Annotated in this window: 47 protein-coding genes, 4 tRNA genes and 1 pseudogene (1 of these 52 running past the window's edge); 32 read left to right on the top strand and 20 right to left on the bottom strand. The window is 68.6% G+C overall.

Features of this window, described 5'->3' with window-relative positions:
• Positions 1-565: the 3' end of a S9 family peptidase gene (locus ABD974_RS15485; RefSeq protein WP_345304235.1), read on the top strand. 2042 nt of this gene lie to the left of the window's left edge; 565 of the gene's 2607 nt are visible here — the last part of the coding sequence; its start codon lies off the left edge, out of view; the stop codon is at positions 563-565.
• Positions 566-616: 51 nt separating this feature from the next.
• Here ABD974_RS15485 and ABD974_RS15480 read toward each other — a convergent pair whose 3' ends face one another.
• Positions 617-2443 (bottom strand): extracellular catalytic domain type 1 short-chain-length polyhydroxyalkanoate depolymerase, encoded by a 1827-nt coding sequence (locus ABD974_RS15480; protein ID WP_345304234.1) that lies wholly within the window; start codon positions 2441-2443, stop codon positions 617-619.
• Positions 2444-2540: 97 nt separating this feature from the next.
• Positions 2541-3629, bottom strand: coding sequence for a hypothetical protein (locus tag ABD974_RS15475; protein ID WP_345304233.1), 1089 nt, complete (start codon positions 3627-3629; stop codon positions 2541-2543).
• A gap of 166 nt (positions 3630-3795) precedes the next feature.
• Between ABD974_RS15475 and ABD974_RS15470 the strand changes: the two genes are divergently transcribed.
• The 6 genes from ABD974_RS15470 to ABD974_RS15445 all read left to right on the top strand — a co-directional run bounded on the left by ABD974_RS15470 (position 3796) and on the right by ABD974_RS15445 (position 11259).
• Positions 3796-4602, top strand: coding sequence for a DUF2189 domain-containing protein (locus ABD974_RS15470; protein WP_345304232.1), 807 nt, complete (start codon positions 3796-3798; stop codon positions 4600-4602).
• A gap of 59 nt (positions 4603-4661) precedes the next feature.
• Entirely contained in the window at positions 4662-5003 is a 342-nt protein-coding gene (locus ABD974_RS15465) for a zinc ribbon domain-containing protein YjdM (RefSeq protein ID WP_345304231.1), read from the top strand.
• Positions 5004-5023: 20 nt separating this feature from the next.
• Positions 5024-5173 (top strand): DUF2256 domain-containing protein, encoded by a 150-nt coding sequence (locus tag ABD974_RS15460; protein WP_345304230.1) that lies wholly within the window; start codon positions 5024-5026, stop codon positions 5171-5173.
• A 489-nt stretch (positions 5174-5662) separates the two neighbouring features.
• Complete coding sequence (locus ABD974_RS15455) at positions 5663-7036, top strand: alpha-amylase family protein (protein WP_345304451.1); 1374 nt, start codon at positions 5663-5665, stop codon at positions 7034-7036.
• Between the two features lie 510 nt (positions 7037-7546).
• Entirely contained in the window at positions 7547-9463 is a 1917-nt protein-coding gene (locus tag ABD974_RS15450; protein ID WP_345304229.1) for a diguanylate cyclase, read from the top strand.
• Between the two features lie 401 nt (positions 9464-9864).
• A complete protein-coding gene (locus tag ABD974_RS15445; RefSeq protein WP_345304228.1) occupies positions 9865-11259 on the top strand; it encodes a TIGR03013 family XrtA/PEP-CTERM system glycosyltransferase in 1395 nt (464 codons plus the stop codon).
• 34 nt (positions 11260-11293) lie between these two features.
• On the opposite strand, the gene ABD974_RS15440 is transcribed toward ABD974_RS15445, so the two are convergent.
• Positions 11294-12235 carry a glycosyltransferase family 2 protein gene (locus ABD974_RS15440; RefSeq protein WP_345304227.1) on the bottom strand — a complete coding sequence of 314 codons (942 nt, stop codon included), beginning with the start codon at positions 12233-12235 and terminating at the stop codon, positions 11294-11296.
• Between ABD974_RS15440 and ABD974_RS15435 the strand changes: the two genes are divergently transcribed.
• Positions 12234-13274 carry a polysaccharide deacetylase family protein gene (locus tag ABD974_RS15435; RefSeq protein ID WP_345304226.1) on the top strand — a complete coding sequence of 347 codons (1041 nt, stop codon included), beginning with the start codon at positions 12234-12236 and terminating at the stop codon, positions 13272-13274. The genes ABD974_RS15440 and ABD974_RS15435 overlap by 2 nt on opposite strands.
• Positions 13275-13515: 241 nt before the next feature.
• Here ABD974_RS15435 and ABD974_RS15430 read toward each other — a convergent pair whose 3' ends face one another.
• From ABD974_RS15430 to ABD974_RS15415, 4 genes are read right to left on the bottom strand one after another with little or no spacing between them, the layout of a single operon-like run.
• On the bottom strand, positions 13516-14571 hold the full coding sequence (locus ABD974_RS15430; RefSeq protein WP_345304225.1) for a hypothetical protein: 1056 nt from the start codon (positions 14569-14571) through the stop codon (positions 13516-13518).
• 7 nt (positions 14572-14578) lie between these two features.
• Complete coding sequence (gene nadE, locus ABD974_RS15425) at positions 14579-15628, bottom strand: NAD(+) synthase (protein WP_345304224.1); 1050 nt, start codon at positions 15626-15628, stop codon at positions 14579-14581.
• Positions 15625-17154 (bottom strand): class I adenylate-forming enzyme family protein, encoded by a 1530-nt coding sequence (locus tag ABD974_RS15420; RefSeq protein WP_345304223.1) that lies wholly within the window; start codon positions 17152-17154, stop codon positions 15625-15627. Before ABD974_RS15420 ends, nadE begins: the two co-directional genes overlap by 4 nt.
• A 9-nt stretch (positions 17155-17163) precedes the next feature.
• A complete protein-coding gene (locus ABD974_RS15415; protein WP_345304222.1) occupies positions 17164-17412 on the bottom strand; it encodes an acyl carrier protein in 249 nt (82 codons plus the stop codon).
• A gap of 203 nt (positions 17413-17615) precedes the next feature.
• Between ABD974_RS15415 and ABD974_RS15410 the strand changes: the two genes are divergently transcribed.
• Positions 17616-18860: a PQQ-dependent sugar dehydrogenase gene (locus ABD974_RS15410; protein ID WP_345304221.1), complete on the top strand. Its 1245-nt coding sequence runs from the start codon at positions 17616-17618 to the stop codon at positions 18858-18860.
• 24 nt (positions 18861-18884) lie between these two features.
• On the opposite strand, the gene ABD974_RS15405 is transcribed toward ABD974_RS15410, so the two are convergent.
• The 3 genes from ABD974_RS15405 to ABD974_RS15395 all read right to left on the bottom strand — a co-directional run bounded on the left by ABD974_RS15405 (position 18885) and on the right by ABD974_RS15395 (position 23142).
• Positions 18885-19817, bottom strand: coding sequence for a class I SAM-dependent methyltransferase (locus tag ABD974_RS15405; protein WP_345304220.1), 933 nt, complete (start codon positions 19815-19817; stop codon positions 18885-18887).
• 50 nt (positions 19818-19867) lie between these two features.
• Entirely contained in the window at positions 19868-21847 is a 1980-nt protein-coding gene (asnB, locus tag ABD974_RS15400; RefSeq protein ID WP_345304219.1) for an asparagine synthase (glutamine-hydrolyzing), read from the bottom strand.
• Between the two features lie 113 nt (positions 21848-21960).
• On the bottom strand, positions 21961-23142 hold the full coding sequence (locus tag ABD974_RS15395; protein ID WP_345304218.1) for a glycosyltransferase: 1182 nt from the start codon (positions 23140-23142) through the stop codon (positions 21961-21963).
• Between the two features lie 94 nt (positions 23143-23236).
• On the opposite strand from ABD974_RS15395, the gene ABD974_RS15390 reads away from it, so the two are divergent.
• Both ABD974_RS15390 and ABD974_RS15385 read left to right on the top strand, forming a co-directional pair.
• The gene (locus tag ABD974_RS15390) at positions 23237-24355 is read left to right on the top strand and encodes an acyltransferase family protein (RefSeq protein WP_345304217.1); all 1119 of its coding nucleotides are present in this window, start codon (positions 23237-23239) and stop codon (positions 24353-24355) included.
• A gap of 207 nt (positions 24356-24562) precedes the next feature.
• Positions 24563-25330 carry a class I SAM-dependent methyltransferase gene (locus tag ABD974_RS15385; protein ID WP_345304216.1) on the top strand — a complete coding sequence of 256 codons (768 nt, stop codon included), beginning with the start codon at positions 24563-24565 and terminating at the stop codon, positions 25328-25330.
• Positions 25331-25345: 15 nt separating this feature from the next.
• Here ABD974_RS15385 and ABD974_RS15380 read toward each other — a convergent pair whose 3' ends face one another.
• Genes ABD974_RS15380 through ABD974_RS15365 form a run of 4 tightly spaced genes read right to left on the bottom strand, consistent with a single transcriptional unit; the run spans position 25346 to position 29949 of the window.
• Positions 25346-27427: an NAD-dependent epimerase/dehydratase family protein gene (locus ABD974_RS15380; RefSeq protein WP_345304215.1), complete on the bottom strand. Its 2082-nt coding sequence runs from the start codon at positions 27425-27427 to the stop codon at positions 25346-25348.
• On the bottom strand, positions 27424-28629 hold the full coding sequence (locus ABD974_RS15375; protein WP_345304214.1) for a glycosyltransferase: 1206 nt from the start codon (positions 28627-28629) through the stop codon (positions 27424-27426). Before ABD974_RS15375 ends, ABD974_RS15380 begins: the two co-directional genes overlap by 4 nt.
• Positions 28622-29233 carry a class I SAM-dependent methyltransferase gene (locus ABD974_RS15370; RefSeq protein WP_345304213.1) on the bottom strand — a complete coding sequence of 204 codons (612 nt, stop codon included), beginning with the start codon at positions 29231-29233 and terminating at the stop codon, positions 28622-28624. Before ABD974_RS15370 ends, ABD974_RS15375 begins: the two co-directional genes overlap by 8 nt.
• A gap of 11 nt (positions 29234-29244) precedes the next feature.
• Positions 29245-29949, bottom strand: coding sequence for a J domain-containing protein (locus tag ABD974_RS15365; RefSeq protein ID WP_345304212.1), 705 nt, complete (start codon positions 29947-29949; stop codon positions 29245-29247).
• A gap of 160 nt (positions 29950-30109) precedes the next feature.
• On the opposite strand from ABD974_RS15365, the gene ABD974_RS15360 reads away from it, so the two are divergent.
• From ABD974_RS15360 to ABD974_RS15325, 8 genes are all read left to right on the top strand, one after another.
• On the top strand, positions 30110-31213 hold the full coding sequence (locus ABD974_RS15360; protein WP_345304211.1) for a polysaccharide deacetylase family protein: 1104 nt from the start codon (positions 30110-30112) through the stop codon (positions 31211-31213).
• Between the two features lie 7 nt (positions 31214-31220).
• Positions 31221-32549, top strand: coding sequence for an O-antigen ligase family protein (locus tag ABD974_RS15355; protein WP_345304210.1), 1329 nt, complete (start codon positions 31221-31223; stop codon positions 32547-32549).
• The gene (locus tag ABD974_RS15350) at positions 32546-34117 is read left to right on the top strand and encodes an oligosaccharide flippase family protein (protein ID WP_345304209.1); all 1572 of its coding nucleotides are present in this window, start codon (positions 32546-32548) and stop codon (positions 34115-34117) included. Before ABD974_RS15355 ends, ABD974_RS15350 begins: the two co-directional genes overlap by 4 nt.
• On the top strand, positions 34114-35466 hold the full coding sequence (locus ABD974_RS15345; RefSeq protein WP_345304208.1) for a phenylacetate--CoA ligase family protein: 1353 nt from the start codon (positions 34114-34116) through the stop codon (positions 35464-35466). The genes ABD974_RS15350 and ABD974_RS15345 overlap by 4 nt, the downstream gene beginning before the upstream one ends.
• Positions 35463-36608 (top strand): glycosyltransferase, encoded by a 1146-nt coding sequence (locus ABD974_RS15340; protein WP_345304207.1) that lies wholly within the window; start codon positions 35463-35465, stop codon positions 36606-36608. Before ABD974_RS15345 ends, ABD974_RS15340 begins: the two co-directional genes overlap by 4 nt.
• Before the next feature lie 70 nt (positions 36609-36678).
• Complete coding sequence (locus ABD974_RS15335; RefSeq protein WP_345304206.1) at positions 36679-37314, top strand: polysaccharide deacetylase family protein; 636 nt, start codon at positions 36679-36681, stop codon at positions 37312-37314.
• 62 nt (positions 37315-37376) lie between these two features.
• Entirely contained in the window at positions 37377-38573 is a 1197-nt protein-coding gene (locus ABD974_RS15330; RefSeq protein ID WP_345304205.1) for a hypothetical protein, read from the top strand.
• The gene (locus ABD974_RS15325; RefSeq protein ID WP_345304204.1) at positions 38570-39379 is read left to right on the top strand and encodes a glycosyltransferase family 2 protein; all 810 of its coding nucleotides are present in this window, start codon (positions 38570-38572) and stop codon (positions 39377-39379) included. Before ABD974_RS15330 ends, ABD974_RS15325 begins: the two co-directional genes overlap by 4 nt.
• A gap of 191 nt (positions 39380-39570) precedes the next feature.
• Here the strand turns inward: ABD974_RS15325 and ABD974_RS15320 are convergent, their stop codons facing one another.
• The 3 genes from ABD974_RS15320 to hemA all read right to left on the bottom strand — a co-directional run bounded on the left by ABD974_RS15320 (position 39571) and on the right by hemA (position 42720).
• Positions 39571-40104, bottom strand: coding sequence for a pyridoxamine 5'-phosphate oxidase family protein (locus tag ABD974_RS15320; RefSeq protein ID WP_345304203.1), 534 nt, complete (start codon positions 40102-40104; stop codon positions 39571-39573).
• A gap of 191 nt (positions 40105-40295) precedes the next feature.
• Complete coding sequence (prfA, locus tag ABD974_RS15315) at positions 40296-41381, bottom strand: peptide chain release factor 1 (RefSeq protein WP_345304202.1); 1086 nt, start codon at positions 41379-41381, stop codon at positions 40296-40298.
• The gene (gene hemA / locus ABD974_RS15310; protein ID WP_345304201.1) at positions 41353-42720 is read right to left on the bottom strand and encodes a glutamyl-tRNA reductase; all 1368 of its coding nucleotides are present in this window, start codon (positions 42718-42720) and stop codon (positions 41353-41355) included. Before hemA ends, prfA begins: the two co-directional genes overlap by 29 nt.
• An 83-nt stretch (positions 42721-42803) precedes the next feature.
• On the opposite strand from hemA, the gene ABD974_RS15305 reads away from it, so the two are divergent.
• From ABD974_RS15305 to ychF, 8 genes are all read left to right on the top strand, one after another.
• Entirely contained in the window at positions 42804-44534 is a 1731-nt protein-coding gene (locus ABD974_RS15305; RefSeq protein WP_345304200.1) for a tetratricopeptide repeat protein, read from the top strand.
• Positions 44531-45166 carry a lipoprotein insertase outer membrane protein LolB gene (gene lolB, locus ABD974_RS15300; protein WP_345304199.1) on the top strand — a complete coding sequence of 212 codons (636 nt, stop codon included), beginning with the start codon at positions 44531-44533 and terminating at the stop codon, positions 45164-45166. Before ABD974_RS15305 ends, lolB begins: the two co-directional genes overlap by 4 nt.
• Positions 45163-46074 (top strand): 4-(cytidine 5'-diphospho)-2-C-methyl-D-erythritol kinase, encoded by a 912-nt coding sequence (ispE, locus tag ABD974_RS15295; protein WP_345304198.1) that lies wholly within the window; start codon positions 45163-45165, stop codon positions 46072-46074. The genes lolB and ispE overlap by 4 nt, the downstream gene beginning before the upstream one ends.
• Positions 46075-46157: 83 nt before the next feature.
• Positions 46158-46233, top strand: a tRNA-Gln gene (locus ABD974_RS15290).
• Between the two features lie 66 nt (positions 46234-46299).
• Positions 46300-47259 carry a ribose-phosphate diphosphokinase gene (locus ABD974_RS15285; protein ID WP_345304197.1) on the top strand — a complete coding sequence of 320 codons (960 nt, stop codon included), beginning with the start codon at positions 46300-46302 and terminating at the stop codon, positions 47257-47259.
• Between the two features lie 122 nt (positions 47260-47381).
• A complete protein-coding gene (locus tag ABD974_RS15280) occupies positions 47382-48038 on the top strand; it encodes a 50S ribosomal protein L25/general stress protein Ctc (protein ID WP_345304196.1) in 657 nt (218 codons plus the stop codon).
• Positions 48039-48223: 185 nt separating this feature from the next.
• Entirely contained in the window at positions 48224-48802 is a 579-nt protein-coding gene (gene pth, locus ABD974_RS15275) for an aminoacyl-tRNA hydrolase (RefSeq protein WP_345304195.1), read from the top strand.
• 82 nt (positions 48803-48884) lie between these two features.
• Complete coding sequence (gene ychF / locus ABD974_RS15270; RefSeq protein WP_345304194.1) at positions 48885-49976, top strand: redox-regulated ATPase YchF; 1092 nt, start codon at positions 48885-48887, stop codon at positions 49974-49976.
• Between the two features lie 176 nt (positions 49977-50152).
• Here ychF and ABD974_RS15265 read toward each other — a convergent pair whose 3' ends face one another.
• From ABD974_RS15265 to ABD974_RS15255, 3 genes are all read right to left on the bottom strand, one after another.
• Entirely contained in the window at positions 50153-53233 is a 3081-nt protein-coding gene (locus ABD974_RS15265) for a TonB-dependent receptor domain-containing protein (RefSeq protein WP_345304193.1), read from the bottom strand.
• Positions 53234-53327: 94 nt separating this feature from the next.
• A complete protein-coding gene (locus tag ABD974_RS15260; RefSeq protein ID WP_345304192.1) occupies positions 53328-54401 on the bottom strand; it encodes a FecR family protein in 1074 nt (357 codons plus the stop codon).
• Complete coding sequence (locus tag ABD974_RS15255; RefSeq protein ID WP_345304191.1) at positions 54373-54990, bottom strand: RNA polymerase sigma factor; 618 nt, start codon at positions 54988-54990, stop codon at positions 54373-54375. Before ABD974_RS15255 ends, ABD974_RS15260 begins: the two co-directional genes overlap by 29 nt.
• A gap of 142 nt (positions 54991-55132) precedes the next feature.
• Between ABD974_RS15255 and ABD974_RS15250 the strand changes: the two are divergent.
• The 5 genes and pseudogenes from ABD974_RS15250 to ABD974_RS15230 all read left to right on the top strand — a co-directional run.
• Positions 55133-55672 (top strand): annotated as a pseudogene (locus ABD974_RS15250) (cyanophycinase); the annotation flags it as partial.
• A gap of 480 nt (positions 55673-56152) precedes the next feature.
• Positions 56153-57106: an isoaspartyl peptidase/L-asparaginase family protein gene (locus tag ABD974_RS15245; RefSeq protein WP_345304450.1), complete on the top strand. Its 954-nt coding sequence runs from the start codon at positions 56153-56155 to the stop codon at positions 57104-57106.
• 112 nt (positions 57107-57218) lie between these two features.
• A tRNA-Tyr gene (locus tag ABD974_RS15240) sits at positions 57219-57304 on the top strand.
• A 59-nt stretch (positions 57305-57363) separates the two neighbouring features.
• Positions 57364-57437, top strand: a tRNA-Gly gene (locus ABD974_RS15235).
• Positions 57438-57507: 70 nt separating this feature from the next.
• Positions 57508-57583, top strand: a tRNA-Thr gene (locus tag ABD974_RS15230).
• Positions 57584-57671 lie beyond the last annotated feature (88 nt).

Here is a 57671-nt window from a genome sequence, read left to right as displayed (position 1 = left end):
CCCGCTCGACGAGACCCGGATGTGCGCGATCGGCGCGAGCTATGGCGGGTATTCGGCGATGGTGTCCGCGATCCGCTGGCCGGGCCGGTTCCGCTGCGTGGTGTCGATCGCGGGCATCAGCGACCGGGCGTTGTTCTTCACCGCCAGCGACACCGCGCGCAGCGCCGAACGTCGCGCGCTGATGGAAAAGATGATCGGCAACCCGAATACCGACATGGCCGAGATGATGGCGTATTCGCCGCTGTACCGGTATCGCGAGCTGAGCCTCCCGATCCTGCTGGTGCACGGCCGTGAAGATCTGCGCGTGGATTACGAACACACGCGGCGTCTGGTGCGGATGCTCAATCTCGCCGGTCGCCCGCCCGCGCTGATCGAACTGGCGGACGAAGCGCACGGCATCGAGGACGACGAGAACAAGACCCGCGTCTGGGGCGCGATCGCCGGATTCCTGCGCGCCAATCTGTCCGATCCGCCGGCAGCCGCGCCAGCCGCAACGCCGGTACCCGCAGCGACAACGCCTGCAACCGCCGCGCCCGCAGCACCTTCTGCGTCCGACAAACGATGAGACGCGGATGCGTCGTGCATCCGCGCCCGGTGGCGTGATGGTCTGGCGTCGTTACGGCTGGTACGTCACCGTCAGCGTCGCCGCGGCGGCGTTGCCGATCCAGAGATAATTCGTGGCGGTCTGGTTGCCGGAGAAGCGCAGCCGCAGTTGGGTGCGGCCGCTGCGGTGGATCGCGGACAGGCCCGGTGCGGCGAACAGCGTGCTGGTCTGGGAGCCGCCGGTGAACGGCAGCAGTTGCGCGATCGCGCTGGTCGTCGTGGTCGCGGCCCAGTCGCCGACTTCGATGGTGCAGGCGCCGATGCAGCCGTTGTTCGCGTCGATCACGAGCGTGTTCCCGGCCGGATTGCTCCACGGGTCGCCGGAGGCGCTGCGATAGGTCACGGTGAGCGTGGCCGAGAGCACGGTGGCGGCATCGGGCAGCGAGGACGTGTCGAACGACAGCAGCGTGCGATTGAATTTGCCGTCGGTGCCGCGGCCGATCGCCAGGCCGAGGCTGGATTCCAGTGTGCCCACCGCGGGCGAGACGCCGCCGGCACCGGCCTTCACGTAGCCGTCGTTGGCGTCTTCGTTCGTGAACGCGACGGTGACCGGCGAGCCGCCGCCACCGCCGCCGGTGCCGCCGCTGACGGTCACGTTCACCTGCGCCGAGGTGCCGGTGTTGCCGGCGAGATCCACCGCGCGCGCGGTGAGCACGTGCGCGCCGTTGCTCGCGGTCGCGCTGTTCCAGGCGAAGGCGTAGGGCGAGGTGGCGTCGCTGCCGAGCAGCGCGCCGTCGAGCAGGAACTCCACGCGCTCGAGGCCGATGTTGTCGCTGGCGTTCGCGGCGATGTTCACGCTGCCGCTGACGGCGCTGCCGTTGGCGGGGGCGGTGATCGTCGCGGTGGGCGGCACGCCGTCGAGATTGTCCAGGCCGAAGAAGCGCGCGATGTAGTAGCTGGAGCAGAGATTCACGTCGAGGATGTAGGCGCCCGCGGTGCCGCACTGGGTCGCGCCGGCGCCGGGGTCCACCGGCGTGCCGTGACCCATGCCGGTGATGCTGTAGGTCTCGACGCGCGCGGTGCCGGCCGCGTCGCGATACACCTTGTGCGGATAGCCGCCGATGGTGTCGCTGACGTCCGCGGTCTGGTCGATGCCGTGGACGTTCGTCCACTGTTCCATGCTCTCGGTGAGATTCATCGGGCGCACGGTGAAATCGGATTCGCCGTGCCAGATCGAAACGATCGGCCACGGCCCGGACCACGTGCTCGCCGCGCGGACCTTGTCGCCCCATTGCGCGGGCGTGAGATTGCTGCCCGGATTCATGCAGCTGAAGGCGGCGCTCTGGCCGACGCCGCAGCGATACGGAATGCCGGCGATGATCGCGCCGCCCGCGAACACGTCGGGATAGGCCGCGAGCATCGCCGCGGTCATCGCGCCGCCCGCGGACAGGCCGGTGACGTACACGCGCGAACCTGCGATGCCGTGGTCGGCGATCATGCGATCGACCATCTGCTTGATCGACAGCGCTTCGCCCTGTCCGCGGCTGATGTCGCCGTTCTCGAACCAGTTGAAGCAGGTGCTGCTGTTGTTCGCGCTCTGCTGCTGCGGCAGCAGCAGCGCGAAGCGGAAGCGGTCGGCGAACAACTGCCAGCCGGTTTCGGCGTCGTAGCTCGATGCGCTCTGCGCGCAGCCGTGCAGTGCGACCACCATCGGCGCGTTCGCCGGCAGGCCGCTGGGCACGTACTTGAACATGCGCAGATTGCCGGGATTGCTGCCGAAGCCGGTGACTTCGGTCTGCGCGAACGCGGGCGATGCGCACAGCGCCGCAAGCAGCGTCAGTGCGGCGAGGGCGGCGCGGAAACGACGGGCGGAACGGACGACCTGTGCGAAGGCGGACATCGGCGACGGCTCCTGCGAAAGTTGCCGGCAGTGGGCCACACGCCTGCGGACGCGGACATTGGCCGATGGGGCAAGCTGCGCCGCAACAACGCGACCGTTATCGCAGTTCGTCGTCGCGGTCTTCGTCGCGGGTTTCGTCGATCGCATCGTCCGGGATGGCGCTGCCGGCGTCGGCGCGATCCTCGGGGGCGAGCCACCACTGCACGCCCTGTCCGGGCGGTGCGGAGGGTTCGTGGTCGCGGCTTTCCAGCGCGTCCAGTCGACGACCCGCGCCCTGTTCCTTCCAGCGTTCGATCAGGCGCAGCACCGAGCGTCTGCTTTGCGCGGCGACGCCGAGATTGCGCTCGGGGCGCCACGCGGCGGCATCGTTCGCGTCGTCGTCTTCGCGGTGCCGATGCGGCGCGCCGTAACTGCAGCGCAGGCAGACGTGGCGGATGCTCTCGGTCCAATCCTCGATGAAGGCGATGCCGGGCACGCGCATCGCGACCAGCGCGTCGAGATCCTCGCGTCGCGGGCAGGTCGCGAAGACCGCGAAGGTCGGATATTCCGAAACGATCGTGCGCTGCAGCGCGTTCATCACCGGTACGCGGCTCTGATGGAACCGACGCTCGCCGGTCGCGGCGCCGTCGTGCAGCACGATGTCGCCGTAGCGGTAACCGCTGTCGGGCAGCGGCACGTTGATGATCTGCGCGCGGACCGGATCGATCCGTCGCGCGAACAGGGTTTCGCCGCGATCCCACGGATCCAGGCGCAGGCTGAGCACGCCGAAGTTGCCGTGGATGGCGCCGTCTCCCGCGGGAATGTCGATGCCGCAGGCGGCCCACTGCCGGCGCGCTTCCGCCCAGTCACCGAGCGCGGTGGCGGCGATCGCGGCGTTCCAGCGCGAGGCTTCGTCGTCGGTCTGGTCATCCGTCCCGTGCTCCTTCCCGTCATCGATCCCGCGGGCCGCGGCGCGCAGCGCCAGCGACCGAAGGTTGTGGCGCAGCGACTGGTCCCAGTCGCGCAGGTATTTGCAGACCAGCCCCAGCATGTAGTGATGGACCGGATCGTCGGGCTCGGCCGCGAGCACGGCCTCGAAACCGCTGCGCGCGGCGAGCAGATCGCCGTCGTCGAAGGCGGCGTAGGCCGCTTCTGCGAGCGCGTCCGCAAGCGTATCCGTATGGGCGGGGCGGTCGGATTCGGGCATGACGGTTCGGTGCGGGGGGCACCGCGATGCTGCCACGCCGGCGGGCGTTTGTCCTGCGGCGGCCGGAGGGCGTGGTGCGGCGGTGCCCCGCGACGCCCGGGCTTGGCTATGCTTGGCCGTGCAGGGCTTGGCCATGCCGTGATCGAAACGCAACCGTGGAGGTGTCATGTCCTCGCCCACCGGATCGTCGTCGCCCGCTTCATCGCCACCGGAGCCCTCGCCCGAGGACAGCCGTCCCTTCGTGGTGCCCTGCGCCGCGCTCGACGCCGGCGCGCCGCTGCGCTGGCTGCGCGCGGGCTGGCGCGATCTGCGCGCGGCGCCGGGGCTGTCGATGCTGTTCGGCGTCGTCATCGTGCTGGTCAGCGCCGGCATCTCGCTGCTGGCATGGACGCTCGGGCGGTTCGCGCTGCTCGCCACCCTGCTGTCCGGCTTCGTCTTCGTCGCGCCGCTGATCTGCGTCGGCCTCTATTGCGTCAGCCGCGCGCTGGAACGCGGGCAACGCCCGGCGCTGGCCGACTCCTTCGTGCTCGCGCGCCGCGTGGTGGGGCAGGCCGGCGTGTTCGCCCTCGCCCAGGGCGTGATCGTGCTGCTGTGGTCGCGCGCGGGCATGATGGTCGGCGCGTTCTTCCCGATCGACGAGAGCAATGCGCGCACGTTGTGGGAGTTCCTCGCGATCGGTTCGGCGGTCGGTTCGATCTTCGCGGCGCTGACCTTCGCGGTGGCCGCGTTTTCGCTGCCGATGATCGCCGACCGCGACGTGGACATGATCACCGCGGGCGTGTCCAGCATCCATGCGGTGCTGCGCAACAAGGCGGTGATGCTGCTGTGGGCGACGATCATCGTCATTCTCACCGCGGTCGGTTTCGCCACCGGGCTCCTCGGCCTGGGGCTGCTGATGCCATGGCTGGCCTATGCCGCTTGGCACGGCTATCGCGAGACCCTGGACGCGCGGGCGTGGCCCACGCTCGACTGAACGCGGGCGCGCAGGCCGCCGAGGCGCGATAATGACGGTCTTTTCCGACGGATCCCACGATGAACGCCCCGCTGTCCTGCCCGCAATGCACCCTGACCAACACCTATGAGGACGGCGCGAATCACGTCTGCGCGGATTGCGGCTACGAGTGGCCGATCGCCGCCGATGCCGGTGCCGAGGCCGCGCAGACGGTACGCGACAGCAACGGCAATCCGCTCGTCGATGGCGATACGGTGGTCGTCATCAAGGACCTCAAGGTGAAGGGATCTTCCATCCCGCTGAAACAGGGCACGGTGATCAAGAACATCCGTCTGGTCGACGGCGATCCCGAGCACATCGAAGGCCATTCCGACAAGATCAAGGGCCTGGTGCTCAAGGTCTGTTTCCTGCGCAAGGCCTGAGCCCCGGCCTGCCCACGCCCATGCCCGCGAAGGCCGATCTTCCGACCAAGCGTTGCCCGGTCTGCGGGCGCGACTTCGCCTGGCGGAAAAAATGGGCGCGCGACTGGGCCAACGTGAAGTTCTGTTCCGATGCGTGCCGCAAGGGCACGCCGCGCGGACGCGCCCGCTGATCCACGCGCGTTCGCGTCATGCGCATGCGCGGTGGAGGCATGCGCGCAGGGATGAGGATTCCGCACGGTCGTTGAAGATCGCGCGAATCGATCGCATGCGCGACCGCGTCGACGCGACCGGCCATGCGCACGTCGAAGCACGAATTCGCGCATTCGTGATCGCTGTCGATGAGCGCCGGATTTGAAAACGTATGCAGCCTGTCGTGCTGCATTGCGATGCCGTCCTAGGATTCGATCCCGTCGCGTACGCAAGGTCGCGATGCGGCCGATATCGATCTCGGTCGCGCATCCGCAGTCGCCGTTCGCGCGCGCGACGACTGCGGCGCACGCAAGGAATGTCCGTCCCGCAACGCGGGATTCCGCCACCATTTCAGGAGAACCCACATGCCGTCCCCAGTCGACACGTTCGCCCCGAACAATGCCGCTTCGAACAATGCCGCACGCAGACCGACCGCCAGGAAAGCGCATGCGTCGCATCGCATGTCGCGCCTGTGCGCGGCCCTGTTGCTCGCCGCCGGCGTCGCCGGCAACGCGCAGGCCGATGCCATCCTCCACGCCTTCAACTGGCGCTACGCCGACGTGCAGGCGCGCGCCGCGGAAATCCAGGCCGCCGGTTACAAGGCGGTGCTGGTGGCGCCGGCCTACAAATCCGCCGGCAGCCAGTGGTGGGCGCGCTATCAGCCGCAGGATTACCGCGTCATCCATCATCCGCTGGGCGACACCACGACGTTCCGGAACATGGTCAGCGCGCTGAACGCGCGCGGCGTCCACGTCTATGCCGACGTGCTGCTGAACCACATGGCCAACGAGTCCGGCCAGCGTCCGGATCTCAACTATCCGGGTACCAGCATCATCAATCTCTACAACGGCAATCCGACCTATTACAACGGCATCCGCCTGTTCGGCAATCTCGGCTTCAACTTCCTCAGCGCCAGCGACTTCGGCGAAGCGCGCTGCATCTCGAACTACACCGATGTGTGGCAGGTGCAGAACTGGCGGCTGTGCGGCGGTGGCGGCGATGTCGGCCTGCCGGACCTGAAGAACAGCAGCTACGTGATTTCGCAGCAGCAGGAATACCTGCGGCAGCTGAAGGCGCTCGGCGTGAAGGGCTTCCGCATCGATGCCGCGAAGCACATGCCGCTCAGCCACATCAACGGCGTGCTCACCACCGACATCAAGAACGGCATGTACGTCTTCGGCGAGATCATCACCGGCGCCGGTGCCGGCGAGATCGAATACGACCGCTTCCTGCAGCCCTATCTGCAGGGCACCAGTCATGCCGCCTACGACTTCCCGCTGCAGACCCAGATCCGCAACGCGTTCTCGTTCAGCGGCAGCATGAGCGCGCTGGTCGATCCGCTGGCCGTCGGCCAGGCCTTGCAGGGCGCGCGCGCGGTCACCTTCACCGTGACCCACGACATCCCCAACAACAGCGGCTTCCGCTATGCGCTGATGGATCCGACCGACGAAACCCTGGCGTACGCCTATCTCTTCGGCCGCAACGGCGGCAAGCCGATGGTGTATTCGGACAACAACGAGAGCGGCGACAACCGCTGGGTCAACGCCTACAACCGCAACGACATCAAGGGCATGATCCGCTTCCACAACGCGGTGCAGGGCAACGACATGCAGGTGCTCTCGCACGGCAGTTGCCACATCATCTTCCGCCGCGGCAGCCTGGGCATCGTCGGCATCAACAAGTGCGGCAGCACGGTCAACGCGTCGGTCAACATGAACAACAGCGTCCTGTGGTGGTACGCCAACTACACCGACACCCTCGGTTCGGGCAGCGTGGTCAACATCGGCAGTGCCAACTACACCTTCAGCCTGCCGGCGCGCAGCGCGAGGATGTGGCTGCGCTGACGGCGATACCGGACCGGCGGCGACCGCGCCGCCGGTTCTTCGGACGCCCGCCTCGACCCGGTTCTTCCGGCATCGCGGGCCTCCCGGTCGAGCGTCCTGCCCTGGCCGACCGTCTGTCGGAAATCCGTCTTCCCCCGTGATCGGACCGCCCGCGGATGCGGGGCCGGCGCATCATGCGCACAGGCAGGCGTCGACATGCCTGCCTGCAGGAGAGATGTCGTCTCGGGTGAGGAGGTGAGTCATGCCTGAATCCGCGGGCGGAACGCGATGGACCGCCCATCTTTCGGCGCGCGGTCGACCTAGAATCCGCGCTGTGTCATGGCGATGCCCGATCGCGGGTGTCGTGCCGTGACCTCTCATCCGCAGGGGGGCGGAACCATGGACACCATCACTGGCGCCGGGCGACTGGCCGCCCGCGGTCGCGGCATCGCGCCGCTGGCCGCATGCGACAAGACCTGCCGCGCCGGCGCTGCTTGCACGGTGTGCGGCGCATAGGCCCGGATACGGATGATGCGCGACGCACCCGAACCCGGTCTTCGTCACCGCGACCTTCACCGCGGCCGCGCCCCGATGTGGGCGCTGGCATGCGCGATGTGCCTGACCGGATGGGCGCAGGCGCAGGGCCCGTCCGAGGCCGAGGTGCGCGCCCTGCTGGCCCGGGTCGAAGCCGAGGTCGAAATCGATCCCAGGCGCGCGCTCGCGACCGCCCGCAGCGCGAGCGCGCTGGCCCGTCGCAGCGGCGATCTCGCGCTGTTGCGGGAAGCCGAGATCGAAGCCTGCGACGCCCTCGCGCTGGTCGACGCGCCGGCCGCCATCGCCGAAGCCGATCGGGGGCTGGAGGTCGCGCGCAAGGCCGACGATTCCAAGTCGGCCGCCGGTTTCCACAGTTGCCGCGGCTATGCCCTGGATCTGCATGGCAAGCCGGCCGAGGCCGCGCTGGAGTACGAAGCCGCGGTCGACGCCGCGGAGCGCGCCGAGAGCAAATCCGCATTGGCCGATGCGTTGGCGATGCGCGGCGAGAGCCGGCACTACCACGGGCGATACGACGATGCCATCGCCGACCTCAACCGCGCCCATGCCTTGACCGTCGAGCTCGGCCTGCGCAGCGGTCAGCGCTATTCGCTCAACGCCATCGCCAACGTCTACAGCGACGAGAATGTCGGCGAGTACGACAAGGCCATCGCGTATTACCGGCAATTGCTGAGGCAGGACCAGGCCGCCGGTTTCCGCCGCGGCGAGGCCACGGCGCATTTCAACATCGCCGCCGCGCTGGAAATGAAGAACGAACTGGATGCGGCGCTGGCGGAATACCGGCGCGCGATGGAGATCGATACCGAACTGGACAACCGCGCCGCGGTCGCCGAGAGCGAGCGTTCGATCGGCGCGCTGTTGACGAAACAGGGCAAGGCCGGCGAAGCGCTGCCGTGGATCGATCGCGCGATGGCCCGTTTCGTCGAATCCGGCGATGACGAGAGCATCGCCCGCTGCAGACTGACCCGCGCGCGCGCGCTGCTCGCGGTCGGTCGCCAGCGCGAGGCGGCGGCGGACTTGGGCGCTGCCGAGCGCCACTTCCGCGCCAATGCCAACCCCCGTTATCTCGTCAAGGTGTACGAAACCCTGGCCGACGTGCATGCGGCGTCCGGCGAGTGGCGGCAGGCGTACGAAGCGTCGATGGCGTACCGAGCGGCGCAGACGCAGTTGGAGCGGCGTGCGCGCGAGGAGCAGACATCGCGGCTGCGCGTGCAGTTCGACACCGCGAAGAAGGAGCAGGAGAATCGTGCGTTGCTGATCGAGAACGCGCACCGGGGCGAAGCGCTGCGCAATGCCGAGCGCGTGCGTTCGCTGCAGCGGCTGACCATCCTGCTGGGCGCGGCGCTGTTCGTGCTGCTGGGGGCGACGGCGCTGCAGCAGCTGAACCGCGGGCGGCGGCTCAAACGATTGGCGATGACCGACGAGCTGACCGGTCTGCCCAATCGCCGCGGAATCCTGGATTTCCTCGATCGCGCGTTGAACGATGCGCGCGCCACCGGCACGCCGCTGGCCGTCGTCGCGTTCGATATCGATCACTTCAAGCGCATCAACGACATGCACGGTCATCACGGCGGCGACCGCGCGCTGCGCTCGATCGCCGAGATCGTGCTCCGCGGCTTGCCCGAGGGCGCAAGGGTCGGGCGCATGGGCGGCGAGGAATTCCTCGCGGTGCTGCCCGGCACGGACGAGGCACATGCCCACGCGCTGGCGGAAACCCTTCGCGAAGCCGTGTCCGGCGCCGGATTCGAAGGCTTCGCTCCGGGGGAGCGGGTCACCATCAGTCTGGGACTGGCCGGCGCCGGCGCGGGCGAGGATGTCGAGACGTTGCTCAGGCGCGCCGACGGTGCGCTGTACCGCGCCAAGCACGAAGGGCGCGATCGCACCGTCGCCGGTTGAGGCGGCGAGGCAGCGGCGCGGACGCCGGTTTCGCGCAATCCGATCCGGATCCGATCCCGGGGCGTTCGGTGTTGCGGCCCCGGTTGTTGAATATATGAAACAAAAAGTGTCTTTCGACGCCGATATCGAGTCGCTGTCGATGCTTTGGCGTCGTCAACGGAACGATGGCCATGTTTCTGTGCTGTCCTGTTTCTATGAAGTGTGACGTTGTTGGATAATGCGTCGGGGCAAGACACCCGCGGCTGCGGACCGAAGCCGCGCGACCCGATTCGAAGAGGCGTCATCGTCACAGGGGGACTGTGCGAGCAGCCTGCATCGCCCATGCCGCATGCGCGGAAGGGGAGGATGTCGTTTGGCCCGGGATTCGTTCGGGCGCCCGCATCGCAGTACAGGGGGAGTACGTGAGGACCGTTCGTTCCAGTCGCAAGAAGCTCGCGATTCGCAGTCTGTGGTTCACCGAGTTGTGCGTATTGATGTTGTCGGTCATGGTCGCGGCGCGGCTGCGCTTCCATGCCGATCCCGCCGGTCTGGAGCATTTCATCGAAGGCATCGCGCCGCGCGCGTTGCTGGTGGCGCTGTGCATCACCGGGGCGATGCTCGCCTTCGGGCTGTACCAGGCCTACGTCCGTCACAACCGCATCGATCTGCTGCTGCGCATCGTGCTGTCGTTCGCGCTGGGCGGCGTGACCCTGCTGGTCATCTATTACGCGCTGCCGGCGACCTACATCGGTCGCGGCGTGCTCGCGATCTCGCTGGGCGTGGGTGCGGGCGCGGTGCTGGGCGTGCGCTACGTGGTGTCGAAACTGTCCGCGGCGCAATCGCTGAAACAGCGGGTGCTGGTGTACGGCGCCGGCAACAACGCCAACCTGATCAACACGCGATTGCGGCGCAAGAGCGATCGTCAGTCGTTCAACATCCTCGGATTCGTGCCCGCGGGCCAGCAGCCGATCGTGGTGGAAGACTCGCAGCTGATCCGCACCGACGAAACGCTGTGCGCGGTCGCGGACCGTCTCGACGTCGACGAGATCGTGATCGCCCCGGACGAGCGTCGCGGCGGCATGCCGATGGAACAGATGCTCAACTGCGTGCAGCAGGGCGTGCTGGTGACCGATCTGTCGACCTTTTTCGAGCGCGAGGCCGGCATGGTCCAGCTCAACATCGTCGATCCGTCGTGGCTGGTGTTTTCGGGCGGCTTCGACTATTCCACGCCCCGCCGGCTGACAAAGCGCTTCTTCGACCTGCTCGCCGCCGGCGTGTTGCTGGCGATGGCGTGGCCGGCGATGTTGCTGGTGGCGCTGGCGGTGAAACTGGAATCGAAGGGGCCGGCGATCTATCGTCAGGTGCGCGTCGGCGAGCACGGTCGCCATTTCGAGATGATCAAGTTCCGCAGCATGCGCGTCGACGCTGAAAGCGACGGTGTGGCGCGCTGGGCGACCAAGGACGACGACCGCAGCACCCGCGTCGGCAAGTTCATCCGCAAGACCCGGCTCGACGAATTGCCGCAGTTGTTCCTGGTGCTGACCGGGGAGATGAGTTTCGTCGGCCCGCGTCCGGAGCGGCCGCAGTTCGTCGAGATGCTCAACAGCGAGATCCGCTACTACGACGTGCGCCATTCGGTGAAGCCGGGCCTGACCGGTTGGGCGCAGTTGCGCTATCCCTACGGCGCTTCCGTGCGCGACGCCAACGAAAAACTGAAATTCGACCTGTTCTACGTCAAGAACCACGGCATGATCTTCGACCTGATGATCATGCTGCAGACGGTGGAAGTGGTGTTGTTCGGGCGCGGCGCGCGCTGACGCGCCGAACCGTGCGATCCGGCGACGCGGCAGCTCAGCCGCGGCCGAGCAGTGCGGCCGAAAAGCGTTTCGCGGCGAACGGCAGCAGCGCCCAGGCCTGTCGGCGCGATGCCGCGTCCGGCGCCTGGCGCAGGGCTGCGCGCCACAGTCGCCACGCGTCGCGCCAGCGTTTGCGGATCAGCATGCCGCGCGCGTTGCGCGCATAGGTGATGGCGAGCGCTTCGCGCTTCGCCGTGACATCGACCGTATCGCCGGCATCGGCCACGGCGCGTTCCACCACCTTGACGTAATCGTCGTAGGTACTGGCCTCGGCCGACAGGCCGTCGTGGCCGCGCATTGCCTCCACCAGTTCCGCCTCGACCACGCCGATCTTCCAGCGCCTTGCGACACGCAGGTGAAAATCGATGTCCTCCGCGGTGCGCAGCGCGACATCGAAACCGCAGCAGCGTTCGAAGACTTCGCGACGGAACATGGCCGACGCCGGCACCAGCGATGGGTTCAGCAGCAGCCAGCGCAGGACCCAGCCGTCCTCGATCAGCACATCGCGGCGACGGAATACGTCGTAGGGTCTGCCGTCGGCGTCCACCCGCACCACGTCGCACAGCGCCATGCCGAAGTCCGGATGCGCTTCCATCCATTCGAGCTGGCGCGCGGTCTTCTCGGGGCGCCAGAGGTCGTCGCTGTCGAGCAGCGCGAAATAGCGGCCGCGCGCGATCGCCATGCCGGCGTTGCGCGCCGCGGACACGCCGGCGTTCTCCTGCCGGTGGTAGACGATGCGCGTTCCCATCAGCGCGCCGTAACGCGCGTGCAGGGCGGTTTCGGTGCCGTCGGTGGAGCCGTCGTCGACGACCACGATCTCGTCGACCGGATGGGTCTGCGCCAGCGCGGAATCGATCGCGCGCTGCACCAGCTCGCGCCGGTTCCAGGTCGGTATAATCGCCGAAACACCGGCGGAAACTTCGATCGCGCGCGCCATGCTCAAGAACTTCGCCAGAAAATGCCTGTATGCCTGCGGTGCGCTGGGCCTGTATCACCGGCTGCGCAATGCCGACAGTTTAACGGTGGTGATGTTCCACCGCACGCTGCGGCCGGACGATCCGCGCTGGAAGGCCTGCGATCCCGATTACACCCTCTCCGATGACCTGTTCCGGCGCTCGATCGCGTTCTTCGCACGGCATTACGCCGTCGTGAGCCTGGCGCAGGTATTGCGCGCGCGGCGCGAGGGCGGGACGCTGCCGCCGCGGTCGCTGCTGATCACGTTCGACGACGGTTGGCTGGACAACGTCGACTACGCATTGCCCGCGCTGCGCGATGCCGGCCTGCCGGCGGTGATGTTCGTGGCCGCCGATGCGGTGGGCGCGCGCCAGCCGTTCTATCAGGAGCGGATCATCGGCGCGTGGCGCCGCGGTGCGCTGGACGTGGCGGCCCTGGCCGACGCCGTCGGCGAGGCGCCGCAGGGCGAAGGCCTGCCGGCGATCCGTCGATCGATCGCGACGCTCGAAGCGATGACGCCCGACGAACGCGCACGCCGGCTGCAGCCGCTGGCGACCGCGCTCGACGATGGCCTGCGGCACATGGTCGACGTCGCCGATCTGCATGCGCTGCGCGCGGGCGGCGTCGAACTCGGTCTGCACGGCAAGCGTCATCTGCACATCACCCGCGCCGCCGATCCCGACGAGGAACTCGGCGGCGCGCGCGACGCCATGGCCGCGATGCTCGACACATCCCTCGACAGCGCTCTCGACGCGCCCGAAGGCGCCGCTTCGATCGCCTGCGCGACGATGTCGTTTCCGCACGGCGCGTACGACGACGCGATCGCGGCGCGCGCGCGAGAGACCGGTTACGAACTGCTGTTCACCAGCGTGCCGGTGTTGAATCCGGTCGTGGGCGGGCCATCGTGGCTGCTCGGCCGCACCGGTTACGAAACCGAGACCGTCGCCGATGCGCAGGGGCGTTTCCGACCGGAAAAACTGGCCTGGTATCTGTTCCGGCGCGAGACCCGTCGCCTGGCGTGACGGATTGTTTTACCCACCGGTAGAGCGGCCTGACCAGCCCTTCGGCTGGTCAGGCCGCTCTACCGGTAGCAGGTCATTCGTCCTCGACGCGATATCTCCGGAGCCCCTGTGGGAGCGACGGAAGTCGCGACGCTTTTCCAGGACGCTATAAAAAACTCGCGGTGCGTCGCGACTTCCGTCGCTCCCACAGGGGCTGGTCCCAGACATTATCCGGGGGCAGCGAGAAGGCGTCCGTCTGACGCTATTCGTCTTCGTCCGCCGAGGTGAGATGCAGATCCGCGGGCGCGTCCGAAGCGCCGCGGATCAGGCCGAAGACCGGCCGTCGACTGCGCGCTTCGAAACCCAGCGCATGCCACGGACGCAGCCGCGCTTCCGACGTGGCCAGTTCGATCGAGACCGCCGCATGGCCCTGCGCGCGCGCGGCGCGCAGCAGCGCGCACACGATGTCCGGCGCCGGCTCGGCGCCGTCGCGCGACCAGAAATCGTGCACGTGCAGAGTGTGGCCGTCGGTGCGGGTGGCGAACCACGCGGCCGCCACCTCCGCTTCGCACAGCAGCAGATGCCGGAACGGGGCGATGCCGTCGACCGCGGGCGCCGCGTCGAAGCGCCAGCGCAGATGTGCGGCGTCGCGCTGCGCGGTCAGCGCTGCGGGTTTCGGCGAGGCCTGCCACAACGCGTCGATGTCGGGCGCCTGCGTCTGCCACCGCGCGCGCAGTCGGCGCGCGCGCGGATGGCGCCACGCATCGCGCAGGCGATGGCCGAGATCGATCAGCGCGCCCAATGGCGCCGCGGCGATGCCCGGCAGTTTCGCGAAACGTCGCTGCAGGTAGGGCGCATGGCGCACGACCCGCACATGCCGCACCATCTCGGCGAGCAGGCGGTAGCCGATGCGTTTGAACACCGGGGCGGCCTTGGGATTCGGGAATCCGTACAGCAGATCCAGCTCGCGCTGCCCGGCGGCGAACAGCCCCTGCTGCAGGATCAGCGCCGGGCCGAGCGTGCGGTGTTCGGGAGTCACCGCGAGATCCACGAGCACGCCCGCGCGCAACGTGTCGCCGTCGCGCAGCATCCGCCGACGGCCGGCCGCGCAGACGCCCACGGGCGATGCGGTGCCGGCGTGCATCAGCAGTTGCAGCAGCGGTGCGCCGGCGGGCGCATCGCGGTAGAACCAGTCGTATTTCGCGGCCATCCGTGCGTCCTGGCCGAGATTGCCGCGCCACACCGCGAGCACGGCGTCGCGGTCGACGGCGGTGTCGCCGTCGCGCACGCGGTACTGCGGCGGTTGCGGTGATGCCATGCCGCGATCAGCCGGCGCGATGCGCCGCATCGTCATGGAGCCTGCCGTCATGGAGCCTGCCCTCATGAAGCTCGGGCACATCGGCCACCAGTACCGGCGGTAGATGCAGGTACTGCGTGGTGCGGCGCTTGTTGCGGATGTCGTCGTAGATCGAGGAAGCCTGCGCCTCATCGATGCCCAGCACGCGCGCGAGCTCCACGGCGGGGTAGCCGTGGTTGAGCGCGAACAGCGCCAGATCCATCTGCCGGTAGGGCAGCGCGAAATAGAACTCGTCCTGACCCTGGCTGAGGCTGTAGGTGTCGGTGGTCGGCACCGCGGCGCAGACCCGCTCGGGCAGTCCGAGATGACGCGCCATGCCGTAGACCTGCGACTTGTACAGATGCGCGATCGGTTTGACGTCGGCCGAGCCGTCGCCGTTCTTCACGAAGAAGCCCTGGTCGTATTCCAGCCGGTTGGGCGTGCCGACCACGCCGTAATTCAGGCGATCGGCGTGGAAATATTCGAGGGTCTTGCGGATGCGCTGCTTGAAATTGGTTGCGGCGACGATGGTGAGGTAATCGCGCAACGCGAGGTCGCGGTCGTGCAGGCCGCCGTCCGGCGCTTCGGCGATCAGCCGGAAGCGGTTGAAGCGGCCCTGGATGCCGCCGTCGATGACGATCTTGAATTTCCAGCCGTCGCCGTATTCCGGCAGCGTGTTGCGCACTGCGGCGTCGCGCGCGCGATAGCAGCCGATGGCGTCCAGCGCCGGCGCGATGTCCACGGTCTCGGTGCGGATGCCCAGATGCTGCGCGAGGATGTTCGCGCGCGCGGCGCTGTCGTCGGAGGAATCGCGTTCCGGCAGGATCAGGCCGAACACGCGCTCCGGGCCGAGCGCGCGCACCGCCAGCGCGACGCTGGCCGAACTGTCGATGCCGCCGGAGATCGCCACCACCAGGCCGCGACGATGCAGCTGGCGTGCGGTGATCTCGCGCAGTCGCGCGGCGATGCGATCGGCTTCGAGCGCGTAATCGAGATCGAGGACATTCCAGTCCAGCGGGGCGTGTGCGGTGGCGTTCATGGGATGGGATCGGGTTCCAGGAGTGCGGCGCGGCGGACCTTGCCGGAGGCGGTCCGCGGCAATGCGGAGACGAAGGCGATGTCGCGGGGAATCTTGTAGCTGGCGAGGCGCTCGCGGCAGTGCGCCTTGATCAGGTTGTCGCTGCGCGGCGGCAGGCCGGGCGCGACCACGAAGGCCTTGATCACCTGGCCGAGCACGTCGTCGTCGACGCCGACCACCGCCACTTCGGCGACGCCCGGCACTTCGGCGATGACCTCCTCGACATCGACCGGATGCACGCGATGCGCGCCGGTCTTGATCATGTCGCTGCGGCGGCCGACCAGCCAGAGATAACCGTCGTCGTCGAGATGCCCCATGTCGCCGGTGCGCAGCCAGCCGTCGCGCAGCACGGCCGCGCTGGATTCGGGATTGTTCCAGTAGCCGCGCATCACGTTCGCGCCGCGCACCCAGACCTCGCCGTCTTCGCCGGTGTCGGCATCGCCGCCGTGCTCGCGCACGATGCGCAGCGAGACGCCGCCGATCGGAATGCCGACCGAACCGAGTTTTTCGTCGAGGCGTTCCGGCGGCAGCCAGGTGAGGCGCGAGGTCGCTTCGGTCTGCCCGTACATCACGAACAGGCGGGCGCCGGGCAGCGCTGCGCGCAGGCGCTGGGTCAGCGTCGGGCCCATCGGGCCGCCGGCCTGGGTGAGATAGCGCAGCGACGACAGGTCGTAATCGCCCAGCTTCACCCGCTCCAGCAGCAGCGCGAACGTCGAGGGCACGCCGGAGAAACCGGTGATGCGCTCGCGCACGATGGTGTCCATCAGCAGGTGCGGGAACAGCAGGTTCTGCGCCAGCACGATGCACGCGCCCGACAACAGGTGCGTGTGCAGTACCGATGCGCCGTAGGCGTAGTAGAACGCGAGGATCGACAGCACGCTGTCGTCCGGGTCCAGTTGCAGGTAGTCGATCACCGCCCCGGCGTTCGCGAGCAGATTGCCGTGGGTGAGGGTGACGCCCTTGGGCGCGCCGGTGGTGCCGGAGGTATAGAGGATCATCGCCACGCGGTCGGCGTCGATGTCGCTCGCGTCGCGGACGATCTCGGGCGCATCGTCCCCGGCCGGCGCGCACAGCGGACGATCGGCGCCGACCGGCCAGCGCCGCATCGGCGGATGGCCGCTCGATGCATCCACCGCGGCGATGGCATCGACCACATCGTTGTGGCTGTATTCGTGCACGACGTGACGCGCCTCGGCATGGCGCAGCCAGGCCTGGAAATCGCGCGCCCGCGCCTGCACGTTCAGCGGCACGGCGATGCCGCCGGCCAGCCAGCAACCGTAGCAGGCCACGGCCGCTTCGATCCGGTTCGGCAGCAGGATCGCCACGCGCTCGCCCGGCTGCAGGCCGTGCGCCCGCAGCGCGCGCGCGAAGCATACGGATTCGCGCCAGAATTCGTCGTAACGGATGCGACGATCGTCGGCGACGATCGCGATGCGCTCCGGATGGCGTTCGACGACTTCGGCGACCCTGGCGGGAACCGACGACATGGCGCGGGTTCAGGCCGCCAGTTTGCGGGCGATGAACGCGTCGATCGTTTCGAGCGTGTCGAAATTGTCCGGCGTCATTTCTTCGGCCGCGATCGACAGCTTGAACTCTTCCTCGATGAACATGATGAGTTCGTAGATGCCGGTCGAATCGAGGATCGCGCCGCGGACCAGGGAATCCTGGTCGCCGATGGCGTTGTCGTCGTCCGAGAAAAGGAAGTTCTTCAGGATGTACTGCTTGATTCGTTGCCGCGGCTGCATGCTGTGTCCCCGTGTCGTAGCTTTGAACGCGATAACGGTCCGGCGACGGCCACGGCGATGCGATGGCGCGCGAGCGGATGCGAAGGAATGGGCCCCGGTGTTCCCCCCGGCGCGGCGGATGCTGTCCTGAGGGATGTCGTCCCCGTTTCGCCGACCCGCGGATAGGATAGCCTCCCACCCTCCGCCCCGATAGCCGGCCGCCCATGTCCACGACCCGCCATCCGATGCAAGCTTCCCTGTTTTCCAGCGGTCTCGCGCATGCGCTGCCGTGGCTGCTGATTGCGGCGCTGAGCGCCTGCGACCGCGCGCCGCCGCCCGCGCCGGCGACACCGCCGCAGGCGGTGGCGGATGCCGTGCCGCAACCGGCGACGTCGGAAAAGACCGCGTTCGCGGTGGTGGAGGTGGTGACCGGGCTCGAACACCCGTGGTCGCTGGCGTTCCTGCCCGACGGCGCGATGCTGGTGACCGAACGCCCCGGGCGCCTGCGCAGGATCGGCGCCGACGGCGCGGTGTCGGCGCCGATCGCCGGCCTGCCGGACATCTTCGTCGACGGGCAGGCGGGCCTGCTCGATGTCGTGCTGTCGCCGACGTTCGCGGAGGACGGTCTGGTCTACGTGTCGTTCGCCGAGCCGAATCTGCGCGGCAACAAGGCCGGCACCGCGGTCGCCCGCGGGCGTCTCGAAGGCGACGCCGCACGGGGCTACGCGCTGCGCGATGTCGAAGTGATCTATCGCCAGGAACCGAAACTGTCCAGCGGCACCCACGTCGGTTCGCGGCTGGTGTTCGACGACGCCGGTTTCCTGTTCGTGACCCAGGGCGAGAACCGCGTGGCCGAGGCTGCGCAGGATCTGGACAAACTGCAGGGCAAGCTGGTGCGCATCCGTCCCGACGGCAGCGTGCCTGACGACAATCCCTTCGTCGGTCGCGACGGCGCGCGTCCGGAAATCTGGTCCTATGGTCATCGCAACATGCAGGGCGCGGCGCTGCATCCGGTCACGCGCAGGCTGTGGACCAGCGAGCACGGGCCTATGGGCGGCGACGAACTCAATATTCCCGAGCCCGGCCGCAATTACGGCTGGCCGGTCGTCACCCACGGCGTCGACTACAGCGGATCGCCGGTGAAGGGGTCGGTCGGCCAGGCCGCCGAAGGCATGACGCCGCCGCATCACGTCTGGCCGGTGTCGCCCGCGGTCAGCGGCATGCTGTTCTACAGCGGCAAGGCGTTTCCGGCGTGGAAGGGCAATCTGTTCGTCGGCGCGCTTGCGAAGAGCGCGCTGATCCGGCTGGAGCTCGACGGCGACCGCATCGTTCACGAAGAGCGCCTGCTGACCGATCGCCATCAGCGTATCCGGGATGTGCGCGAAGGTCCGGACGGTGCGATCTACCTGCTGGTGGACGATCCGAACGGCAAGGTGCTGCGGTTGCAGCCGGCGACCGAAACGCCGTGAGCACGGGGTGCGCCGCGGCGTACGCTATGGAAGCGGCTTTTTGCCGATGAAATCCACGGTCGTGATGCACAGCTGTTCCGGCGTGAATCGCGCGAATTCCGGGGCGACGGTCATCGCCTTCAGCTGCGCCAGCCGCTGCGGGCGCGCGTGCGAGGTGTCGTGCACGATCTCGAAACCGGCGGCGCGGGCGGCATCGACGAACTGGTGCGCGCGCAGGCGGTTCTGGTAGAGGAAGGCGTTGTTCCAGAACGCCCACTGGCGCTCGGTGAAACGCAGATAGTGCAGCTGGTGCACCTTCGGGTCGGCGTAGGCGTAGTGGTCGCCGCAGTTCACCGAATGGAAGGCCCAGCCGCCGGGCCGCAGCAGCGTCAGTGCGGCGCGATGGATGCGGTCGATGGCGTCGGGCGGGACGTGTTCGAGCACGCTGTTGGAGAAGATCGCATCGATCGAGCCGTCCGGCAGGCCGGAATCGGCGGCGTCGGCCGGCGCGCGATATTCGATGACGCCGTCGCTGATCACTGCGGGATCGTCGCTGCGCGCGGACGCGTCGCGCAGCCGCGCGTAACGCGCTTCGACCTCCGCCGGATCGACCTGGCACACTGCGGCGAGCCGCGGCAGCTGTTCGCCGAGCACCTCGATGCACAGCCGCATCAGATCCGGCTTGAGCAGGCGGTTGAGATCGACGGTGTGCACACGCGCGGCGCCGACCAGATGACAGGCCAGCGGCAGAGTCGGATACCAGCCGCTGCCGATCTCCATCAGTCGCGCGCCCGGAATCTCCAGGCCCGCATCCCGCAACTGCTTGACCATGCCTTCCCAGTCGTCGAGTTTGAGCCCGATTTCGCGCCGCGGATTGCGCATCCCGCCGAAACGGCGCTGCATGCGGTAGTGGAGCGTATCGCCGCCGGGCAACACGCCCAGGGTTTTCTGCAGGAGCCCTTTGATTCGCCAATGCATGGTGTGGAGAGGTCCGTGTCGGTCTCGGGTCGATGTGGCTCGGGTGAGGATCAGTCGCGGGCGGTGGCGGCGGCCGCGCGGGTGTCGCGCAACTGGCGATCGAGCAGCATCGTCGACAGCGCACCGACGAAGGCCTGATTGTCGGCGAAGCCGGTGGCGCGGCCGGCGCGGCATTTCTCGAACAGGCGGCCGACGGCGGCGGGATCGAACCAACCGGCATCGCGCAGGCTGGCTTCGCTCATCAGTTCGGCGACGTAGTCCAGCGGTTCGCCGTCGAAGAAGAAGCTGGCGCTGTCCGGCGAGCGGTACGGCTGCTTGGTGCGGTTGACGATGTCATCCGGCAGCAGATCGGCGAGGGCGCGGCGCAGCAGGAATTTCTCGGTTATGCCGCGGATCTTGAAGCTCGGCGGCAGCCGGTTCGCGAATTCGATCACGCGATGGTCGAGATAGGGGACGCGGCCTTCGATCGAGTTGGCCATCGCCACGCGGTCGCCCTGCGACGACAGCAGATAGCCGGAGAGCAGCGATTTGGCTTCGACGTACTGATCCTGCGCGAGCGGGCTCCAGTCGCGGATGTTCGCCGGCAGCGTGGCCTCGAACGCGTCGAGCGCGTTGAACCCGCCGATCTCGGCGCGCACGTCGGCCGACAGCAGGCCCAGCGCGCGCTGCGACGTGGTCCAGCGCGGCACGTGGGCGAAGATGGGACGCTGCAGGTGTTCCATGCCCTGGCCGAAGAAGGTCTGCGCGAACGCCGGGTTGCGTACCGGCGAGGACTTCGACGAGGTGTTCGGCAGATAACCGTAGAGGCGTTCGAGCAGGCGCGGGCGGAAGGTCGACTGCGGCTGCCGCGCCCAGAAGCGGCGGATCTTGGCTTCCTTGAACAGGTCGTAGCCGCCGAACACCTCGTCCGCGCCTTCGCCGGTCAGCACGACCTTGTAGCCGTGTTCGCGCACGCTGCCGGCCAGCAGCATCAGCGGCACGGGTGCGGTGCGCAGCACCGGCGTTTCGGTATGGCGGATCAAGCGCGGGAAGGCCTCACCGATGTCGCGGCGCGTGCAGCGCAGGGTGGTGTGGTCGGTGCCGAGATGGCGCACCATTGCCATCTGGTGTTCGCTCTCGTCGAATTCGCCGTCCTCGAACGCGACCGAGAACGTGCGCACCGGGGTGTCGGTGAAGCCGCGGATCATCGCGACGATGCCCGAGGAATCGAGGCCGCCGCTCAGATAGGCGCCCACCGGTACGTCGGCGCGCAGTTGCAGCCGCACCGCGTCGATCAGCAGCGCCCGCAGCTCCGCGGTCGCGGCGTCGACGCTCAGCGGGAAGCGCGACGGCGCGGTGTCGGCGGCATCGGGGAAGGTCCAGTCCCAGTACGGGCGCAGGGTGTCGCGGCCGTCGTGTTCGATCGTCAGCAGATGGCCGGGCGGCAGGCTTTCGATCCCGCGATACACGGTATGCGGTTCGATCGGCGACCAGGTGGAAAAGGTTTCTGCGAGGCCGCGCGGATCGAGCGTCGCGCACTGCGGCAGCGCCGCGAGCAGGGCCTTGGGTTCCGAGGCGAACCACAGCCGGCCGGCTTCGCGCGCGAGATACAGCGGACGGATGCCGGCGCGGTCGCGGGCCAGCACCAGGCGACGGCGTTCGCCGTCCCACAGCGCGATCGCGAACTGGCCGTTGAGGCGTTCGACGAAGCGATCGCCGTCGCGGTCGTAGAGATGCACGATGACTTCGGTGTCGGACCGCGTGTAGAACGCGCGACCTTCGGCTTCCAGTTCGCGCCGCAGTTCGACGTAGTTGAAGATCTCGCCGTTGAACACGGTCCAGACCGTGCCGCGCGGATTGCGGATGGGCTGGTCGCCGGTGGCGAGGTCGATGATCGACAGCCGCGTATGGGCCAGACCGATGCCGTCATCGGCATGGAAGCCGAAGCCGTCCGGGCCGCGGTGGGCGAGGGTGCGGATCATCCGCTGCAGCAGCGGGCGCGCCGTTTCCGGCCGCACGTCGGGCCCACTGAATCCCGCGATTCCACACACGTGTTCGTTCCCCTGACTGCAGAAAAATCCGGCGCCGGAATCGGGGCCGTTGTCGCCTCAACGCGAAAACCGCCGCGATCCTGCCACGGGCGGCGCCCGTCGCCGCGATACGCTCAGCGCGGGCCGGCGCGATGTTCCGCCAGCGCTTCTTCGCAGGCGCGGAGTGTATCCGCTGCGACCGCATCCCAGCCGCGGGAGAACCGTCGCGCCAGCGCGGCGTCATCCCATTGCCGGTCCAGCGCCTGGCGCAGGCCGTCGGCGAGCGCGACGGGATCGCGCGCCGGCACCAGCAGGCCGCAGTCGGCGTCGACCACTTCCGGAATGCCGCCGACCGGCGTCGCCACCACCGGGCGTCCGCAGGCCAGCGCTTCGACCAGCACGTTCGGATGGCCTTCGGAATAACTCGGCAGGGTCACCAGATCGGAGGCCGCCATCCAGCGCGCGACCTCCTGCGGCCCCTGCGCGCCGGGCATCGTCACCCGCAGGGCGGAGTCGGCGGCGATGCGGCTGTCCAGTTCGGCGCGCATCGGGCCTTCGCCGACCAGTGCGATCCGCAATCGCGGCCGCTGCGGCGCCAGCGCCGCGGCGGCATCCAGCAGTTCGCGCAGGCCCTTCTCCGGCACCAGCCGGCCGACGTAGACCACCCACTCGGCGTCCGCGTCCAGACCCAGCGCGGCGCGGGCCTCGGCGCGGTCCTGCGGATGGAAGATCGAGGCGTCGCAGCCGTTGGGAATCGCGCGGATGCGCGCGGGGTCGGCGGCGTAATCGCGCACGGCGACCCGACCGAGGTCTTCGCTGACCACGAGGATGCGCCGCGCCGCGTGCAGCACCGGGCGGGTGAGGCGTTTGCTCACCGCATCGCGCACGCGCAGATCCGAACCGCGCGCGCCCACCACCAGCGGTAGCCCGGCGCGGCGCGCGGCGCGCATCGCACCGAAGGCGTCCGGATAGAGCCAGTACGACAGCACCACATCGGGCGCGAATTCGCGCAGCGGCGCATGCAGCGCGCGGCCGCAGAGCCAGCCGTTGAAGGGCCGGCTCACCAGCGGCAGCGCCGGGTAATCCAGATAGCGCACATCGCAGCCGGGCACCGCATGCGACGGGTCCGCCGCGCGGAACAGATAGCTGCGCGGCGCGGCCCACTGTCCCAGCGCATGGCGCGGGTAGGTGGCGATCGGACTCAGGACCCGCACGTCCGCGAGTTCCGAAAGGGCACGGACGGTCTGGTGGATCGGTCGGCCGCGGTTGGGTTCGCCCGCAATCGGAAATTGTGAAGTGACGATCAGCAGACGCATGCGGGACTCGCGGTGATGCGGAGGAAGCCGGGTGGCCTCCGCGGACGCCGGAATCCGTTGATAATGCGGGATTCGTCGCCATCGGAGGGGATGCGTGGAGCAGGGCAGTACGGTAGATGCGGCAAGGATAGCGGCGAACGATGCGAGCGCCCGCGAGGACACCGGTCCGGGCAACGGCGGCACCACCGGCAGCACTTCCGGCGGTGGCGCGCGCGTGGGCGAACTCGATGCCCTGCGCGGGCTGGCCGCGCTCGGCGTGGTCGTCTTCCATTACACCACGTTCTATCAGCAGGAACAGGGCCATCTGCAGCCGCTCGGTTTCGGCTTTCCCGCCGGCAATTACGGCGTGCATCTGTTTTTCCTGATCAGCGGGTTCGTGATCTTCATGACCCTGGAGCGCACCCGCACCGCGATGGACTTCGTGGTGTCGCGGTTCTCGCGCCTGTTCCCGGCGTACTGGGCGGCGATGGCGATCACCGCGGCGGTGGTCTACACCATCGGCCTGCCCGGCCAGCGCATCGCCGGCCCCGATCTGTTCGCCAATCTCTCGATGCTGCAGGAAATCCTCGGCTTCGATCACCTCGACGGCTCGTACTGGACGCTGCAGGTCGAGCTGTTCTTCTATGCGCAGATGCTGTTCTGGTTCGTGCTCGGTCAACTCGATCGCATCCGCTGGATCATTCTCTTCTGGCTGGCGATGACCGTGGCTTATGCGCTCACCGCGAAGAACCACGTGCATTTTTCCTACACCGTGCGCGAGACGATGATCCTGCGCCATATCCCGTTCTTCGCGATCGGCATCCTGTTCTACAAGCGTCATGTCCGCAGCGGCGACGCGCGCGTCGATATCGCGCTGATCCTGCTGGCCCTGGCGGCGATCGGGGTCAGTTTCGCGCCGGAATACTTCGTCGCCGGCGTCGTCTGCTGCGCGGTGTTCGCGCTGTTCGTCGGCGGTCGGCTGCGCTGGCTGCGCGCCGCACCGTTCGCGTTCCTCGGCGGAATTTCCTATTCGTTGTATCTGCTGCACCAGGCGATCGGGTTCGCGGCGATCCACCGGCTCGAAGCGGCCGGCGTGCCTTCCCTCGTGGCGATGGCGCTGGCGATCGCACTGGCGCTGGTCCTCGCGACGGCTCTCACCCTGGCGGTCGAGCGGCCGGCGATGCGGATGCTGCGGCAGGGATGGCGCACGCGTGGGCGGCCCGCCGCCGGCTGAGCGCGGCGCCGGCGACGGGATCGACCCGCCATCGCCCGACGCGGATACGGACATCTTCTTTGGTTAGAATGCGTGCCTCTCCGGAGGGACGATCAGGGGAGCGGCCGAAGGAATCATGCCCGCGATGCCCGCGATGCGCGGGATGCGGCTGCGACAACAGTGCACGAGGACACGATGCAGGAACCCCATCGATCTCGCTTCATCGACATGATCCGACGCGGCGTGGCGTCGCGCGACATCCACGATTCCGAAGGCGACGGCAGCTACGACGGTCCATTCGCGGGGCGCGTCTCCGAACGTTTTCTCGAGCGCGAGCTGACCCGCGTCGCGATGCACGCGCAAAGCCTGTGCGTACCGCTCGCGACCCGGCTCGCGCGGGCGCCGCGGGTGCTCGATGTCGGCTGCGGCACCGGCGGTACCACGGTGGCGCTGGCCTTGTCGGATCTGCGTCCGGACGAGGTCGTCGGTATCGATGCCAGCGCCGATGCGATCGACGCGGCGGCGGTGCGCGCCGCCGGCCATGGCGTCGTCGACGGGCGTACCGCCGATGGCGCATCCCTGCGTTTCCAGCATGTCGAGGCCGGTCGGCCGCTGCCGTTCCCCGACGGTCATTTCGATCTGGTGACCTGCGTGTCGGTGCTCGAATTCATCGGCACGCCGTCGGCGCGTGAAGCCTTCATCGCGGAGATGCTGCGTGTCACCCGTCGCGGCGGCCATGTCTATCTGGCCACGCCCAGTCCGCTGCGGTTGCGCGAATATCATTCGCGGCGGACGCTCGGCGACTGGCGCCGAACCCGCGGTTATCCCTGGTCGAGCACGCCTGTCGCGTTGCGCCGGATGTTTCCGGGCTGCGCGGTCGAGTCGCTCGCGGTCGAACGCCTGCGCCGCCATCCGCGCCTGCGCGGCATCGGCTGGGCGGCGCCGGTCCTCGCCTGGGCCACGCCCTGGCAGCGATTGCTCGCGCGCAAGACGTGAGCGCAGGCGCCTGCTTCAGCCTTCGCCGAAGGTGATGTCGAGCCCCTTGCGCACACCGACGCGCGGTGTCCAGCCGAGGGTTTCGCGTGCCGCCGTGGTGTCGAAGTTCGTCAGCGGCCGCAGCGAGCGCACGCGATAGCGGGTCAGCGGCACATCGCGCTTCAACAGCCTGCCCAGCAGCTCGACGCCGATCGCGAGACACATGAACACCCACTGCGGCACCCACAGCGTTTTCAGCGAAGCGCCGAGTTTGCGTTTGCAGCGCCGCAGATAGGTCGTGCGGTCGACCGAATCGGTGTCGACCAGATTGAACGTGCGGCCCAGCGCCTGCGGCGATTCCGCGGCCAGCAGCAGGGCATCGACCACATCGTCGCGATAGACCAGTGGCAACGCCTGCGCGCCGCTGCCGATCGCGATCCAGCGCCCGGCCAGCGCGATGGTGCCGTTGGGCGTGACCTGTTCCGCGCCGGGACCGAAGATCTGGCCCGGACGCAGGATCACCGCCGGCAGATGTTCCTTCGAGATCGCGTCGGCGACCATCTGTTCGGCGGTCAGCTTGGTCTGGGTGTAGGCGCCACGCAGTTGCGGATGCGGTTCGAAGCGGTAGTCCTCGGTCAGGACTTCGCCGTTGCGACGACCGGCATGGTCGAACACGCTCATCGAACTGACGTAGACCAGCCGCGGGCTGCCGTGCTGGGCACCCGACTGTTTCCGGCAGGCATCGAGCACATTGCGCGTGCCCCAGACCGTGCCGGCCTCGAAATCGCGCGGGCCGCCGCGCATCGCGGCGCCGACGTGATACACGATGCCTGCGCCGGCCACCGCGTGATCGACGATCCGCGGATCGCCGAGATCGCCGACCACGGTCTGGATGCCGTCGTCCTCGCGGAACGCCGCGACCGGGCGACGCACCAGCACGCGCACGATCTTGCCCTGTGCGCGCAACGCGGCGACCAGCGCGCGGCCGAGAAAGCCCGCGGCGCCGGTGACCAGCGCATCGGCCGGCGGCAGATCGACGTGGCGCGCCTCCAACTGCTGCAGGCGCAGGCGGTCGGGTTCGACGCACAGCGGATCGAGCAACCGCGCGATGCGAAGGCCGTCCTCGCCGGCGAACGGCGGCGTTTCGTCGTGGAAAACCGCCTTCGCGAACGCGGCCGCGCCGGTCTGGATGCCCGGCGACGGTTTCAATCGGCCGGTGGCGAAGCGCAGCACGTTCGTCGGGATGCGGAACACATCCTTCGCCGCGCTGAAGAACGCGTTGAGCAGGATGCCGATGAACTTCGGTCCCGGCAGCGTGCGATGGATGCGGCAGACCTGGGTGAAGCGGTCGACCTCGATCGTGCCGCGGGTGCCGCGCACGAACAGCCGGTTTTCCATCGGCCGGGCGTTCCACGACAGCAGCAGTCGGCCGACGCCGCGCGCGGTCTGCGCCTGCGCCTCCCATTCGTCGAAGCCGAGATTCGGATCGCCGCCGCGCGACTGGAAGCGCACGTCGGCCTGCGCGATCGGGCCGAGGAAGGCTTCGATGGTGTAGAAGCCGTGCACGCCGAGATCGCGGAACGGGTAAGACCCCTGTTTCACCTGACCCGGCAGCGGGCCGCCGGCGTACGGCGGGTATTCGGAGTTGCGGACGATGTCGACCGAGAGCACCTCGCCGATGTCGCCGTTGTTCGCGGCATCGAGCGCGCGCATCAGCACCGGATCGAACAGGTCGGAGTGATTGACGCCGAGCTTCAGGCCGGTGGCCTTCGCCTTCGCCAGCATCGCTTCGCAGTCCGCGGCGCTGTCGGCCATCGGTTTTTCGACCAGCACGTGGCAGCCCATGTCCATCGCCTGGATCGCGAGCGCGGCGTGCGAGGCCGGCGGCGTCAGCACGTAGACGACGTTCGGTGCGGTGTCGGCGAGGTCGGCGAGCGTCGCCGCGATCCTCGGTATTTTGAAGCGTTTCGCCAACGTTTCCGCGGCGGTGGTATTGCTGTCGCACAGCCCGACCAGTTCGACGAAATCCAGCCGCGAGAGCGCGGCGAGGTGATGCGTGGCGACGTAGCCGGCGCCGACGACGGCGATGCGGAGGGGGCGGGGAGCGGAAGAGGTCATGAACGAACTGCAGGAGAGGAATTCGGAGGGAGCCGTGCGGCGACTTCGGCCAGCACGGCATCGACGCGCGCGTCCCAGGTCTGGTCGGCGACCGCGGCGATGCGCGCTTCGGCCGCGCCGGGCGCGTGGTCGATCACGGCGGCGTCGAGCGCCACGAGGAAGCCTTCGCGGTCGTCCACCAGTCGCACCCACTGCGAGAATTTCTCGATCTCGGGGTTGCGCACGCTGACCACGGCCTTGCCGGCGGCGAGGTACTCGCGCAGTTTCAGCGGATTGGCGTTGGCGACCTGGCGGTTGAGGCGGTAGGGAATGATCGCGGCGTCGAACGCCTTCGACCACGACGGCAGCGAGGCGTAGGGCTGCGAGCCGGCGAGATGCACGTTCGGCAATGCGCGCAGACCGTCGATGGGCACGTGCGCGTGGCCGACGAGCAGGAAGCTCCACTGCGGCCGCTGCTGCGCCAGCCATTCGATCAGCGGCACGTCGATCCATGCGTGGATCGAGCCGATGTAACCGACGATCGGGCGCGGCAGGTCGCGCGCCATCGCCGGCAGTTCGGTCGCCGGATCCTGCGCCTGCGCGAACAGGTCGACATCGACGCCGTGCGGCGAAAAGACCGTGTTGTCCGGATTCAGCGCGCGCTTCGCGTCGAGCAGCGCGGGCGGCGCCACGCACAGCAGGTCGGCGCGGCGGCTGAGGGCGTCGTCGCGCTGCGCGATCAGCGCGGCGTCCACGCCCGGATGCGCGGCGTAGTCGTCGATGCAGTAGTAGACGACGAGATCTTCGCCGAGACGACCGGCATGCACGCCCGGATGCGGCACCACGAACCATGAGATGCGTTTGCGGATGCCGGCCAGCCGCAGCGCGCGGCGCACCGCCCAGCGGCCGAACAGGCGATTGAAGGCATCCACGCCGGGCAGGCGCCGGAACGGCAGCTGCGGCACCGTGCAGTGCCACAGGCCATCGGCGACCCGGGTCGGTCGTTTGAACGCGGCCAGCAGCTTGCGGACCGCGCGCCTGAGGTCGCGGCCGGAGGCGTTCGGCGCGCGCATGCCCGGCGAATCGACGTACAACACGGGCGCGCGACGCGCCAGACGTACCGCGACGTGATGGCTGCTGGTGCGGTTTTCGGCGTACCAGTCGTTGCCGAAATAGACGATGCCGCAGCCCTGCAGTGCCGACGATGACGACGGCTCAGTCATCGCGCCACCATCCGATCAGCCAGGCGGTGCCGCCGTGGTAAATCCAGTCTTTCTGCAGACCCGGAATGCCGTCGAGATGCGGGCCGATGCGGCCGCAGGCCGGCGCGAAAAAGGTCACCAGACCGTTGCGGCCGAGATGTCGCATGCGTGCGATGGTCTTGTCCGGTTCGCTGAGGTAGTAGAGCACTTCGCAGGCGGTGACCAGGTCGAAGCGATGGTGTGCATCGCCCCAGGGCTGGCCGAAAATGTCGGTGGCCTCGAACTGCGCCTGCGGCAGGCGCCTGCGCGCGCGTTCGACCGCCTGCGCGCTGACGTCGACGCCGTACTGCGCATCGCTGAGCCGGGCGAGATATTCGGTCTGATGACCTTCGCCGCAGCCCAGCTCCAGCACCGATCCAACCCGGCCGAAGGCGCGTTCGATCACCGTGTTGGTGGCCTCGAAGCGCGCGCGTTCCAGTTCGGACGCCATGTTCCAGGGATCCTCGACCGTGTAGGCCAGATCCAGACGTTCGAAGTTGTCGCTGCCGCCGACGCCGCGCAGGGCGTATTTCATCCACAGGCGTCGACGCGCCTTGCGCAGCAGGGTGGTCGCTCGCGTGAACATGGCCGCTCCGGTCAGTCGCAGCGGGTGTCGGCGGGCGGCGCTTCCAACTGCGCCGTGCCGGTCCCGAGCGGGCGCAGCGGCGAGCTGTACCAGCCCGCGACCCGGTCGCAGCGGAAGTCGACCCAGGACGGGCCGTAGTGCCAGCGCAGCGCATGCATGTCGAGCGGTTCCCCCAGAATGTGTCGCACCGTGTCTTTGTCCTGCCCGGCCGCGATGGTCTTCGCCATGGCGGTGTCCGCGACGCTCGCCACGACATCGGTCGTGGGCGCGCCGGTCGATGGGCCCGCCGCGACGATCGGCGCCGCATCGCCTTGCCGATCCGTGGGCGCGGCGGCCCGATCGATGAGCCGCCAACCCAGCACGAGCACGGCGATCAGCGACACCGCGACGAAATAACGCGCAAGCGCGCCGAAACCGGCCGTGCCCTGTGCGTCGTGGTCGGCGTCGGCCCGCCGCCAGCTGCGGTCCGGGGCGCTATCCGCCGCGGAATCGGTCGATGCCGGCGGCAGCGTTCCCGCGGCCGGCGCGCCGGGCAGGCGGCCGAAACGCGCGTGGAAGGCCAGCGCGGCGTCGTAGCGTCGGTTCAATTCCTGCAGGCGTCCGGTATCCTCTGCGCTCCCGCCCTGATCCGGATGCAGTTTCGACACGCGGCGTCGCCATGCGGCCCGCAGATCGGCGAGCGTGCAGGTCGCGTCGACTCCCAGCTCGCGATACATCGCCGTGAAGTCGGGTGCCGCGGAATCGTTGTGTACGGCCATGCGCGCCAGCGCCCCCTGCGCCCTTCGCGAGGCGCGCAGTGGACCGCGTTCGCCGTGCGAATGCAAGTCGGCGCGGCATCGTCCGGATGGGGCCGGAAAATGCGTTGTGCGAGTGGACATGGGGGATTCGATGAGCGGTGTGCAGATCCAGGCGCAGAACGGTGGCGAGCCGTCGGGCGGGCGTCGGCCGCGTCTGGCGCGCGCGCTGCGCCGTGCCGGCGCGCTGCCGCTGATCGCCCGTCTGCGCGCCGCACTGCGCCGCGATGTGCGCATCCTCGCGTACCACAGAGTGCTGGAATCGGCGGAGCCCGAAGGCTTCCGCTTCGACCCCGAGCTGATCAGCGCCTCGGCCGAGGCGTTCCGGGCGCAGCTGGCGATCGTCCGCCGCGACTGCGCCGCGCTGCGGTTCGACGAACTGCTGGCGTATCTGGACCGCGGCCGCGCGCTGCCGAAGCGCACGGTGCTGATCACCTTCGACGACGGTTACGACGACAATTACCGCGTCGCCTATCCGCTGCTGCGCGAAGCCGGTCTTTCGGCGATGTTCTTCGTGTCCACCGCGCACATCGATTCCGGTCATCCCTACGCCTACGACTGGCTGGTGCACATGGTGTGCACCACCGGCGCCGATCGCCTCGCCGCGCCAGAGCTGGACATCGACTGGCACCTGCCCGCGGACTTGGCGGGCCGGCGCGAGATCGCCGGGCGCATGCTCGACCGGATCAAGGTGCTGTCCGCGGCTGCGCAGCAGGCGCTCATCGATCGTCTGCAGCGGGATTGGGCGATGCCCGCCGATGTCGGCCATGCCGACTGCCGGCCGATGACCTGGGCGCAATTGCGCGAAATGCGCGAAGGCGGCATGGAGATCGGCTCGCACGGCGTCGGCCACCGCATGCTGGCGAAGCTGCCCGAGGTGGACATGCGCGCCGAGCTGGAAGAATCGAAATGGGCCATCGAGCGCGAAGTCGGCGCCGAGGCGATCGCGATCTCGTACCCGGTGGGCGGCAGCGATGCCTACGATGCGGCGGTGATGAGCGCCGCGCGCGACAGCGGTTATCGACTGGGCTGCAGTTATCGCGCCGGTGCCGAGCGGCTGGGTCCGGAATCGCGCTTCGAATTGCGGCGGATTCCGGTGGAGCGGCAGATGGATGCCGACTGGTTCGAGGCCGCGCTCGCGTGGCCCGAGCTGTTCTGCTACCGCTCGCGCACGCGGATGGGCTGACTCCGCCATGTTCGTCGCGATGATCCTCTACCTGCTGTTGGTGCTGATCCGGCCGCAGGACTATCCGGCGCTGGTCGAGAGCTTCGGCCTGCCGCTGCAGCCGCTGATGCTGATCGTGGCGGCCGGCTTCTGGATGCTGTCGCCGCGCAAGCGCTTCGATGCCCCGCAGTATCCGGTGCTGCTCGCGTTCTTCGTCGTGCTGATGGTCTCGCACATCTTCAACGGCTGGATCGGCGGCGCGCTCGAGCAGTTCGAGAAATTCGCGCCGGTGCTGCTGGCGTTCGTGGTGTTCGCGAACGGACTGGACCGGCGCTCGCGGATCCTCACGGTGATGGCGGTATTCGCGCTGTCGGCGACGGTGCTGGCGATCCACGGCATCGACCAGCAGCGAAACGGCATCGGCTGGACCGGCATCGAGCTGTCCCAGGGCACGCGCATCCAGTACGTCGGCATCTTCAACGATCCCAACGACTTGGGCATGCTGTTCGTCGCCTGCGTGCCGATGGCGGTGTATCTCGGCAGCCGCGGCGGTTGGATGGGGCTGCGCCGGCTGTTCTGGATGGCGGTCGCGGGCACCCTGGTCTACGGCGTGTATCTCACCGATTCCCGCGGCTCGCTGCTCGCGCTGCTGGCGGTGATGGGCATTTACATCTGGCAGCGCAAGGGCGTGTTCGTCGCCGGCCTGCTCGGCTGCATGGCGGTCGGGGTGCTGCTGGCGCTGCCGTCGCGCTTCAACGAGATCGACGTCGAGGAGGCCTCGGCCCAGGGACGCGTGGATTCCTGGTACGAAGGGCTGCAGATGTTCCAGGGCCATCCGCTCTTCGGGGTCGGTCCGGACATGTATTCCGACTATCACCATCTCACCGCGCACAATTCCTACGTGCTGGTCCTGGCCGAGACCGGCATCATCGGTTTCACGCTGTGGCTGGCGTTCGTGATCTACTGCTTCCGGATGATGTGGGTCGGTTCGCGTCCGCTCGGCGAACTGGCCTGGGAAAGCACCAGCGCGCCGGAGGCCGACGGCGACGCCGAGACCGCGCTGGCCGAACTCGATGCGCTGGAAGCCGGCATCGCCGAAGGTCGGGCGATCGCGATGACCCTGTTGCTGTCGCTGGTCGGGTTCTTCACGTCGGCGTTCTTCCTCAGCCGCAGTTACGTCATCGTGCTCTATCTGCTCGCCGCGCTGGTCGTGGCGCACTACACCGACATGCGCCGGGAGGATCCGGGGCTGCCGCGGTTCGCGCTGACGAACGATCTGCTGCTGTGGCCGATCGTGGGCGTCGGCGCCGCGATCGGTCTCTACGTGATGGTCAAGGTCCTTCTGGTGATGCAATGACGCTCCGCGCGCGCACGCTCCGCAACACCCTGTTTTCCTCGGTGGCGATGTACACCGAGTTCGTGCTCGGCATGCTCACGTCGATCCTGATCGCGCGTCATCTCGGCCCGGAGGGCTTCGGCGCGTACAGCGCGGTGATCCTGCTGGTGGGCATGGGCGTGGCCGCGACCAACTCGGGCACCGCCAGCGCCGCGATCAAGTTCGTGGCCGAGCTGCGCGGCGGCGGCCGCGACGAACTGGTGCGCCCGCTGGTGGCCTTCCTGCGTCGCGCCCAGCGCATGTTCCTGCTGGCCGTGCTCGCGCTCGGCGCACTGGCGCTGTGGCTGGCCGGGCATCGGGTCGCCCCCAGCTTCCATCACGGCATGTTGTTCGCGTTCCTGGTGATCGCGATCGCCCTGCGTGCCGGCTACATGTTCAACATCGGCGTCGCCAAGGGTCTGGAGAATTTCCGGATCAACGCGATGGTCGCGCTGTATTCCACGCCGCTGAATCTGGCGCTGGTGGCGATGGTGATGTGGCTGGATCTGCCGGTGGAATGGCTGCTCGGCGTGTTCCTGCTGTCCAGCGTGATGTTCTACACGATGTCGCTGGCGCAACTGCGGCCGCTGCTGCCGCCGGGCGACGACGTGCCGGCGCTGCCGGCGGATCTGGCGCCGCGGGTGCGCCGGCAGATGCTCTACAGCACGCTGATCGTGACGGTCGGCTTCATCGTCGCCAGCGAAGTCGAAGTGCTGTTCCTCAACGCTTACGCCGATCCGCACGCGGCCGGTCAGTTCAAGGTCGGCTACCAGCTCGCCAGCGGCGCCGCGACCCTGGTGCCCGGCGTGTTCGGCGCGCTGCTGCTGCCGATGATGGCGAACGCGCTCAGTCAGGGCCGCGAGGTCGCCGGGCATCGCTTCGCCGCCTCCACCGCGTATCTGATGTTGCTCGCCGCGCCGCTGGTGGCCTTCGGCATGGTGCTGTCCGATCCGCTGATCGATCTGCTGTACGGCGTGCAGTACGAGGAAGCCTCGACCGTGTTCGCGGTCTGCCTCGCCGGCGCCGCGCTCATCACCTCCGCGCAGGGCGCGTCGAGCCTGCTGATCAGCGCCGACCGCCAGCGCGCGGTGCTCGCGCTGATCATCGTCTGCGGCCTGCTGAAGCTCGGGCTGGACGCCTGGCTGATCCACATCGACGGCCTGCGCGGCGCCCTGATCGCCTATGCGGTGGTGGCCGCGGTGAACGTGATCGCGTACACCACGCTGGCGATCCGCGAATGCGGCACCGCGCCGGACTGGGGCCGGCTCGCGCGCACCATCCTCGCGAGCACGCTCGCGGCATCGCCGCTGCTGCTGGTGCATCACCACCTGCCGGCGCTCGCCGAGCTGCTGGTCGGCGGAGCGCTGGCGACGCTGTATCTGCCGATCACCCTGGCGCTGGGCTGCTGGACCCGCAACGACATCGCGCACATGCAGCAGCTGCACCAGCGGTTGCTGCGCGGGCATCCGCGGCTGGGCGCGCGCCTGCTCGCCTGGGCGCATGCGCGCGCGCCGATGGTCGCACCCGCGACCGCGGGAAGCCCGACATGAGCGGTCTCTACGAATCGCTGTTCCGCAAGGTGCTGTATCCGGCCTACGAGTCCGGGCTGCGCCGCCGCGACACCCTGCGTCATCTGCGCGAATACGAGCGTGACCAGTGGCGTTCCGTCGACGAACTGCAGGCGCTGCAGTGGCGCAAGCTGCAGGCGCTGATCGCGCACTGCTGGACGCAGGTGCCCTTCTACCGCGAGTTCTGGGGCCGGGCGGGCGTCGCCGATGCGGCCGACATCCGCAGTCGCGAGGACTACGCGAAGCTGCCGCTGCTGACCAAGCCCGAGATCCGCGCGCATGCCGATGCGATGATCGCGCCGGCGCATCGCGGCCAGCTCTACTTCAAGACCACCGGTGGTTCCACCGGCGAGCCGCTGCGCTTCGGCTACACCCGCGAGAGCTACGAGCGCCGGGTCGCGGTGATGTTCCGCGGCTATGCCTGGTCCGGCGCGCATCTCGGCCAGCGCACCGCCTATCTCTGGGGCGCGCCGGTGGCGGCGCCGGCCGGCGTCGCGCTGTTCAAGGACCGGCTGTACCACGCCGCCTTCAACCGCCGCATGCTCAACGCGTTCGACATGGACGAGCGGCGGATGGCCGAGTATGCCGACGCGTTCGACCGCTTCCGGCCCGAAACCATCGTGTCCTACGTCGGGCCGCTGGTCGAACTGGCGCAGTGGATCGAGCGCCATGGCCGCACGCCGCATCGTCCGCAGCGCATCCTCGGTGCCGCCGAGGCCCTGCATCCGCATCAGCGCGAGCTGCTGCAGCGGGTGTTCGGCGCGCCGGCCTACGACACCTACGGCTGCCGCGAATTCATGCTGATCGCGGCCGAGTGCGAGGCCCGCGATGGTCTGCACATGAACATCGATCATCTCCACGTCGAGTTCGCCGCCGGGCCGCAGGCCACCGCGCCGAGCGACCTGATCGTCACCGATCTGCACAACTACGGCATGCCGCTGATGCGCTACGTCAACGGCGATCTCGGCACGCCCGGGCACGCGCACTGCAGTTGTGGCCGCGGCCTGCCCAAGCTGGCGAAAGTCGACGGACGCAAGCTCGATGCGTTGCGCCTGCGCGACGGCCGCCTCCTGCCGGGCGAGTACATCGTCTACGTGTTCCTGCCCGTCACCGGCGTGAAGCAGTACCAGGTCGTGCAGAAGACGCTCGACACGTTGCTGGTGCGGCTGGTGCCGGATGCAGGCTACGACCCGTCGGTACACGCGCTGATCCGCGACGGGATCCGCAAGCTCGCCGGCGACGGCGTGGTCATCGATTTCGAGACCGTGGACGCGATCGCGCTCACCGCCAGCGGCAAGCGCCGGGTCACCATCTGCGAGCTGCCGACATGAGCGACTCCGCGCCGCTTGCCGCGCCGCTCGACATCGTCCATGTCGTCGAGAATCTCGAACGCGGTGGGCTCGAAAGGATGGTGATCGATCTGGCCATCGCCCAGCGGGCGGCGGGACATCGCTGTCGCGTGGTCTGCCTGTTCGAGCCCGGCGCGCTCGCCGGCGAACTCGAGGCGCAGGGCATCGCGGTCCACGCCTGCCGCAAGCGCGGTGGATTCGATCCGGCCGCGATCCGCGGCCTGCACGCGCAGCTGTGCGCCTTACCCTCGGCGGTGATCCACACCCACAACGCCAACGCGCACTATCACGCGGTCGCGGCGACGCTCGGCCGGCGTCCGCTGCGGCTGATCAACACCCGCCATGGCATGGGTGCGGCGCGTCCGCGCAGTCGCGGCGAATGGCTCTATCGCCGCAGCATGGGCCGCACCGATGCGGTCGCCGCCGTATGCGAAGCCGCGCGCGCGAAGTTCGCCGCGCAGGGCGTGCGCCCGCGCCATGGGCTGCTGTCGGTGCCGAACGGCATCCGCGTCGACGCGTTTTCCGCCGCCAGCGAGGAACGCCGCGTGTCGCTGCGCCGTGTGCTGGATCTGCCGCCCGGCACGCGCATCGTCGGCAGCGTCGGCCGGCTCAATCCGGTCAAGGATCAGGCGACCCTGCTGCGCGCGTTCGCGACGCTGCATGCCGAGTGGTCGGATACCGCGTTGGTGCTGGTGGGCGATGGCGCGCTGCGCGCAGCGCTGGAATCGCTTGCGGTATCGCTCGGCATCGCCGATGCGGTGCGCTTCCTCGGCGATCGCAGCGACGTGCGCCAATTGCTGCAGGGCTTCGACGTGTTCGCGCTGTCGTCGCTGAGCGAAGGCTATTCGATGGCGCTGCTCGAAGCCTGCGCCAGCGGTCTGCCGATCGTCGCCACCGACGTCGGCGGCAATCGCGAAATCGTGGCCGACGGCCGCAACGGCCTGCTGGTGCCGCCGTCGCGCGCCGATGCCCTGGCCGATGCCTTCGCCGCGCTGCTGCGCGATCCCGCGCGCGCCGTCGCGCTGGGCGCCGCGGGTCGCGACTGGGCGCTGCGCGAGGCCTCCATCGCCACCATGGCGGCGCGCTACGAATCGCTCTATCGCGGGAAGGCGGGCGACGCATGAGCAGGTATCCTGTCGCGCCCCGCGTCGTCGCACCCGCATGCGATGCCCGTCTTCGCCGGACCCTTGTCGCATGAATCCACGTCCCAGGAAATTGCAGGTGCTGCGCTGGTTGCCGAACCGCTGGGTGCTCACCCGTGGCGTGCGCCGGCGCCGCGTGCTGCATCTGACCTTCGACGACGGCCCGCATCCGGAGCACACCCCCGCGCTGCTCGATCTGCTCGCCGCGCACGGTGCGCGCGCCACCTTCTTCCTGATCGGCCGCGAGGCCGAGCGGCATCCGAACGTGGTCGCGAGGATCCTGCGCGAAGGCCATGCCATCGGCAATCATTCGTGGAGCCATCCGCAGTTCGAGCGGCTGGACCTGGCGGCGCAGCGCGAAGAGATCGAACGCACCGACCGCCTGCTGCAGTCCTTCGACGGCCTGCCGCAACACGACTTCCGCCCGCCGCGCGGCGTGATGCCGCGGCCGATGGTGCTCGACTGCGTCCGCCGCGGCCGCCGGATCGCGTACTGGTCCTACGACAGTCTCGATTACAGCCAACGCAGCGCCGAAGAACTCATCGCCTCGGCCCGCCGCCATCCGCCTCGCGCCGGCGAGATCCTGCTGATGCACGACGACGGCGGGCTGTCGCTGCGCCTGCTGGAAACGATGCTGCCGGTGTGGGTGGGCGAGGGTTTCGCGTTCGAACCGCTGCAGGCGGCGTGAGGACATGAATCGGATGTATGGGGGGACTCCATGAAGATCGGACACGGACACCGGGGGCGCCCATGAGCGCGACGCTCGTCGCCGTGCTTGCGGCGCTCGCGCTCGGCCTCGTCGCGACGGCGGTGGTCGTGCGCGACATGCGCAGGCGCAACATGCATCTGTGGCTGGGCGATTATCTGCGCCGCCGCGCGCCGGTGGCGACCGATCGGCCGGTGCACGTGATGTTCTGCTTCGTCGACCACTTCGAACCGATGTGGAAGGGCGCCGACCTGGAGACGCAGCGCCGCCGCGTCGACCGCTGGTGCGCGGAGTATCGCGAGATGGCCGGCCGCCACCGCGATGCCGACGGCCGTCCGCCGCAGCACAGCTTCTTCTATCCGGAAGAGGAATACGCCGAGGAGCACCTCGACAAGATCGCGGCGCTGTGCGGCGACGGCTTCGGCGAGATCGAGGTGCATCTGCACCACGACAACGATACCGAGCCGAATTTCCGCGCGTCGATCGGACGCTTCTGCAAGACCCTGCACGAGAAGCACGGCGCGTTGCCGCGCGACCCCGAAACCGGGCAACTGCGTTTCGGCTTCATCCACGGCAACTGGTGCCTGGACAATTCGCGCGCCGACGGTCGCTGGTGCGGGCTGAACAACGAACTGATCCTGCTGCGCGAGCTCGGCTGCTATGCCGATTTCACCCTGCCTTCGGCGCCGAGCGACACCCAGACCGCGGCCGCGAATCGGATCTATTACGCCACCGACGATCCGCATGCGCCGAAATCGCACGATCACGGCGATCCGGTGAAGGTCGGCGGCGGCACCCGCGGCGATCTGATGATCGTGCAGGGCCCGCTGGGCCTGAATTGGCGCGAGCGCCGCCTCGGCGTGATGCCGCGGATCGAGAACGCCGACATCCGCAGGAACTGCCCGCCGACCGAAGCGCGCGTCGACCTGTGGGTCAAAACCGGCGTGCACGTCGAAGGGCGTCCGGACTGGATCTTCGTGAAGATCCACACCCACGGCACCCAGGAACACGACATCGACACCCTGCTGGGCGAACCGGTGGACGCGATGCATCGCTATCTCGAAAGCCGCTACAACGACGGCGTGCGCCACGTGCTGCACTACGTCACCGCGCGCGAGGCGTACAACATCATCAAGGCCGCGGAAGCGGGCGAGCAGGGCGACCCCGGGCAATACCGCGACTATCTGTTGCCGGCGCCGCGATCGTCGTGGATCGGCGGACGCAGGATGCGCGGCGCGTGAGCGACGCGGCGACGAACGTCGGCGCCATCGCCGGGACGGCGAAAGTGAGCGCCATCGCCGGGACTGCGAAAGTCAGCGTCGTCATGCCGGCGTACAACGCCGCCGCCACGCTGCGCGCATCGATGGATTCGGTGTTCGCGCAGACCCACGCCGATGTCGAGCTGCTGCTGATCGACGACCGTTCGAAGGATGCGACCTGGGAGATCGTGCAGGAAGTCGCCGCGCGCGAGCCGCGGCTGGTGCCGATCCGCATGCCGCAGAACGGGGGCGTCGCCGACGCGCGCAACGCCGGGCTGGAGGCCGCGACCGGCAGCCACATCGCGTTTCTGGACAGCGACGACCGCTGGCTGCCGGAGAAACTCGCGCTGCAACTGGCGCACCTGCGCGCGATCGGCGGCGCGATCAGTTACACCGCGTACCGGCGCTTCGGCGAAGACGGACGCACGCTGTCGCTGGTGCGGCCGCCGGCCGAGGTCGGGTACGCCGACATGCTCAAGAGCAATCGCATCGGCAACCTCACCGGCCTGTACGACCGTGCGCTCGGCGAGGCGCGGTTCCAGCGCATCGGCCACGAGGACTACGTGTTCTGGCTGCAGATGGTGCGTCGCGCCGGTATCGCCCGCCGGGTGCCGACGGACGCGCCGCTGGCCGAGTATCTCGTCCGCAGCGGTTCGCTGTCCGCCGACAAGCGCCGGGCCGCACGCTGGCAGTGGAACATCTACCGCAACGTCGAAGGCCTCGGCCGCGTGCGCGCGGCGTGGTATTTCGCGCACTACGCAGCGATCGCGGTGGCGAAGCGGCGGTAGCGATGTTGGTGCGCACGCGTATCGGGCAGGGCGGCCTTCAGGCCGCCGCATCCATGGGTAGAGCGGGCTTCAGCCCGCTGTTCAATGCCGCAAACGCAGCGACCTGGTTTTCAATCGCCGAATGGCGGGTCAGGCCGCTTTACCGGAAGCCACCGTGTGGCGGGGGTGCGTCGGCCTGCGTTGCTGCGTTCTCACGCCATCATTTTCGGCTCGATCACCGCGTTGTCGTTCATCACGCCCGGATTGCCGGTGATGGCTGCGGCGGCGAGATAGAGCATCTTGCCGACGATCGTGCCCGGCCCGTTCCAGTATTCCGCACGTTCGATTTCCACCCGGATCAGGCTCAGGTCCGGATCGTCCTTGCCCTGCGGAAAGAAGATCGACATCGCCGGCGACCACAGGGCATCGATGCGCGCCTGGTCGCGGACGAGCCGTGCCGGGCCCGAGATCGAGACGTAGCTGTTGTCGCGGCGGTCGGCGTAGCCGAGGCCGACGTGCGGGTTGTGGCGGATTTCCTGGGCCTTGTCGCTGCTCGCGGCGGTCGCGAACCAGAGCACGCCGTCGGCATCGAAGTCGAGGGTCTGCACCGGCCGCGAAATCACCGTGCCGTCGGCGGCGACGGTCGTCAGCATCGCGATCTGCAGATCGTCCACGAGCTTGCGGAGAGTCTCGAACTGCGCGATCTGATCCTGGGCGATGGGGGACTGCAGTGTCGTGTCTTGCATGGCGGCGCTCCTGTGGTGTCGGAGCGACATTGGATCGCCGCATGGATGAACGCTGCCGCGACAGTCGACGCGCGGCCGGCGGTTTAACGCGCAGGCAACGGGATAGCCATTTTTTCGTGATGGAAACGGCCTTGCGCGATGCATGGCGCACGACGCATCGTGCGAGATGCGCGCGTGCGGAAAGACGGCGATCAGGCCGCGGCGGTCAGCCGCGCGAGTTCGTCCGCCTGGTGCTCGCGCGCGAGGCGCTCGATGAGGCCGTCGATGCCGCCTTCCATGATGTTCGGCAGATCGTAGAGGGTGAGGCCTTCGACGCGATGGTCGGTGATCCGGCCCTGCGGAAAGTTGTAGGTGCGGATGCGCTGGCTGCGGTCGCCGCTGCCGACCTGCAGCTTGCGTTCCTGCGCCTGCGCGGCTTCGCGCCGGCTGGTTTCGGCTTCCAGCAGCATCGCCTTCAGGCGTTTCATCGCCTTGTCGCGGTTGGCGTGCTGGCTGCGTTCGGTCTGCGATTCGACGACCACGCCGCTGGGCAGATGGGTGATGCGGATCGCCGAGTCGGTCTTGTTGACGTGCTGGCCGCCGGCGCCGCTGGAGCGGAACGTATCGACCCGCAGGTCCACCGGATTGATCTCGATCTCGATCTCGCCGGCCTCCTCGGCGATGATCGCGACCGTCGCGGCGGAGGTGTGGATGCGGCCCTGCGATTCGGTCTCGGGCACGCGCTGCACGCGATGGGTGCCGGATTCGAACTTGAGTTTCGAGTACGCGCCGCGGCCGTCGACGCGGGCGATGATTTCCTTGAAGCCGCCGTGTTCGCCGGGGCTCGCGGATTCCACCTCGACCTTCCAGCCCTGGCGTTCGGCATAGCGCGCATACATGCGGAACAGGTCGCCGGCGAAGATCGCGGCCTCGTCGCCGCCGGTGCCGGCGCGCACTTCGAGATAGATGCCGCCGTCGTCGCGCGCATCCTTCGGGATCAGTTGCGCCATCAGCGCATCGTCGAGTTCGCTCAGGCGCGCCTGCGCCGCGACGATCTCTTCCTCCGCCAGTTCGGCGAGTTCGGGGTCGTCGCGCATGGCTTCGGCGGCGGTCAGATCAGCCCGCGCCTGGCGTTCGGCGGCGAGGCCGGTGGCGATGGGTTCGAGCTGCGAAAACTCGCGCATCAGCGCCCGATACCGGGCGGCATCGTTCACCGTCGCCGGATCGGCGAGCAGGCGTTCGATTTCCTCGCGGCGCTCGGCCAGCGCTTCAAGCTTGCGGCGCAGGGTCGGCGTCATCGCGGGGCGCGTGGGGTTCGGGATGCAGTCCGCGGTCGACCGCATCGGCCAGCCGGCTGTGGGCGATATGGTGCGGGAACAGTTTTTCGGCCGCGCGGACGATGTCGACATCGCCGTTGAGCGCGGCTTCGCGCAGGGCCGCGGTGGGTGCGTGCAGCAGACGGTTGGTGAGGGTGTGCGCGAGCTGGTTCAACACCTCGGCCGGATCGTGGCCGGCGGCCAGCATCTGCTGCGCCTTGGCCAGCGACTCGTCGCGCACCGCTTCGCCGTGCGCGCGCAGTTGTTTCAGCGAACCGTTGTGGGCGCTGGCGTTGAGCGTTTCGACGAAGCGCGACACCTGCAGTTCGATGATGGCCTCGGCGGCGTCCGCGGCTTCGCGGCGGCTGCGGCGGTTGTCTTCGATCACCCGTTCGAGATCGTCGACGGTGTAGAGGAACACGTCTTCCAGTTCGGCCACGTCCTCGGCGATGTCGCGCGGCACGGCCAGATCCAGCAGCAGCATCGGCCGGTGCCGGCGGCGTTTCAGCGCGGCGGCGACCTGGGCGCGATGCAGGATCGGGTCGCGCGCGGCGGTGGCCGAGAACACGATGTCGGCCTCGCCGAGGTGACGCTCCAGTTCGGTCAGCGGCAGCGCCACGCCGCCGCAGCGGCTGGCCAGTTCCTGGGCGTGGGCGAGGGTGCGGTTCGCGAACAACAGCCGCTTTGCTTTCGCCTGCACCAGATGCCGCGCGGTGAGTTCGATGGTTTCGCCGGCGCCGATCAGCAGGATGGTGCTGTCCGACGGCCGGGCGAAGGTGTCTTCGGCCATGCGCACCGCGGCGGAGGCCACCGAGACCGGATTGGCGCCGATGCGGGTGTCGGTGCGCGCGCGCTTGGCGGTGACGAAGGCGTGCTGGAACAGGCGGTCGAGGCGGTTGCCCAGCGTGCCGGCGGTGCGCGCGGCGGCCCAGGCCTGCTTCACCTGGCCGAGGATCTGCGGTTCGCCGAGCACCAGCGAATCCAGGCCGGTGGAGACCCGGAAGAGGTGACGGACGGCGGCATCGTCGCGGTGTTGGTAAAGATAGTCGTGCAGCGCCAGCGGCGCCCGCCCACCGCCCGCGCTGCCGCCGTCCTGCGGATTCGCGGCCAGCCAGTCGGCCAGCGCGTCGCCGTCGCCGCCGGTCAGGGCGTAGATCTCGGTGCGATTGCAGGTGGACAGCAGCGCCACTTCCTCGACCCCCGGCAATCCGCGCAGCGCGGCCAGGGTCGCCGGCAGGGCATCTTCGGAGAACGCCACCCGTTCGCGCAGGGCGACCGGCGCGGTCTCGTGGTTGATGCCGAGGGCGATGAGATGGGACATGCGGGCGTGACGACCGGGACGGGTCCGTTCAGGCGGTTCGGGTAAGCTGGCGATTCCGCATAGTTTACGGCCCAACCTTGCCGATGCCCGCATCCCCGTTCTCCCTTTCCCGGCGCGGACGCCGGGCGTCGCGGTTCCTCGGTCTGGCGCTGGCGCTGGCGAGCGTGGCGGCATTCGCTGCCGATCCAGCCGAGGGCGACCCGCTGGCGCCGGCGATGGCCGGCGAATACGCGCTGCAGGCGGGCAAGCTCGACGAAGCCGCCCGCTGGTACCTCGACGCCGCCCGCGCCGCTCCGGGCGATGCGGTCCTGGCCGAGCGCGCCACCCGCATCGCGCTGCTGGCCAAGGACGACGCCCGCGCAGCCGCCGCGCTGAAACTCTGGCGCGCCAGCACCGAACGCTCGCCGGCGATGCGGAATGCCGAGGCCACCCTGGCCCTGCGTCGCAAGGACGAGCGCGCGGCCTTCCGCGAACTGCAGATCCTGATGCGCGGCGAGCGCGGCCAGGCGCCGGACAAGGACGGCTGGCGTTATGCGCTGCTGGCGCTCGACGCCGGTTCCGGCGACCCCAAACTCACCGGCCGCCTGCTCGGTCGCCTCATCGATTCGATTCCCGACGAACTCAACGCCTGGCTGGCCTTCGGCGAGTTCTCGCAGCAACTGCAGCGCAACGACCTCTCGGAACAGATCGTCGCCCGGGTCGTCGCCAAATTTCCCGACGAACCCGCGGTGGCGCTGCTGCGCGCCAGCCAGCTGCGCGAAGCCGGCAAGGAAGACGAGGCCCGCAAGGTGCTCGCCGCGCTGCTGGAATCCCCCCGGGGCTCGCCGGAACTGGTGTATGCGGTCGCCCGCGAATACAGCGAACTGGGCGATCACGTGCGCGCCGCCGAGGTCATCGCGCGCGGCCCGCAGAACGAGCGCAGCTACACCCTGCGCGCGGCGTATCTCGCCCAGGCCGACGACAAGCCCGGCGTGGGTCGGGTCTACGACGAACTGAAGCGCGATTCCGCCGCGCCGGACCCGCAGCGTAGGCTGCTGCTCGGCCAGATCGCCGAATTCATCGAACGCCACGACGAGGCCCTGGAGTGGTACGCCAGCGTCCCGGGCGGCCCGCAGCGCTGGCAGGCGCGGCTGCGCAGCGCGACCGTGCTGCACAAGCTCAAGCGCGGCGAGGAAGCGTTCGCCCGCCTGCGCGAACTGCAGGCCGACGCCGACGCCGAGGACGAAACACGGCGCGACGCCTATCTGCTCGAAGCCGAACTGCACAAGGACGACGGCAAGCTCGATGCGGAACTGGACAGCTTCGCCCGCGGGCTGGCCGCGTTTCCGGACGATGTGCAACTGCTCTACGCCCGCGCGCTCATGTGGGAGCGCCGCGACGACATTCCGCGCGCCGAGGCCGACTTCCGCACGATCCTCGCGACCGACGCCGACGATGTGAACGCGCTGAACGCGCTGGGTTACACCCTGGCCGACCGCACCGAGCGTTATCAGGAAGCGCTGGAATTGATCTCGCGCGCCATCGCCGCGCAGCCGGACAGCGCCGCGATCATCGACAGCTACGGCTGGGTGCTGTATCGCCTCGGCCGCAACGAGGAGGCGCTGACCGAACTGCGCCGCGCCTATACCAAACAGAAGGACGCGGAGATCGCCGCCCACGTCGCTGAAGTGCTGTGGGTGCTGGGACAGAAGGACGAGGCCCGCAGATTCTTCGAGGAATCGCGGAAGATCGATCCCGAAAACCGATCGCTGAAGCGCGCGATCGAAAAGACCGGCGTGGTCCTGCCGCCGCTGCCCGCGAAGCCGGCGGCATGACCCTGCGACTGGCCGTTTTCGGTTTCGTCGTCGCGCTCGCCGGTTGCGCCACGACCGCGCCGACCCGGACCGCACCGCCGCTGTCGGCCGAGGCGTTGGCCGAGCGCCAGCGCATCCGCGGCGAATGGCTGTCGCTGTACGAGACCTGGTCGTTTTCCGGTCGCGCCGCGATCAGCAGGGGCGACAAGGGCGGCAGCGGGCGGATCGAGTGGGAGCAATCCGGGCCCGACCGCTACAGCATCGCGCTCAGCGCCCCGGTCACCCGGCAGAGCTGGCGCCTGAGCGGCGATCTGCGCTCGCGCGCCGGCCGGATCGAAGGTCTCGATGGCGGCCCGCGCGAGGGCGCGTCCGCCGAGGATCTCCTGCTGCAGACCACCGGTTGGCGGGTGCCGCTGCAGCAGCTCGGGAGTTGGGTGCGCGGCGCCCCGGCGGCCGGCGTCCCTGTCGAGTCGGTGGTGTACGACGCCGAAGGCCGGGTCGCGGAGCTGCGTCAGTCCGGCTGGACCGTGCGCTATCCCGAATGGCGTCCCGGCCCGGCCGGGCAGCCGGATCTGCCGGCCAGGATCGAAGCCCAGGCCGGCGATGCCCGGGTCCGGCTGGCGATCGAGGACTGGACCTTCGCCAGCCCATGAGTGCGGCGCCGATTGACGACGACCGGTCTGCGGACGGTTGGTCCTCTTGGCCGGCCCCGGCCAAGCTGAATCTGTTCCTGCGCATCGTCGGTCGCCGCCCCGACGGGTACCACGAACTGCAGTCCGTTTTCCGTCTGCTGGACTGGGGCGACACCCTGCGCCTGCGGGTGCGCGACGACGGCCGGATCCTGCGTCATGGCCCCTCCGTCCCGGGCGTCGAAGCGGCCGATGATCTGACGGTGCGGGCGGCGAAGTTGCTGCAAACGACAGCCAACGTCGCGCTTGGAGCGGATATCGCCGTCGAAAAACGCATTCCCGCGGGCGGCGGCCTTGGCGGTGGCTCCAGCGACGCCGCGACCGTGCTCCGGGTGCTGGACCGGCTCTGGGGCTGCGGGCTGGGCGCCGATGCCCTGGCCGATCTCGGCCTGCGTCTGGGCGCGGACGTGCCGGTGTTCGTGCGCGGCCGCAATGCCTGGGCCGAGGGGCTGGGCGAACGCCTGACCCCGCTTGAGCTGCCGCAGGCCTGGTATCTGCTGGTCGCGCCAGGCGTGCATGCCGCGACCGCGGCCCTGTTCCAAGCGCCTGAATTGACGCGAAATGCCCCAGCCGCGACAATATCCGACTTCGTTTCGGACCCATTCCTGCAAGGGCAGGCGCTCGGCAACGCGTTCGAGCCGGTCCTGCGTCGCCGCGAACCCGCCGTCGAGGCCGTGTTCGAGGGCTTGCGCAGTGTCGGCACACCGCGTCTGACCGGTTCGGGCAGCGTGTGCTTCGTCGAATTCGCCGATCGCGGATCCGCCGAGCGTGCGCTGTCCGTGATGATGGCCCAACGGCTTCCCGGCGTCGCCGCCTGGGTCGCCGCAGGCGCCTCGCGCTCGCCGCTGCTGGATGCGCTCGGAACGGACTGACGGACCGCGCGAGCGGGCCGTCGGAAGTCGACGGTACGGCCGCGTTCCCGATGGAACGATGCCCGCATCGCCGGCTTCAACGAAGGGGCGTCGCCAAGTGGTTAAGGCACCGGGTTTTGATCCCGGCATTCGTAGGTTCGAATCCTTCCGCCCCTGCCACACCCGATGGAATCCCGCTCGCGGGGTTCCACCCTCCCGCCACGGTCAGAGCGAAGCGGAGCCACCATGCAAGACGATCGTCAGTTGTTGATCTTCTCCGGCAACGCCAACCGCCCGCTGGCCGAGGCGGTCTGCAGGGAGCTCGGCGTACGCCCCGGCAAGGCGCTGGTCACGCGCTTCTCCGACGGCGAAGTGCAGGTCGAGATCGAAGAGAACGTGCGCCGCCAGGAAGTGTTCGTCGTGCAGCCGACCTGCGCGCCGAGCGCCGAGAACCTGATGGAGCTGCTGGTGATCATCGATGCGCTGAAGCGCGCTTCGGCCGCCAGCGTCACCGCGGTGGTGCCGTATTTCGGCTACGCCCGCCAGGATCGTCGTCCGCGCTCCTCGCGCGTGCCGATCACGGCCAAGGTCGCCGCGAAGATGTTCACCGTCGCGGGTGCCGACGGCGTGCTCACGGTCGATCTGCACGCCGACCAGATCCAGGGGTTCTTCGACATCCCGGTCGACAATGTGTATTCGTCGCCGCTGCTGCTCGCCGACATCTGGCGCGCCTACGGCACCGACAACCTGATCGTGGTGTCCCCGGACGTAGGCGGCGTGGTCCGCGCCCGCGCGATCGCCAAGCGCCTCGACGACGCGGACCTCGCGATCATCGACAAGCGCCGCCCGCGCGCCAACGTCGCCACGGTGATGAACATCATCGGCGACGTGTCCGGCAAGACCTGCGTGCTGGTCGACGACATCGTCGACACCGCCGGGACCCTCTGCGCCGCCGCGGCGGCGCTGAAGGCGCAGGGCGCGCAGCGGGTGATCGCCTACTGCACCCACCCGGTGCTGTCGGGACCGGCGATCGACAATCTGAACAAGTCGCAGCTGGACGAACTGGTGGTGACCGACACCATCCCGTTGTCCGAAGCGGCCCGCGGCTGCTCCCGCATCCGCCAGCTCGGCGTCGCCGAACTGCTCGCCGAAACGATCCGCCGGGTCGCGTTCGGCGAATCGGTCAGTTCGCTGTACGTCGACTGATATTGCTGTACCACGTTTTTCCGACGTCCGCGTCTGCGGGCATCGAGCCGGCTTCTCTGGTCGCGGAGAAGTCGAATCACCGCCGCGAGGCGGTTCATCGCAAGCAAAAGTGAGCAATCGAAATGGCAACAACCCACGAAATCAAGGTCGAACGCCGCACGGACGAAGGGAAGGGTGCGAGCCGCCGCCTTCGCCATGCCGCCAAGATCCCCGCCATCGTCTACGGTGGCGAACTCAAGCCGGTCAGCATCCAGATCGACCATGAAGCCATCTGGCTGGCCAGCCAGCACGAGTGGTTCTACTCGTCGATCCTCGACCTCAGCCTCGGCGGCGACGTGCAGAAGGTGCTGCTGCGCGACATGCAGCGCCATCCGTTCAAGCAGCAGATCATGCATCTGGACTTCCAGCGCGTGAACGAGAACGAAGCGCTGCGCACCGCGGTGCCGCTGCACTTCCTCAACGAAGACAAGTCGCCGGCCGGCAAGTCCGCCGAAGTGGTCGTGACCCACGAGCTGAACGAAGTGGTGATCGAGTGCCTGCCGCAGGATCTGCCGGAGTACATCGAGATCGATCTGTCCGAGCTCGCCGTCGGCGACATCGTGCACCTGTCGGACCTCAAGCTGCCGAACGGCGTGTCCATCCCGGAACTCAAGCTGGGCAAGGAACACGATCTGGCGGTGGTCATCGCCAAGCACGGCAAGGAAGAAGCCGAGTCGGCCGACGCGCCGGCCGCGGCCGAAGTGCCGGCCTCCAAGGTCACCAAGAAGGACCAGAAGTAATCGTCGCCCCGCGACGATTATTCGCGGCATTCCTGTAGGAGGGGCTTCAGCCCCGAGCATTACCCCACGCGCGCGTAGGAGGGCCCCTCAGGCCCGAGATTTACAAAGATCACGGCGATGTGTTCGGAAAAAGCTCGGGCCTGAAGGCCCTCCTACGGAATTCCGCGATCCGATCGACAAGGCTTATGACAGGTTTGCGCCTCATCGTCGGGCTGGGCAATCCCGGTCCCGAACACGCCAGAACCCGGCACAACGCCGGGTTCTGGTTTGTGGACGCCCTCGCGCAGCAGTGCGGGGGTCGTTTCGGGCTGGAGAGCAAACTGTTCGGCGAGACCGCCAAGGTCGAGATCGGTGGCCAGAGCGTCTGGTTGCTGAAGCCCGCGACCTACATGAACCTCAGCGGCAAATCGGTCACCGCCGCGCTGCGCTACTGGAAGATCGAGCCGGAAGAGATGCTGGTCGCCCACGACGAGCTGGATCTCCCGCCCGGCGTCGCCCGCTTCAAGTTCGATGGCGGCCACGGCGGCCAGAACGGGCTCCGCGACATCATCAAGCTGCTCGGCCACGGCAAATTCCACCGCTTGCGGGTCGCGATCGGGCATCCGGGTCACAAGGACAAGGTCACGCCGTGGGTGCTGGGCCGCCCGGGCAAGGACGACGAGGCGCTGATCCTGCGCGCCATCGACGACGCGCTCGCGGCGCTGCCGCTGGCGGTATCCGGCAACCACATGGACGCGATGACGAAACTGCACACCCCCAGGTGAGGGCAGACGTCGGCGGCCGGTTCCTGCCGGGATCGGCCGCCGACGTCTGACTTTACGAGTCGCTCCGGAACCAGGAATCGCCATGGGCATCAAATGCGGCATCGTCGGTCTGCCGAATGTCGGCAAATCGACCCTCTTCAACGCCTTGACCAAGGCGGGCATCGCCGCGGCCAACTTTCCGTTCTGCACGATCGAACCGAACGTCGGCATCGTGCCGGTGCCGGATCCGCGCCTGAACGCGCTTGCGGAAATCGTCAAGCCGCAGAAATGCATTCCGACCGCGGTCGAGTTCGTCGACATCGCCGGTCTCGTCGCCGGCGCGGCCAGCGGCGAAGGCCTGGGCAACAAGTTCCTCGCCCACATCCGCGAAGTGGACGCGATCACCCACGTGGTCCGCTGCTTCGAGAACGCGGACGTCATCCACGTCAACAACAAGGTCGATCCGATCGCCGACATCGAGACCATCGATACCGAACTGGCGCTGGCCGATCTGGAATCGGTCGAGAAGGCGCTGCAGCGCGCCGAGCGTTCGGCCAAGACCGGCGACAAGGATGCCAAGGCGCGGGTCGAGGTGTTGGCGCGGGTTCGCGCCGGTCTCGACAGCGGCAAGCCGGCGCGCGCGCTGGGCCTGTCCGACGACGACAAGGCGGCGGTGCGCGATCTGTTCCTGCTCACGCTGAAGCCGGTGATGTATGTCGCGAACGTGCTGGAGGACGGCTTCGAGAACAACCCGCATCTCGACGCCGTGCGCGCCCGCGCGGCGGGCGAGGGCGCCGAAGTGGTGCCGGTGTCGGCCGCGATCGAGGAAGAGCTGAGCCAGCTCGACGACGCCGACCGCGACACCTTCCTCGCCGATCTCGGTCTGGACGAGCCCGGGCTGAACCGCGTCATCCGCGCCGCCTACAAGCTGCTGGGCCTGCAGACCTATTTCACCGCCGGGGTGAAGGAAGTCCGTGCCTGGACCGTCAAGGCCGGTTCGACCGCGCCGCAGGCCGCCGCGGTGATCCACACCGATTTCGAGAAGGGCTTCATCCGCGCCGAGACCATCGGCTACGACGACTACATCAAGTACCGCGGCGAATCCGGCGCCCGCGACGCCGGCCGCCTGCGCCTGGAAGGCAAGGAATACCGGGTGCAGGAAGGCGACGTGCTGCACTTCCGCTTCAACGTCTGATCCGCACCGTCAAACGTTGACACCACGCCCCGCCTCGCGCGGGGCGTTCCGTTTGCGGGAGCCGCCGCGAAACCCCTGCGCGCACTCGCCCGATCCTGATGACGCGCCAAAAAAGAGGCCCTCCCGTCGCCGGGAGGGCCTGTCGCATCCGTGGGGGAGGCGGGGTCGAGGTCGTGTCAGCGGGCCGTGCCGCCGAACTTCCAGGTCAGGTTGACGTAGACGCTGCGGCCGACCGAATCGAACCACGCGGTGTCGTAGTACGGATAGGCGGTGTAGGTCGCGTCCTCGGGCGGCATCTTGTCGAACAGGTTGTTCACCGCCAGCGACATCTGCACCGCATCGCTGAAGCGATAGCCGGCGCTGAGGTTGTAGCGCCAGGTCGCGCCGATCCACGGGCTGCCGCCGTCTTCGGGATCGTAGACCTGATCGTACGAATCCGAGTTCGGCAGCTTGCCCAGACGCTGGCCGTGCAGGCTCGCCGACCAGCGATCGAGACTCCAGGCCACGGTGGCGCTGGTCTTGGTGCGCGGGATGTCGAAGCCGCTGTTCACCGCGAGCTGATCTTCCACCGGGTCGCCGTCGTACTGCTGATAGTCGTGCTCGCGTACCCAACTGTGGTTGGCGCCGAAGCGGAAATCGCCGAAACGCGTCGACAGCCGGTAATGCGCGCTCAGATCGACGCCGCTGGTGTTCTCGCGGGCGACGTTGATCGGATTGACGTACACGCCGTACAGGTCGCCGTTGACGCGGGTGATGCGGGCGAGGGCATCGACGCAGGTCGGCGAGGCCGGATCGAGATCGCCCAGACGGCAAGCGGCTTCGTTGCGCAGGATCTCGGCGACGCTCATGTCCTGCACCTGGTCGCGCATGCGGATGTCGAAGTAGTCGAGCGACAGGTCGAAATCGGCGGTGGGCGACCACACCAGGCCCATGGTCCACGACGTGCTGGTTTCGGGTTCGAGATCGCGATTGCCTTCGCGGGTGCGGATCAGGCCTTCTTCGTAGTCGGAGCAGTCGCTGGCGCCGGGATCGTCGTTGAGGCAGTTGTAGTAATCGATGCCCGAGGTCTCGTCGTTGCCCAGACCGGCATAGAGATAGTGCAGATCGGCGGCGCGGAACGCGGTGCCGTAGGAGCCGCGCACCAGCAGCGATTCGATCGGGCGCCATTCCAGACCGGCGCTGTAGGTGAACTTGCCGACCTCGTTGCCCGAATAGCGGTACTGGTCGTAACGACCGGCCACGCTCAGGTTCACGCTTTCGTGCAGCGGCATGCGCACTTCGCCGGCCGCGGCCCAGCGGTTGCGGCTGCCGTGGCCGTCGGAATCCTTCCAGCTGTAGTAGTAGTACTGGGTCGCCAGCGGGTCCGGGTTGAGATCGTAGGACTGGTTGCCGAACTCGACCACGCCGGCGAAGCCGACCGGGCCGGCCGGCATCGCGAACAGCTCGGTATTGGTGACCGTGAGCGACAGGGTGTCGGTGCGCGACTTCGGCTGGTAGGTGGTGCGCGCGGCGATCGAATCGTATTCCTGACGGGTCAGCGGGGTGTAGAGCCGCGACGGGTCGGCGTTGAAGATCGGGAACAGGCCGCCGTCGCCGTCGTCGTAGACGCCGAGCTGCGGACCGAGGAAGAGAGCATTGGCGCGCGCAGCCACGATCTGCGGCCAGCCGATGGTGGCCCGGTACTGCGAATGGCTGAGCGTCGCTTCGTAGTCCCAGTCATCGGCGAAGGTGCCGGCGACACCGGTGGCGAGGCTGAAGGTCTTCTGCGTATTGCGGATCATGCCGCGATCCAGCCCGCCCATTTCTTCCGGGCTGAACTGGCGCTGCCAGTATTCGATCTGGTCGGTCGCCTGGTTGAAGAAATAGCCGTCCTCGTTGCCGTCAGGCGCCTGGTAGCTCCAACTGGTCACATCGCGGAACAGGCCGAGCTTGTGATAGCCGAGCTGCACGTCGGCGAACCACGACATGCCGTTGCCGAAGCTGTAATTGAACGAGCCGTAGGCGTTGACGCCCTTGCGTTCGCTGATGACGGTGCCGTAGCCGATCGACTCGGTGCTGCCACAGTAGTAACCGTCGTCGCCGTCGATGCCCCAGCCCGGACGGACGCTGTAGCCGGTGCTGCCGCCGTTGAGGTTGGACAGCCCCTCGCAGGTCGCCTGGCCCGGGTCGAGATATTCGTCGTACCAGTTGGTGCGCAGGAACGCGCGACGCGCGATCCGCGAACGCGAGGTGGGACCGTCGAGCGTCGAATCCTGGATGTCGCGCTCATAGGCCCATAGCGGGCGCTGGTGCTGCAGTTCAGCGCCGAACACGGCGCTGAAATTGCCGCGCTGGATGCCCGAAGTCAGGCTGACGTCCACCGATTCGCCGCCGCCTCGCGTGGTGTCGCCGTAGCGCACGTCGACGATGGTGCCATCGGCCTGCTTCTTCAGGATGAAGTTGATCACGCCGGAGATGGCGTCGGAGCCGTAGACCGCGGAGGCGCTGCCGGTCAGGACTTCGACCCGTTCGACCATGCCCAGCGGAATGTTCGAGACATCGGTGAAGTTGCTGCGGCCCTTGAACGGCATCGGGAAGTCGGCGATGCGACGGCCGTTGACCAGCACCAGGGTGTGGTTCGGGCCGAGGCCGCGCAGATCGACCTGCTGCGCGCCGGGGGAGAAGTCGGCGCCGCTGGCGGACTGCTGGCTCTGGGTCTCGCCGCTGTTCTGGGTGATCGAGCGCAACACCTCCGGCACCGTGGTGAATCCGCCCGCCTCGATGTCGCGGGCGGAAATCACCGTGACCGGCGCAGGGCCTTCGATCTGGGTCCGCGGGATGCGCGAACCGGTCACCTCGACGCTTTCGAGTTCTTCGGGCGGCGCGGCAACGGGCGGGGGCTCCGCGGCGCCACCGGAGGGTTCATCCTGCGCGGGGGCGGCAGGCGCGCGCCGGGGCGTGTCGCGCCGCACGATGACCACCGCGCCGGACTCTGGGTCGCGGCGCGAGACGAAACCGCTGCCGCGCAGCAGGCCTTCCAGTGCGGCGTCGGCGGAAGGCGCGCCCTGGACGCCGCCTGTGCGCAGGCCCTTGAGTTGATCGGAGCGGTAGACCAATTGCGTGCCGGACTGTCGGGCCAGCGTGTCGAGGGCGGCGCGCAGTTCGCCGGCAGGCACCGAGATCGGGCCGGTGGTGGAGCCGGCGGCCCCCTGGGCTTGCGCCTGCAGCGCCACGGTGCAGGCCACGCTCAACAGCAACAGACGGAACGGTCTCAGCATTGGTTTCCCCTTCGTACGTCCGGCCCGCGAAGCGCAGGCCACCCGACACCATCAAGACGAGCGAACCCGGCGAATCCCCACTCGCCCGGCCGGCTCAGCGACTGTGGAGCACGATCAGATCGCCGCGGCGCTCCGCGCGCACCCCGAAGCCCTGTTCGAGCAGGCGCACGAAACCGTCCACGTTCGACCAGCGCAGATTGCCGCCGATGCGCAGGGCGGCGGCCTCCGCATCGCCCATCACCAGCGTCGTCCCGCCGTAGCGGTTGAATTCGGCCGCGGCCTCGGCCAGCGGCGTGTCTTCGAAATGCAGATAGCCGCCGCGCCAGTCGAGCGCGCGCTCGGCTTCCGCAACGGTGCCGGTACGCACCAGCACGCCGTTGCGGGTGGCCAGGGCGGTGCTGCCGGCCGGCAGCAGGGTCACCGGCGTGGGCGGTTGCCCCGGCACCGGGTCGGACTCCAGCCGCACCAGCCCTTCGGTGACGACCACCCGCAGATCGGGGCCGTCGCGGCGGACCGAGAACCGGGTGCCCACCGCCACCACCCGGCGGGCATCGGCCGCGACCACGAACGGCCGCGCGCGGTCCTTGGCGGCATCGAAGAAGGCCTCGCCGCTGCGCAGATCGATCCGTCGCTGGCCGCGGGACATCGCGACCTCGATGCGGCTGCCGCTGCTCAGCGTGGCCTGTGAGCCATCGGTCAGCCGCACATCACGCAGGCGGCCGATGCCGCTGGAATAGGTGGCGGTGTCGGCGCGGGCGAGGTCGCGCCAGCTCCACGCGGCCAGTGCGCCGCATATCACGACGGTCGCGGCCAGCCCCGCCCGCAGCCACCGGCGCGGCGGCGGTGGCGGCCTGCGCGGGGAGAAGGTCAGGGCGTCGGGCCGTTCTACCCAACCGGTCTCGTCCGGCGAGCGCTCGGCGGTGGCGCTCGATGCCCGTGCCGCGCGCGGCGGCGGTCCCGACGTCGCGCGGCCGGCGGCAAGTGCTTTCAGCCGCCCGCTCTCCATCCACGCGGCTTCCAGGCGCAGGAACGCGACACGATGTGCGGTGGATGCGGCGAGCCAGGCGTCCAGTCGGCCGGCATCCGCCTCCGACCAGTCGCCGGCTTCGCGCTGCGTCAGCCAGGTCGCGGCGGTCTGCTCAATCCGTCCGCTGCTGTCCGCGCTCATGTCCGTCCTCCTGCCCATGCATCGCACTGCGGTCCGCATCGCGTCCGCTTTCGCCGGCATGATCGGCGTGCGCGGCCGCATCGCCGCCGTAGAAGTGATCGGCGATCAGGCGGATGCCATTGGCGACGTGCTTTTCCACGGTTTTCTCGCTGATCCCCAGTCGCGATGCGACCACCTTCTGCGGCAATTCCTCGACCCGGCGCAGCCACAGCACTTCCCGGCAGCGCTCGGGCAGGCGATCGAACGCCTCGCCGAGTCGCCGCAGGGCCTGGCGCCCGCCGAACCTGCGTTCGGGAGACACCTCATCCACCAAGACGTGCAAGGGCTCCAAATCACCCATCGTCTCGATCGACACGACCCGCCCGCGGCGCAGCCGGTCGGTGACCAGATTGCGGGCACTGGTGAACAGGAAGGATTTCGGCGAGGCCGGCAGCCCCTTCGCGGCGGCCTCGTAGACCCGCACGTAGACTTCCTGACGCAGGTCGTGGATCTCGTCGCGATGCGGCCAGCAGCGCCGCAGGTGGCGCATCAATGCCTCCTCGTGGACGAGGATCTCGCGGACGAACCATTCGTCGAGCGGGCTGCGCATCCACGAACCATAGCGGATCGCCGGCGCGCGTGGTCGCCACATCCTGCGGCGGAGGGAAGATGCCCGTCCGTTCGTCTACTGTTCGAACGCAGTCCCGGGCGTGGCCCGCACGCCGTCCGTTCGCCAGGTGAGGAGAGGTCGCATGAAACGCCCCGTTGTTCATCGCAGGTTCCGCCAGTTCGCGCTTGTGTCGATCGCGGCGCTGCTGCTCGTGCTGTTCGCCCTGCCGGCGGCGGCCCGCGATTACCGGCGGTACATGATCGGCGATCCGACTGCGCCCACTCCCGGCCGGGTCGAGCCCGGCCTGCTGCTGATGGGGGGCGGCGACCGCAATTTCGATGCGCTGCGCTGGTTCCTGAAGAAGGCCGGCAACGGCCATCTGGTGGTGCTCCGCGCATCGCAGGCCAACGAAGTGGCCGAGGAGTTCTACCGCGACGTCGGCGGCATCGCGTCGGTCGAGACCTTCGTGTTCAAGGGCCGCGGCTCCTCGGACGACCCGAAGATGCTCGCCAGTCTCGCCCGGGCCGATGGCATCTTCATCGCCGGCGGCGACCAGGCCCGCTATGTCCGCTACTGGAAAGGCACGCCGGTGGCGGCGGCGCTGGACGCCCATGTCCGCGCCGGCAAGCCGATCGGCGGCACCAGCGCCGGGCTCGCGATCCTCGGCGAATACCTCTACGGCGCGATGGACAACGGCAGCATCCGCAGCCCCGAGGCGCTGGCCGATCCGCTCGGCCCAGCGGTCACCATCGAACAGGATTTCCTGCACATCGAGCGGCTGAAGGGCGTCGTCACCGACACCCATTTCAAGGAACGCGACCGTCTCGGCCGCCTCTTCGCCTTCGTTGCCAAGGCCGAAATGATGACCGGCTCGCCCCGGCGCGGCCTGATCGGTCTGGGCGTGGACGAAAGCGCGGCGCTGGTGGTGGAGGGCGACGGCAGCGGCCGGATCTACGCCACCGACCCGGCCGGCAGCGCCTGGCTGGTCCGTGGCGGCTTCGCCGAGGCCCAGGTCATCGGCAAGCCGCTCGCGCTGCGCCGGGTGGAGGTGATCGGAATCGGTGCCGGTTCCGTGGTCCATCTGCCCGAAGGCCGGGTGGAGGCGCCGATTTTCCAGCGCGCCTATCGCGTGTCCGGAGGCCGGCTGGGCGAAGTCGCCCCGATGATGCTGGCGATCCACGGCGGTGCCGGCGTCGAACGCCGCGACCTGTCGCCGGAGGACGAGCGCGACGCCCGTGCGGCGCTGGCGCTGGCGCTGCGCCGCGGCCATGCCGAACTGAAGGCCGGCAAGCCGGCGGTGGACGCGGTGATCGCCGCCATCGCCGTGCTGGAGGACGACCCGCATTTCAACGCCGGTCGCGGCGCGGTCTTCACCCACGACGGCCGCAACGAGCTCGATGCCTCGATCATGGACGGCGCCACCCGCAAGGCCGGTGCCGTGGCTGGCGTCCATCGGGTCAAGAACCCGATCCTGCTGGCGCGGGCGATCATGGACCGCTCCGAGCACGTGATGATGATCGGCGACGGCGCCGAGGCGTTCGCCAAGGCGCAGGGCGTGGAGCTGGTCGATCCGGCCTGGTTCCGCACCGAAAAACGCTGGCAGCAACTGCAGCGACGGTTGCGCGAGAAGGAGCAGGGGGCGATCGACCACGGTCGCCCGGGCCGCCATTTCACCGGTACGGTCGGCGCGGTGGCGCTCGATACCCGCGGCGCGCTGGCCGCCGGCACCTCCACCGGCGGCATGACCGACAAACGCTACGGGCGGGTCGGCGACGCTCCGATCATCGGCGCCGGCACCTGGGCGGACGATCTGTGCGCGTTTTCGGGCACCGGCTGGGGCGAGTTCTACATCCGTGCCGCCGCCGCGCATGCGGTCTGCAGCCGCATGCATTACCTGAACGAAGGGCCGGTCGAGGCCGGACATGCGATCATCAATGCCGAAATTCCGGGCATGGGCGGGGATGGCGGCGCGATCGTTCTGGGTGCCGATGGCCGCATCGGCATGCCGTTCAACACCGAAGGCATGTTCCGCGGCTGGATTGGCGTCGACGGCGAACCGCACATCGCCATCTATGCCGGCGATCCGTTGTCGCTGCCCGCCGCGTCATCCCCCTGAATCCACGGGGCTGACACCGGAATGCATCCGCAAGCGTTGACAGCAAATCCGAGTGCCGTCAGAATTGCGGGCTGTTTTCACCGTGTACTGTTTTACCGGACGTTGTTCAGCCGGAGGGATACCCAAGCGGCCAACGGGGGCAGACTGTAAATCTGCTGGCTTACGCCTTCGGTGGTTCGAATCCACCTCCCTCCACCATCTCCGCGCCGGTCGGCAAAGGGGTGGCGCCGAAGCTGGATGCGTCAGTTCCGCACGATGCGGGAGTAGTTCAATGGTAGAACCTCAGCCTTCCAAGCTGATGGTGCGGGTTCGATTCCCGTCTCCCGCTCCAATGCGGCGCCTTGAACGACCCGGTCGCCGGCACCAGATCCGGTAGCGTTACCCGGTATCACCACATCGTTGCTCACGTAGCTCAGTCGGTAGAGCACCTCCTTGGTAAGGAGGAGGTCGAAGGTTCGATTCCTTTCGTGAGCACCACCTCATCGTCAACCCAGTTGAGTTCAAAGAGAAGCAATCATGGCCAAGGGTAAGTTCGAGCGCACCAAGCCTCACGTGAACGTGGGGA

The sequence above is a fragment of the Lysobacter hankyongensis genome, from assembly GCF_039543145.1.
Lineage (GTDB): Bacteria > Pseudomonadota > Gammaproteobacteria > Xanthomonadales > Xanthomonadaceae > Lysobacter_I > Lysobacter_I hankyongensis.
This window is presented reverse-complemented; position numbering and strand designations above follow the sequence as displayed.

Bases quoted from the DNA above. Each gene is read 5' to 3' on its own strand.
- ABD974_RS15405 (WP_345304220.1), bottom strand. From the start codon at position 19,817: ATGCATTGGCGAATCAAAGGGCTCCTGCAGAAAACCCTGGGCGTGTTG.
- ABD974_RS15370 (WP_345304213.1), bottom strand. From the start codon at position 29,233: ATGTTCACGCGAGCGACCACCCTGCTGCGCAAGGCGCGTCGACGCCTG.
- ABD974_RS15460 (WP_345304230.1), top strand. From the start codon at position 5,024: ATGCCCGCGAAGGCCGATCTTCCGACCAAGCGTTGCCCGGTCTGCGGG.
- ABD974_RS15410 (WP_345304221.1), top strand. From the start codon at position 17,616: ATGTCCACGACCCGCCATCCGATGCAAGCTTCCCTGTTTTCCAGCGGT.
- pth (WP_345304195.1), top strand. From the start codon at position 48,224: ATGACAGGTTTGCGCCTCATCGTCGGGCTGGGCAATCCCGGTCCCGAA.
- ychF (WP_345304194.1), top strand. From the start codon at position 48,885: ATGGGCATCAAATGCGGCATCGTCGGTCTGCCGAATGTCGGCAAATCG.
- ABD974_RS15420 (WP_345304223.1), bottom strand. From the start codon at position 17,154: ATGTCGTCGGTTCCCGCCAGGGTCGCCGAAGTCGTCGAACGCCATCCG.
- ABD974_RS15260 (WP_345304192.1), bottom strand. From the start codon at position 54,401: ATGAGCGCGGACAGCAGCGGACGGATTGAGCAGACCGCCGCGACCTGG.
- ABD974_RS15335 (WP_345304206.1), top strand. From the start codon at position 36,679: ATGAATCCACGTCCCAGGAAATTGCAGGTGCTGCGCTGGTTGCCGAAC.
- ABD974_RS15465 (WP_345304231.1), top strand. From the start codon at position 4,662: ATGAACGCCCCGCTGTCCTGCCCGCAATGCACCCTGACCAACACCTAT.
- hemA (WP_345304201.1), bottom strand. From the start codon at position 42,720: ATGTCCCATCTCATCGCCCTCGGCATCAACCACGAGACCGCGCCGGTC.
- ABD974_RS15475 (WP_345304233.1), bottom strand. From the start codon at position 3,629: ATGCCCGAATCCGACCGCCCCGCCCATACGGATACGCTTGCGGACGCG.
- ABD974_RS15450 (WP_345304229.1), top strand. From the start codon at position 7,547: ATGCGCGACGCACCCGAACCCGGTCTTCGTCACCGCGACCTTCACCGC.
- ABD974_RS15470 (WP_345304232.1), top strand. From the start codon at position 3,796: ATGTCCTCGCCCACCGGATCGTCGTCGCCCGCTTCATCGCCACCGGAG.
- ABD974_RS15285 (WP_345304197.1), top strand. From the start codon at position 46,300: ATGCAAGACGATCGTCAGTTGTTGATCTTCTCCGGCAACGCCAACCGC.
- ABD974_RS15280 (WP_345304196.1), top strand. From the start codon at position 47,382: ATGGCAACAACCCACGAAATCAAGGTCGAACGCCGCACGGACGAAGGG.
- ABD974_RS15415 (WP_345304222.1), bottom strand. From the start codon at position 17,412: ATGCAGCCGCGGCAACGAATCAAGCAGTACATCCTGAAGAACTTCCTT.
- ABD974_RS15245 (WP_345304450.1), top strand. From the start codon at position 56,153: ATGATGCTGGCGATCCACGGCGGTGCCGGCGTCGAACGCCGCGACCTG.
- ABD974_RS15480 (WP_345304234.1), bottom strand. From the start codon at position 2,443: ATGTCCGCCTTCGCACAGGTCGTCCGTTCCGCCCGTCGTTTCCGCGCC.
- ABD974_RS15340 (WP_345304207.1), top strand. From the start codon at position 35,463: ATGAGCGACTCCGCGCCGCTTGCCGCGCCGCTCGACATCGTCCATGTC.
- ABD974_RS15320 (WP_345304203.1), bottom strand. From the start codon at position 40,104: ATGCAAGACACGACACTGCAGTCCCCCATCGCCCAGGATCAGATCGCG.
- prfA (WP_345304202.1), bottom strand. From the start codon at position 41,381: ATGACGCCGACCCTGCGCCGCAAGCTTGAAGCGCTGGCCGAGCGCCGC.
- ABD974_RS15375 (WP_345304214.1), bottom strand. From the start codon at position 28,629: ATGACTGAGCCGTCGTCATCGTCGGCACTGCAGGGCTGCGGCATCGTC.
- ABD974_RS15345 (WP_345304208.1), top strand. From the start codon at position 34,114: ATGAGCGGTCTCTACGAATCGCTGTTCCGCAAGGTGCTGTATCCGGCC.
- ABD974_RS15360 (WP_345304211.1), top strand. From the start codon at position 30,110: ATGGGGGATTCGATGAGCGGTGTGCAGATCCAGGCGCAGAACGGTGGC.
- ispE (WP_345304198.1), top strand. From the start codon at position 45,163: ATGAGTGCGGCGCCGATTGACGACGACCGGTCTGCGGACGGTTGGTCC.
- ABD974_RS15265 (WP_345304193.1), bottom strand. From the start codon at position 53,233: ATGCTGAGACCGTTCCGTCTGTTGCTGTTGAGCGTGGCCTGCACCGTG.
- ABD974_RS15435 (WP_345304226.1), top strand. From the start codon at position 12,234: ATGCTCAAGAACTTCGCCAGAAAATGCCTGTATGCCTGCGGTGCGCTG.
- ABD974_RS15385 (WP_345304216.1), top strand. From the start codon at position 24,563: ATGATCCGACGCGGCGTGGCGTCGCGCGACATCCACGATTCCGAAGGC.
- nadE (WP_345304224.1), bottom strand. From the start codon at position 15,628: ATGAACGCCACCGCACACGCCCCGCTGGACTGGAATGTCCTCGATCTC.
- ABD974_RS15330 (WP_345304205.1), top strand. From the start codon at position 37,377: ATGAGCGCGACGCTCGTCGCCGTGCTTGCGGCGCTCGCGCTCGGCCTC.
- ABD974_RS15440 (WP_345304227.1), bottom strand. From the start codon at position 12,235: ATGGCGCGCGCGATCGAAGTTTCCGCCGGTGTTTCGGCGATTATACCG.
- ABD974_RS15380 (WP_345304215.1), bottom strand. From the start codon at position 27,427: ATGACCTCTTCCGCTCCCCGCCCCCTCCGCATCGCCGTCGTCGGCGCC.
- ABD974_RS15355 (WP_345304210.1), top strand. From the start codon at position 31,221: ATGTTCGTCGCGATGATCCTCTACCTGCTGTTGGTGCTGATCCGGCCG.
- ABD974_RS15255 (WP_345304191.1), bottom strand. From the start codon at position 54,990: ATGCGCAGCCCGCTCGACGAATGGTTCGTCCGCGAGATCCTCGTCCAC.
- lolB (WP_345304199.1), top strand. From the start codon at position 44,531: ATGACCCTGCGACTGGCCGTTTTCGGTTTCGTCGTCGCGCTCGCCGGT.
- ABD974_RS15430 (WP_345304225.1), bottom strand. From the start codon at position 14,571: ATGGCATCACCGCAACCGCCGCAGTACCGCGTGCGCGACGGCGACACC.
- ABD974_RS15365 (WP_345304212.1), bottom strand. From the start codon at position 29,949: ATGTATCGCGAGCTGGGAGTCGACGCGACCTGCACGCTCGCCGATCTG.
- ABD974_RS15395 (WP_345304218.1), bottom strand. From the start codon at position 23,142: ATGCGTCTGCTGATCGTCACTTCACAATTTCCGATTGCGGGCGAACCC.
- ABD974_RS15350 (WP_345304209.1), top strand. From the start codon at position 32,546: ATGACGCTCCGCGCGCGCACGCTCCGCAACACCCTGTTTTCCTCGGTG.
- ABD974_RS15305 (WP_345304200.1), top strand. From the start codon at position 42,804: ATGCCCGCATCCCCGTTCTCCCTTTCCCGGCGCGGACGCCGGGCGTCG.